Source organism: Pseudomonas sp. HMSC066A08, assembly GCF_001813025.1.
GTDB lineage: Bacteria > Pseudomonadota > Gammaproteobacteria > Pseudomonadales > Pseudomonadaceae > Pseudomonas > Pseudomonas aeruginosa.
The window spans coordinates 150,097-205,837 of the sequence record NZ_KV811178.1 but is presented as its reverse complement, the minus strand read 5'-3'; the positions used below and the strand labels follow the sequence as shown (position 1 = coordinate 205,837).

General features: G+C 66.1%; 50 protein-coding genes and 1 pseudogene (1 of these 51 cut by a window edge). 24 read left to right on the top strand and 27 right to left on the bottom strand.

From position 1 onward, the window contains the following. Both HMPREF2886_RS00920 and HMPREF2886_RS00915 read right to left on the bottom strand, forming a co-directional pair. On the bottom strand, positions 1-932 hold the 5' portion of the coding sequence (locus HMPREF2886_RS00920; RefSeq protein ID WP_039027065.1) for an RNA ligase RtcB family protein. Its footprint begins 208 nt before the window's first position; only the first 932 of its 1,140 coding nucleotides appear in the window; the start codon lies at positions 930-932; the stop codon falls past the left edge of the window. Positions 933-1,298: 366 nt separating this feature from the next. Further along, entirely contained in the window at positions 1,299-2,099 is an 801-nt protein-coding gene (locus HMPREF2886_RS00915; RefSeq protein WP_073648762.1) for a type 2 periplasmic-binding domain-containing protein, read from the bottom strand. A gap of 353 nt (positions 2,100-2,452) precedes the next feature. Between HMPREF2886_RS00915 and HMPREF2886_RS00910 the strand changes: the two genes are divergently transcribed. Beyond that, positions 2,453-4,201: a Na/Pi cotransporter family protein gene (locus HMPREF2886_RS00910; protein ID WP_023115006.1), complete on the top strand. Its 1,749-nt coding sequence runs from the start codon at positions 2,453-2,455 to the stop codon at positions 4,199-4,201. 68 nt (positions 4,202-4,269) lie between these two features. Beyond that, positions 4,270-5,643 carry a M16 family metallopeptidase gene (locus HMPREF2886_RS00905; protein ID WP_033968265.1) on the top strand — a complete coding sequence of 458 codons (1,374 nt, stop codon included), beginning with the start codon at positions 4,270-4,272 and terminating at the stop codon, positions 5,641-5,643. A gap of 5 nt (positions 5,644-5,648) precedes the next feature. Here HMPREF2886_RS00905 and HMPREF2886_RS00900 read toward each other — a convergent pair whose 3' ends face one another. The 3 genes from HMPREF2886_RS00900 to HMPREF2886_RS00890 all read right to left on the bottom strand — a co-directional run bounded on the left by HMPREF2886_RS00900 (position 5,649) and on the right by HMPREF2886_RS00890 (position 8,846). Continuing rightward, positions 5,649-6,209, bottom strand: coding sequence for a GNAT family N-acetyltransferase (locus HMPREF2886_RS00900; protein WP_003096934.1), 561 nt, complete (start codon positions 6,207-6,209; stop codon positions 5,649-5,651). A gap of 142 nt (positions 6,210-6,351) precedes the next feature. After that, a complete protein-coding gene (locus HMPREF2886_RS00895) occupies positions 6,352-7,641 on the bottom strand; it encodes an MFS transporter (protein WP_003096941.1) in 1,290 nt (429 codons plus the stop codon). Positions 7,642-7,841: 200 nt separating this feature from the next. After that, entirely contained in the window at positions 7,842-8,846 is a 1,005-nt protein-coding gene (locus tag HMPREF2886_RS00890; protein WP_042167732.1) for a fimbrial protein, read from the bottom strand. A gap of 208 nt (positions 8,847-9,054) precedes the next feature. Here HMPREF2886_RS00890 and HMPREF2886_RS00885 point away from each other — a divergent pair, with 208 nt between their 5' ends. Further along, positions 9,055-10,095 carry a DUF5924 family protein gene (locus HMPREF2886_RS00885; RefSeq protein ID WP_033968264.1) on the top strand — a complete coding sequence of 347 codons (1,041 nt, stop codon included), beginning with the start codon at positions 9,055-9,057 and terminating at the stop codon, positions 10,093-10,095. Positions 10,096-10,113: 18 nt separating this feature from the next. Here HMPREF2886_RS00885 and HMPREF2886_RS00880 read toward each other — a convergent pair whose 3' ends face one another. The 4 genes from HMPREF2886_RS00880 to HMPREF2886_RS00860 form a co-directional block, all read right to left on the bottom strand. Further along, positions 10,114-11,343 (bottom strand): nucleoside recognition domain-containing protein, encoded by a 1,230-nt coding sequence (locus HMPREF2886_RS00880; protein WP_033968263.1) that lies wholly within the window; start codon positions 11,341-11,343, stop codon positions 10,114-10,116. Between the two features lie 105 nt (positions 11,344-11,448). After that, positions 11,449-12,783 (bottom strand): glutamate/aspartate:proton symporter GltP, encoded by a 1,335-nt coding sequence (gltP, locus tag HMPREF2886_RS00875; protein WP_003096956.1) that lies wholly within the window; start codon positions 12,781-12,783, stop codon positions 11,449-11,451. A gap of 712 nt (positions 12,784-13,495) precedes the next feature. Beyond that, complete coding sequence (locus tag HMPREF2886_RS00865) at positions 13,496-13,963, bottom strand: inhibitor of vertebrate lysozyme family protein (RefSeq protein WP_033968262.1); 468 nt, start codon at positions 13,961-13,963, stop codon at positions 13,496-13,498. A gap of 21 nt (positions 13,964-13,984) precedes the next feature. Next, positions 13,985-14,146, bottom strand: coding sequence for a DUF1328 domain-containing protein (locus tag HMPREF2886_RS00860; RefSeq protein WP_003096961.1), 162 nt, complete (start codon positions 14,144-14,146; stop codon positions 13,985-13,987). Positions 14,147-14,613: 467 nt separating this feature from the next. Here HMPREF2886_RS00860 and algB point away from each other — a divergent pair. Then, positions 14,614-15,963, top strand: a pseudogene (algB, locus tag HMPREF2886_RS00855) (sigma-54-dependent response regulator transcription factor AlgB). Continuing rightward, on the top strand, positions 15,960-17,747 hold the full coding sequence (locus tag HMPREF2886_RS00850; RefSeq protein WP_073648750.1) for a KinB sensor domain-containing domain: 1,788 nt from the start codon (positions 15,960-15,962) through the stop codon (positions 17,745-17,747). The pseudogene algB and the gene HMPREF2886_RS00850 overlap by 4 nt, the downstream one beginning before the upstream one ends. A gap of 34 nt (positions 17,748-17,781) precedes the next feature. Here HMPREF2886_RS00850 and ampDh2 read toward each other — a convergent pair whose 3' ends face one another. The 7 genes from ampDh2 to HMPREF2886_RS00815 form a co-directional block, all read right to left on the bottom strand. Next, positions 17,782-18,561 (bottom strand): N-acetylmuramoyl-L-alanine amidase AmpDh2, encoded by a 780-nt coding sequence (gene ampDh2 / locus HMPREF2886_RS00845; RefSeq protein ID WP_003096970.1) that lies wholly within the window; start codon positions 18,559-18,561, stop codon positions 17,782-17,784. Positions 18,562-18,588: 27 nt separating this feature from the next. After that, on the bottom strand, positions 18,589-19,182 hold the full coding sequence (locus tag HMPREF2886_RS00840; RefSeq protein ID WP_003102836.1) for a MarC family protein: 594 nt from the start codon (positions 19,180-19,182) through the stop codon (positions 18,589-18,591). A 117-nt stretch (positions 19,183-19,299) separates the two neighbouring features. Further along, positions 19,300-21,312, bottom strand: a complete 2,013-nt coding sequence (gene dgcP, locus HMPREF2886_RS00835; RefSeq protein ID WP_070746603.1) for a diguanylate cyclase DgcP — start codon at positions 21,310-21,312, stop codon at positions 19,300-19,302. Beyond that, on the bottom strand, positions 21,309-22,187 hold the full coding sequence (locus HMPREF2886_RS00830; RefSeq protein ID WP_033968258.1) for an endonuclease/exonuclease/phosphatase family protein: 879 nt from the start codon (positions 22,185-22,187) through the stop codon (positions 21,309-21,311). The genes dgcP and HMPREF2886_RS00830 overlap by 4 nt, the downstream gene beginning before the upstream one ends. 15 nt (positions 22,188-22,202) lie before the next feature. Beyond that, complete coding sequence (gene dsbA, locus HMPREF2886_RS00825) at positions 22,203-22,838, bottom strand: thiol:disulfide interchange protein DsbA (protein WP_003096976.1); 636 nt, start codon at positions 22,836-22,838, stop codon at positions 22,203-22,205. Between the two features lie 167 nt (positions 22,839-23,005). Next, the gene (locus HMPREF2886_RS00820; RefSeq protein ID WP_003102831.1) at positions 23,006-23,611 is read right to left on the bottom strand and encodes a c-type cytochrome; all 606 of its coding nucleotides are present in this window, start codon (positions 23,609-23,611) and stop codon (positions 23,006-23,008) included. A 45-nt stretch (positions 23,612-23,656) separates the two neighbouring features. Further along, complete coding sequence (locus HMPREF2886_RS00815; RefSeq protein WP_003096979.1) at positions 23,657-23,950, bottom strand: c-type cytochrome; 294 nt, start codon at positions 23,948-23,950, stop codon at positions 23,657-23,659. A gap of 183 nt (positions 23,951-24,133) precedes the next feature. On the opposite strand from HMPREF2886_RS00815, the gene yihA reads away from it, so the two are divergent. Beyond that, a complete protein-coding gene (gene yihA, locus HMPREF2886_RS00810) occupies positions 24,134-24,781 on the top strand; it encodes a ribosome biogenesis GTP-binding protein YihA/YsxC (RefSeq protein ID WP_003161102.1) in 648 nt (215 codons plus the stop codon). 263 nt (positions 24,782-25,044) lie between these two features. On the opposite strand, the gene polA is transcribed toward yihA, so the two are convergent. Beyond that, the gene (gene polA, locus HMPREF2886_RS00805) at positions 25,045-27,786 is read right to left on the bottom strand and encodes a DNA polymerase I (RefSeq protein ID WP_033968257.1); all 2,742 of its coding nucleotides are present in this window, start codon (positions 27,784-27,786) and stop codon (positions 25,045-25,047) included. Positions 27,787-27,863: 77 nt separating this feature from the next. Here polA and HMPREF2886_RS00800 point away from each other — a divergent pair, with 77 nt between their 5' ends. Together HMPREF2886_RS00800 and HMPREF2886_RS00795 are read left to right on the top strand one after the other, a co-directional pair. Next, on the top strand, positions 27,864-28,154 hold the full coding sequence (locus HMPREF2886_RS00800) for a DUF2782 domain-containing protein (RefSeq protein ID WP_003096984.1): 291 nt from the start codon (positions 27,864-27,866) through the stop codon (positions 28,152-28,154). 33 nt (positions 28,155-28,187) lie between these two features. After that, on the top strand, positions 28,188-29,138 hold the full coding sequence (locus HMPREF2886_RS00795) for a homoserine kinase (protein ID WP_003110565.1): 951 nt from the start codon (positions 28,188-28,190) through the stop codon (positions 29,136-29,138). Between the two features lie 287 nt (positions 29,139-29,425). Here HMPREF2886_RS00795 and HMPREF2886_RS00790 read toward each other — a convergent pair whose 3' ends face one another. The 3 genes from HMPREF2886_RS00790 to HMPREF2886_RS00780 all read right to left on the bottom strand — a co-directional run bounded on the left by HMPREF2886_RS00790 (position 29,426) and on the right by HMPREF2886_RS00780 (position 33,369). Continuing rightward, on the bottom strand, positions 29,426-30,115 hold the full coding sequence (locus HMPREF2886_RS00790; protein WP_003096987.1) for a TSCPD domain-containing protein: 690 nt from the start codon (positions 30,113-30,115) through the stop codon (positions 29,426-29,428). A gap of 16 nt (positions 30,116-30,131) precedes the next feature. Continuing rightward, positions 30,132-32,336, bottom strand: coding sequence for an adenosylcobalamin-dependent ribonucleoside-diphosphate reductase (locus HMPREF2886_RS00785; RefSeq protein ID WP_079385177.1), 2,205 nt, complete (start codon positions 32,334-32,336; stop codon positions 30,132-30,134). A 109-nt stretch (positions 32,337-32,445) separates the two neighbouring features. Then, positions 32,446-33,369 (bottom strand): zinc ABC transporter substrate-binding protein, encoded by a 924-nt coding sequence (locus HMPREF2886_RS00780; protein ID WP_070746601.1) that lies wholly within the window; start codon positions 33,367-33,369, stop codon positions 32,446-32,448. 69 nt (positions 33,370-33,438) lie between these two features. On the opposite strand from HMPREF2886_RS00780, the gene zur reads away from it, so the two are divergent. From zur to HMPREF2886_RS00720, 12 genes are all read left to right on the top strand, one after another. After that, on the top strand, positions 33,439-33,942 hold the full coding sequence (zur, locus tag HMPREF2886_RS00775; protein WP_003096992.1) for a zinc uptake transcriptional repressor Zur: 504 nt from the start codon (positions 33,439-33,441) through the stop codon (positions 33,940-33,942). Then, entirely contained in the window at positions 33,942-34,751 is an 810-nt protein-coding gene (gene znuC / locus HMPREF2886_RS00770; protein WP_003099732.1) for a zinc ABC transporter ATP-binding protein ZnuC, read from the top strand. Before zur ends, znuC begins: the two co-directional genes overlap by 1 nt. Then, on the top strand, positions 34,744-35,532 hold the full coding sequence (gene znuB / locus HMPREF2886_RS00765; protein ID WP_033968255.1) for a zinc ABC transporter permease subunit ZnuB: 789 nt from the start codon (positions 34,744-34,746) through the stop codon (positions 35,530-35,532). Before znuC ends, znuB begins: the two co-directional genes overlap by 8 nt. A gap of 41 nt (positions 35,533-35,573) precedes the next feature. Further along, positions 35,574-36,362: a PA5502 family lipoprotein gene (locus HMPREF2886_RS00760; protein WP_078452172.1), complete on the top strand. Its 789-nt coding sequence runs from the start codon at positions 35,574-35,576 to the stop codon at positions 36,360-36,362. Between the two features lie 206 nt (positions 36,363-36,568). Next, complete coding sequence (locus tag HMPREF2886_RS00755; protein WP_033968253.1) at positions 36,569-37,576, top strand: methionine ABC transporter ATP-binding protein; 1,008 nt, start codon at positions 36,569-36,571, stop codon at positions 37,574-37,576. Next, the gene (locus HMPREF2886_RS00750; protein WP_003097004.1) at positions 37,576-38,253 is read left to right on the top strand and encodes a methionine ABC transporter permease; all 678 of its coding nucleotides are present in this window, start codon (positions 37,576-37,578) and stop codon (positions 38,251-38,253) included. Before HMPREF2886_RS00755 ends, HMPREF2886_RS00750 begins: the two co-directional genes overlap by 1 nt. Positions 38,254-38,329: 76 nt before the next feature. After that, complete coding sequence (locus HMPREF2886_RS00745; protein WP_003097007.1) at positions 38,330-39,112, top strand: MetQ/NlpA family ABC transporter substrate-binding protein; 783 nt, start codon at positions 38,330-38,332, stop codon at positions 39,110-39,112. Between the two features lie 193 nt (positions 39,113-39,305). Beyond that, positions 39,306-40,163 (top strand): transcriptional repressor QapR, encoded by an 858-nt coding sequence (qapR, locus tag HMPREF2886_RS00740; RefSeq protein WP_033968252.1) that lies wholly within the window; start codon positions 39,306-39,308, stop codon positions 40,161-40,163. Between the two features lie 4 nt (positions 40,164-40,167). Then, positions 40,168-40,821 (top strand): cysteine hydrolase family protein, encoded by a 654-nt coding sequence (locus tag HMPREF2886_RS00735; protein ID WP_033968251.1) that lies wholly within the window; start codon positions 40,168-40,170, stop codon positions 40,819-40,821. Further along, positions 40,818-42,149: a glutamine synthetase gene (locus HMPREF2886_RS00730; RefSeq protein ID WP_070746599.1), complete on the top strand. Its 1,332-nt coding sequence runs from the start codon at positions 40,818-40,820 to the stop codon at positions 42,147-42,149. Before HMPREF2886_RS00735 ends, HMPREF2886_RS00730 begins: the two co-directional genes overlap by 4 nt. Before the next feature lie 67 nt (positions 42,150-42,216). Continuing rightward, positions 42,217-42,885: an N-formylglutamate amidohydrolase gene (locus HMPREF2886_RS00725; RefSeq protein WP_073648764.1), complete on the top strand. Its 669-nt coding sequence runs from the start codon at positions 42,217-42,219 to the stop codon at positions 42,883-42,885. A 101-nt stretch (positions 42,886-42,986) separates the two neighbouring features. Then, entirely contained in the window at positions 42,987-44,336 is a 1,350-nt protein-coding gene (locus HMPREF2886_RS00720; protein WP_033968248.1) for an APC family permease, read from the top strand. Positions 44,337-44,354: 18 nt separating this feature from the next. Here HMPREF2886_RS00720 and HMPREF2886_RS00715 read toward each other — a convergent pair whose 3' ends face one another. Together HMPREF2886_RS00715 and HMPREF2886_RS00710 are read right to left on the bottom strand one after the other, a co-directional pair. After that, on the bottom strand, positions 44,355-45,698 hold the full coding sequence (locus tag HMPREF2886_RS00715; RefSeq protein WP_003109128.1) for a sigma-54-dependent transcriptional regulator: 1,344 nt from the start codon (positions 45,696-45,698) through the stop codon (positions 44,355-44,357). Then, complete coding sequence (locus tag HMPREF2886_RS00710; RefSeq protein WP_003097020.1) at positions 45,695-47,461, bottom strand: sensor histidine kinase; 1,767 nt, start codon at positions 47,459-47,461, stop codon at positions 45,695-45,697. Before HMPREF2886_RS00710 ends, HMPREF2886_RS00715 begins: the two co-directional genes overlap by 4 nt. Positions 47,462-47,542: 81 nt before the next feature. Between HMPREF2886_RS00710 and poxA the strand changes: the two genes are divergently transcribed. Continuing rightward, positions 47,543-48,421, top strand: coding sequence for an alpha/beta hydrolase PoxA (poxA, locus tag HMPREF2886_RS00705; protein WP_031636916.1), 879 nt, complete (start codon positions 47,543-47,545; stop codon positions 48,419-48,421). Positions 48,422-48,492: 71 nt separating this feature from the next. Continuing rightward, positions 48,493-49,281: an OXA-50 family oxacillin-hydrolyzing class D beta-lactamase OXA-1135 gene (locus tag HMPREF2886_RS00700; RefSeq protein WP_033978625.1), complete on the top strand. Its 789-nt coding sequence runs from the start codon at positions 48,493-48,495 to the stop codon at positions 49,279-49,281. A gap of 12 nt (positions 49,282-49,293) precedes the next feature. Here the strand turns inward: HMPREF2886_RS00700 and HMPREF2886_RS00695 are convergent, their stop codons facing one another. Then, positions 49,294-49,794 carry a DUF3301 domain-containing protein gene (locus HMPREF2886_RS00695; protein WP_003121391.1) on the bottom strand — a complete coding sequence of 167 codons (501 nt, stop codon included), beginning with the start codon at positions 49,792-49,794 and terminating at the stop codon, positions 49,294-49,296. A gap of 32 nt (positions 49,795-49,826) precedes the next feature. On the opposite strand from HMPREF2886_RS00695, the gene pdxY reads away from it, so the two are divergent. Then, the gene (gene pdxY, locus HMPREF2886_RS00690) at positions 49,827-50,693 is read left to right on the top strand and encodes a pyridoxal kinase PdxY (protein WP_033978624.1); all 867 of its coding nucleotides are present in this window, start codon (positions 49,827-49,829) and stop codon (positions 50,691-50,693) included. 43 nt (positions 50,694-50,736) lie between these two features. Here pdxY and HMPREF2886_RS00685 read toward each other — a convergent pair whose 3' ends face one another. From HMPREF2886_RS00685 to HMPREF2886_RS00675, 3 genes are all read right to left on the bottom strand, one after another. Beyond that, a complete protein-coding gene (locus HMPREF2886_RS00685; RefSeq protein WP_070746598.1) occupies positions 50,737-51,321 on the bottom strand; it encodes a YqaA family protein in 585 nt (194 codons plus the stop codon). A 1-nt stretch (position 51,322) separates the two neighbouring features. Further along, positions 51,323-53,026, bottom strand: a complete 1,704-nt coding sequence (ybaL, locus tag HMPREF2886_RS00680) for a YbaL family putative K(+) efflux transporter (protein ID WP_003099695.1) — start codon at positions 53,024-53,026, stop codon at positions 51,323-51,325. A 378-nt stretch (positions 53,027-53,404) separates the two neighbouring features. Next, positions 53,405-53,887, bottom strand: coding sequence for an acyl-CoA thioesterase (locus HMPREF2886_RS00675; protein WP_003097040.1), 483 nt, complete (start codon positions 53,885-53,887; stop codon positions 53,405-53,407). A 160-nt stretch (positions 53,888-54,047) separates the two neighbouring features. Between HMPREF2886_RS00675 and HMPREF2886_RS00670 the strand changes: the two genes are divergently transcribed. Continuing rightward, on the top strand, positions 54,048-54,791 hold the full coding sequence (locus tag HMPREF2886_RS00670; protein WP_058017836.1) for a hypothetical protein: 744 nt from the start codon (positions 54,048-54,050) through the stop codon (positions 54,789-54,791). Positions 54,792-54,838: 47 nt separating this feature from the next. Here HMPREF2886_RS00670 and HMPREF2886_RS00665 read toward each other — a convergent pair whose 3' ends face one another. Next, positions 54,839-55,597, bottom strand: coding sequence for an SDR family NAD(P)-dependent oxidoreductase (locus tag HMPREF2886_RS00665; protein WP_003097046.1), 759 nt, complete (start codon positions 55,595-55,597; stop codon positions 54,839-54,841). Positions 55,598-55,741 lie beyond the last annotated feature (144 nt).

Genomic DNA, 55,741 nt, shown 5'->3' with positions numbered 1-55,741 from the left:
GCCGCCAGGCGATCCCGGCACTCGCCACGCTGCCATTTGCGACCGGCGCCGTGGGCCAGGGAGAACAGGCTCTGCGCACTCGGCACGGGCTCCACCAGGTAGCTGTAGTCGCCGCGCGAGCCGGGGATTACCAGCACCCCCTGGTCGGCCGGGGTGGCGCCCTTGCGGTGCAGCCAGCCGTCGACGCCATCGACCTGTGCCGGCGCCACCAGGTTGTGGTTGATGTCTAGCAGTTCCAGACCGTCGCAGCGCAAGCGTTCGAGAATGCGCCGGGCGATGAGCTGGCGATTACCCTCGGCGAAGCGCAGCGCATCGGCGTGGCGCGCCAGGTAGGCGGAAGCTTCCAGGCTGCCGTCGAGCAGGCCGGCGTGGCCATGCAGGCTGACCTGCTCTTGCAGGATCGCCTGGCCGAGACCGCGCGAGCCACTGTGCACCAGCAGTTGCAAGCGGCCGGCATCGAGGCCGAGGGCGTGCAGGGCGGCCTGGTCGAACACGGTCTCGACCTGCTGTAGCTCGGCGAAGTGGTTGCCGCCGCCTATCGTGCCGAGCGCGCGCCAGTGCTCGCGGGCCGGTAGATCCAGGGCTTCGATGCAGTCGCTCCAGGTCTCGTCCAGCGGCAGGTCGAGATTGCCCAGGCGCTTTTCCAGTTTGTCCGCCGAGAGCTTGCCGGGGACCAGGCCGGTTTCCCACAGGGCCATGCCACAGCCGATGTCGTTGCCGACCAGCGCCGGATAGAAGCGACCGACGGAGAAGAACGCCGCGCCGACCGGATAGCCGCGACCGGGATGCAGGTCCGGGAGACCGACGACGCGGCGCATGCCGTCCAGCTCGGCGGTGGTTTGCAGTTGCTGGATCGCCTTGCCTTCGATCCAGGTGCTGTCCGAGGCGATCAGTGCGACGCCCGCGGACAAAGGCTTGATGTAGTTGCCCATAATCCAATCCATGTGATTGAAACGGTAGATCCGGGGGGCAGACCGAAGCCGAGCGGGCACTCGCGGAAGGGCGAAGGGCGTCTAACGGAGAAGTGAAAACCTGGGGAGCGGTGACCGCGGCAGCCGATGACCTCTCGCCGGAAGCTTGCGCGGACGCAAGGGCGGGAATCGTTCAGCGGTGCAGGGGGTCGAGCGGTAGGTTTCGGTGGCCGTTAGGCCAGGCGCAGCCTGCAAAGGGTAGAGAACTGAATCATCGATGTAACCTCCTTTGCGGTGCGTGAGTGGGGAAATGAAGGGCGAATCCTAGGCGTTTCATTCCCACCGCGCAAGCCCCGGAAAGGCTACGCGATGGAAATGAGCGGCGCATCACTGCGCCGAAAGAGCCTGCACGGCGCCGGGCACCTCGCTGTTCCAGCGCTGGTAGAGCGCCCGCAGCTCGCCGGACGTCGCCATCTGCCGTACCCGCGCGTCGTAGACCTCGCGCAGGAGCCGGCCGCTGGCGCTGTCGGCGAAGGTCATGAAGGACTCCTTGCCGGGCGGCAGTTGCGCGATCGGGTAGGCATCGGCCGCCAGATGCGCTTCGCTGCGCTGCTTTTCCAGTTCGTCCGGCTCGTCGAGGAAGAAATCCAGTTCGCCGTTCTGGACCTGCTCGGTGCAACGCTCGGGGCGGACGCACTCGACCAGGGTGAAGTCGCGCTGCTCCGCGGGGATCAGGTTGTAGCTATGGCGCCAGCCGACGCGCTTGCCGGTGAGGCTGGCGCGGCCGGAGAACGGCGTCTTCGCCGCATGCATCACGCCGTGGTACTCGATGTCGATCGGCAACTGGGCGTACAGCTTGCCCTCAACGCCGGGGATCTCGCCCGGCACGCCATCGACCATGGAGCCCGCGGTCATCAGCTTGTTGGCGCGGTTCCAGGGCATGTTGATGAATTTCACGTCGAGCCCGTAGGGCGCATAGACCTGCTTCAGCAGGTCCCAGTACAGACCACTGCCGTCGGCGTTGGTATAGCCTTCCCAAGCCGGCGCGGCGAAGGTCGCCTTGCGGATGTGCGCCTGCTCCAGGCTATCGCCCAGCGCATCGGCCCGAACCACCGGCGCTCCCCCTACCCCGAGCGCCAACACCGCTGCCGAGAGACAGCCACCGATCCCCGAAAATCGCATCCGCACCACTCCTCTGTATCCCTCTAGACCGGGGCTTTTTAAAAGGTGCAAAGGATACCCTTCCTGTCGGCTAATTCCATGGCCTGTGGCGCAAACGCATGCATCGAACGGAAGGCGAAAAAATCCTCGCCGTTTCCCGGCGCGCACGCTTGAATGAAGGGTAGGCGCCCTGCCGCTCGGGCAGCCGGGACGAACTCCCGCGGGGGGCGCCTGTCCAAATATGACGTTCGTGTTACAACTCGCCTGAACGCTGCCTTTCCATCGTGGCCGTTGGCGCCGTTGTCCGGGCTCCGCGGCGCAACGCACGCGGGACCTGGCGCGAGGTTGGCCATTCGTCGTAGTGCCAGGGGGGCCACGCCATGCTGAAACTGCTCGACCTGCTCTCTGCCGTCGCCCTGCTGGTGTGGGGCACGCATATCGTCCGCACCGGAATTCTCCGGGTCTACGGCGCCGACCTGCGGCGCATCCTCAGTCGCAGCGTGGAAAAACGCCCGCTGGCGTTCGCCGCCGGCATAGGCGTCACCGCCCTGGTGCAAAGCAGCAACGCCACCGCCCTGCTGGCCACCTCCTTCGTCGCCCAGGGCCTGATGGCACTGGCGCCGGCACTGGCGATCATGCTCGGCGCCGATGTCGGCACCGCGCTGATGGCGCGGGTGCTGACCCTCGACCTGTCGTGGCTTTCGCCATTGCTGATCTTCTTCGGCGTGATTTTCTTCCTCAGCCGCAAACAGACCCGCCTCGGCCAGCTCGGCCGGGTATTCATCGGCCTCGGCCTGATCATCCTGGCGCTCCAGCTGATCGTCGCCGCCGCCGAGCCGATGACCCAGGCCAAGGGCGTCAAGGTACTGTTCTCCAGCCTGACCGGCGACATCATGCTCGACGCGCTGACCGGCGCGTTGTTCGCCATGATTTCCTATTCCAGCCTGGCCGCCGTGCTGCTTACCGCGACCCTCGCCGCGTCCAAGGTGATCTCGCTGAAGGTTGCGCTGTGCCTGGTGGTCGGCGCCAACCTCGGCAGCGGCATCCTGGCCATGCTCAGCGCCACCGCGCAAAACGCCGCCGGTCGCCGGGTGGCCCTCGGCAGCCTGTTGTTCAAGGTCGCCGGCTGCCTGCTGGTGCTGCCCCTGGTGGGGCCGCTGGCGGACTGGATGGATCACTGGCAGTTCAGCACCGCCGAACTGGTGATCGCCTTCCACGTGCTCTACAACGCAGCGCGCTGCCTCGCCTGCCTGCCGCTGACCAACGCCATGGCCAGCTTCTGCACCCGCGTGATGCCCGACCGTGCCCTTCCCGACGACGTCGCCCGGCCGCGCCATCTCGACCCCGCCGCCCTCGACACGCCGAGCCTGGCGCTGGCCAACGCGGTGCGCGAGACCCTGCGCATGGGCGACACCGTCGAGCAGATGCTGAACAATCTGATGCAGATCATCCGCGGCGGCGATCCACTGCTCGGCAAGGACATCCGCAAGCTCGACGACGACGTCGACGCCCTCTACACCGCGATCAAGCTGTATCTGGCGAGGATGCCGCGCGAGGACCTGTCCGAACGCGACAGCCGGCGCTGGGCGGAGATCATCGAGCTGGCGATCAACCTGGAGCAGGCCGGCGACATCATCGAGCACATGCTCGCCGCCGTGCAGGACAAGAAGACCTCGCGCAGCCGCTCGTTCTCCGACACCGGCCTGGAAGAGATCGGCACCCTGTACCAGCAGTTGGTCTCCAACCTGCGCCTGGGTCTCTCGGTGTTCCTCAACGGCGACCTCGACAGCGCCAAGCGCCTGCGCCGGGCCAAGCAGCGCTTCCGTCTGCAGGAACGGCGCTACGCCCATGCCCATGTCGACCGCCTGCACCAGCAGGTGGTACAGAGCATCGAGACCAGCTCGCTGCACCTGGATCTGATCAGCGACATGAAGCGTCTCAACTCGCTGTTCTGCGCCATCGCCTACGCCGTGCTGGACAATCCAGACGCACCGAGCAGCGCGGCCGACGAGGGCGCTCGGCGGGACGAGGACGACTGGGCCGACGAAGTCGACGACATGACCTCGGCGCCGCTGGCCGAGCCAGCGCTCGCCGAGGAGCGAGCGGAAACGCGCCGTTCGCGACATTAGCCGTTCTGCGGGTAGGTTCGTCATGAAGCATCCGCTATTCTCGATATTTTCAGTTCCAGGCTCGGCCCATGCGTTCGTTGTCCACCCTGCTGCTGTTCTGCCTGCTCTGCCCCTGGTCGTACGCCGACCAGCGCAGCGAGGTCGAAGCCTTCCAGCTGGAAAACGGCATGGGCGTGCTGCTCAAGCCCACCGAGCAGCACCGGCACGTCTCGATCCGGCTGGTGGTGGGGGTCGGTTTCGCCGACTTCTCGTGCCGTGAAAAGCAGCTGCCGCACCTGCTCGAGCACCTGTTCTTCAGCGGCCTGGACGGCGGCGACGAGGCCGACCTGGAAGCCCGCATGCAGGCCCTCGGCGGGCAATGGAACGCCTACACCAGCGAAGGCGACACCACCTTCGTCATCGAGGCACCTGCCGCCACCCAGCGGCAGGTCCTCGACCTGCTGCTGGACACCATCACCCGCACCGAACTGGACGAGCCGCGCATCGCCGCCGCCAAGCGAGTGATCGAGCGCGAAGGCGGTGGCCATTACTCGCACCTGCAGCGCTGGCTCGACCGCGAGAACCTGGGCCGTGGCGCCATGGACCAACTGGCGGTGGAACTGGGCCTGGCCTGCTCCCAGCGCGCGCCGCTGGCGCCGCTTGGCGCGGAGCAGCTGGAGCGGCTGCGCAGCGACTGGTACGTACCGGGCAACATGACCCTGATCCTGGTCGGTGACCTCGATCCGCGCCTGCCGGCCTATCTGACCCGGACCTTCGGCACCCTGGAAGACCACGAGCTCCCCGAGCGCCGCGAGCTGCCGGCGGCCAACGGGCATGCCGCGGCCAGACGCACCCTGATCACCCGGCCATTCGGCGAAGGCGCGATGTTGCACTGGATCTATCCGGAGCCGGACGACGCCGACCCGGACGCCATGGTCCTGCTCCAGGCTTATATGAACGACGCGCTGTACGCCGACCTGCGTGTGCGGCGCGGACTCACCTACGGGCCATCGACCGATCGCCAGGTGTTCGCCAACCAGGGCTTCTTCAGTCTCGACGCGGATGTCGAGCGCAGCGACCTGCCCGCCACCGAGGCCGCCCTGCGCGAGTTGCTTGACGGCATCCGCCGGCATGGCCTGGACCCGGGGCGTTTCAAGCGGGTGCAATTCGCCGAGCGCGCCAGGCTGGCCTGGAGCACCCAGGGCAACGCGGCGCTGGCGGACTATTACTGGGGCTCGCTGGCCGACTACGAGGACGGCCATTTCCCCAATGAGGAGCGCCGCCTGGCGAAGGTCAGCCTGCAACAGGCGAACGCGCTGGCGAAGCGGCTGTTCGACGGCGAAGGCTACCTGCGCATCGAAAAGCCGCTGTTCGACGACGACATGCTCTACCCGTTGCTGCTCGCCGCCGGTCTCCTGGCCAGCGGCCTGCTCTGGTTCGGCCTGCGCCGCCGGCGCGCCTGACCGGACTACAGGGCCAGGCGGTGGATGACCTGGGTCGAGTCGTCCGGGTCGCGCTGGCCGACGAAGCCCAGTGCGCAACACAGGTCGCGCATCGCCCGGTTGGCCGCCGAGTCCACCGAATACATCTGGCGGAAGCCGTTGCGCCGCGCCACGTCGATCAGATGGCGCATCAGCACGGCGTCGAGGCCCAGCCCCTGGTAGTCGTCGGCGATGGTTACCGCGCATTCGCACTGCCCTTCCTCGCAGCAGGCGGCGTAGCGGCTGATACCGACCTCGCGCAGCTCGCCGTCCTCGTGTACCAGGGCAACGAAGGCCATGCTCTGCTGGTAGTCGATGTCCATCAGTTGGTCGAGCAGCGCCGGGCTGGCTTCCTTGATCTCGCCGAGGAAGCGGAAGTGGCGGGTCGCCGGGGACAGCCGGTTGATGAACTGGCGTTCGCGCTCCCGGTCCTCCTCGCGCAGGGGACGGATCAGCACGTGGCGGCCATCGTCGAGGGACTCGACCCAATGGTCGCCCTCTACCGCCGCGAACGCGGAAGACCGGCTGGCATTTTGTACATTGGACATGATGCGATCTCCAGGAAGGGAAGGAAGTCGGTACAACCACTTCCTTCCTGTCTACGCGGTTTGGCGCAGCTCCGGTTGATCGACATCAACGCCGCCGCCGCAGCGCCGGCGGGAGCCGACGCGTGGCATGCGGCGAAACGCCTCAGGCGTTGGCCAGCTCGGCCTCGGCGATCTCCTTGCCGCGGCGGCGGAACAGTACCAGGGTGGCGAGCAGCCCCAGCAGCGCCGCGCCACTGAGCCAGATGCCCGGGGCCGCGCGGTTGTCCAGGGTGTGGATCAGCCAGGTGCAGACCGCCGGGGTGAAACCACCGAAGGTCGCGGTAGCCAGGCTGTAGGCGAGGGAGAAACCGGTGGTGCGCACGTCCGCCGGCATCACCTCGGTCAACGCCACCACCATCGCGCCGTTGTAGCTGCTGTAGAGGAACGACAGCCACAACTCGACGCCGAGCAGGCCGGCGAAACTCGGCTCGCGGACCAGCCAGGACAGCGCCGGGTAGGCGGTCAGCAGTGCCAGCGCGGAGGCACCCAGCAACAATGGCTTGCGCCCGATGCGGTCGGAGAACGCACCCATCACCGGCAGCCAGATGAAGTTGGACAGGCCGATGCACATGGTCACCAGCAGGCTGTCGAGGTCCGACAGTTGCAGTTCGTTCTTGCCGAAGGTCGGCGTATAGGCGGTGATCAGGTAGAACGATACGGTGGTCATCACCACCATCGCGGTACCGGCCAGCACTACGCCGAAGTTCTGCCCGATGGAGCGCAGCACCTGCGACAGCGACGGTCGGTGGGTGCGCGCCTCGAACTCCGGCGTTTCCTCCAGCGAGCGACGGATGACGAACAGCGCCGGAACGATCAGGCAGCCGATGAAGAACGGTACGCGCCAGCCCCATTCGCCCATGTCCTGCGGGCTCAGCCACTGGTTGAGGAGCACGCCGAGCAGGCCGGCGAAGACCACCGCGACCTGCTGGCTGGCCGACTGCCAACTGACGAAGAAGCCTTTGCGCCCTGGCGTGGCGATCTCCGACAGGTAGACCGAAACCCCTCCCAGCTCGACGCCAGCGGAAAAACCCTGCAGGAGCCGGCCGAACAGCACCAGCAATGGCGCCGCCACGCCCAGCGTGGCATAGCCGGGAACGAAGGCGATCAGCAGGGTACCCATGGCCATCAGGCCGAGGGTGATGATCAGGCCCTGGCGGCGGCCGTGGCGATCGATGTAGGCGCCCAGGAACACCGCACCCAGCGGCCGCATCAGGAAGCCGGCGCCAAAGGTGGCGAGGGACAGCATCAGAGAGGCGAACGGGTTGTCGCCGGGGAAGAAGGTCTTGGCGATGGCGGTGGCGTAGAAGCCATACACCATGAAGTCGTACATCTCGAGGAAGTTGCCACTGACCACACGGAAAATGGCGACGCCTTTGGATTTATTAGAGGCCATGGGACACACACTCAGGCAGACACGGGGAAGCGGTCCATGGCGGCGTCGATGGCCACGCAGGCGGGTACGTCATCCATCGACCGAGTTGTAACCATATGTGTAAAAAGTCCTTTCGAACAATCTAAAATTGCTCGAAAGGCGCTAATTGAGCGGCTTTGAAAGGCTGGCGAAAGCTTCGCGACCGTCTGGCGGAAAGACACTCACTGATAGGAAAGCGTCAGGCTGAGTACCCCGGCCGTCTTGCCGGCGGTAACGTTCTGTCCGGTCTGGATATAGCGGGCGGTCATGTCGATCGAATTCGGCCCGTCTTTCGCCATCCCCATGTATCGCCGCTTGCCGAGCGGGACCGGTTCCCCGTGTGCATCGAGCAGTTGGATACCTACTCCCTTGGCGGACTGGGCGACGTCGAGCAGGTTGATCGTCCCCGGATAGCGGGTATTGGCGAACTGTTCGCTCAATGTCAGGTTGATTGCGGTGCCGGCGTTGCAATCGAGGTCCAGGGAGAATCCCTTGCCGCCTTTCGTGCTGCCCGGACCGTTGAAATCGGCCGCCGGCACGCGGCCCAGTTCGACGACGACGCTGCTTTTCGTCAGGTAGCACGAAGCGCTGACCACCGGACTGCTGGCAAAGGAGAAGGTGAACAGTTCCTTGTTGTAGAGATCTCCCAGCACCGAATTGGGTTTGGTCATCACCTTGAAGCTCGGAAAGGAAAACGTTCCGCCAACCACCGCCCCGGTCTTTATCAGCTTGAACGTCTGCCTGAGCGTGTAGGTGTTCTTTCCCAGATAGGGAAATGGCACGGACAGCGGCGAATATTCGTTGTTCAGCGCCAGCCCACTCATCCGGGCCACGGAACCGTCGTAGTTGGCGGTTTCCCAGTAGAGTCCCACGCCCGCCACGCTGGTCGGATAGGCATAGCCGGTGGTCGGCTGATAGGCGGGATTCTGTTTCGACTTGAAGTACTGCGCGGTCCCCCCCGTCGGGTAAAAGAGATTCTGGCACTCCATCGGAGTGCTGATTTCCCTGATGGCGAGCACCGTACCCACTTCCGCGTCCCGTTGCACCGTGACGGAAGGGAACTGGACCTGCACGCTGGCAGAGCCGACGGGAACACAGACATCCGTGAGCCCGGCCCAGGCATGGAAGGGAAGCAGCGCCGCAAGGAGAAAAAAAGAGCAACGGGCCTTGTGCAGACAGGTATTCATAAGATGAAAACTAAAACTCTACCGGAATTTTCCGATTCTCCTCGGCCTTGCTTGGTTATTTAATAAGAAAAATCCTATTTTTTTATAGGAAAAAGCCTTACTTCCATACCGGTCTCATCGATGACCGCCAGACGGCCTTTCCCGCCTGATTTACCGCAGCAACGCGAATTCCCGTAGACTTTTCCTATCTCGGTCCGCTATTCCCATCATGTCCTCCCGCATCCCTACTCCCTGGAAAGCCCGCCTGGCGCAGCTGATCGCCCTGGCCGCCGGCCTGATGGCTCGCTATCCGCGCACCATCGCCCTGTTCGGCTTCTGCTCGGGCGTGTTCAGTTTCATCATGGTCGATCGACAGAAGGGCTTCGCCCAGGTACTGGCGATCATCATGCTGGTCAGCTGGGTCTGGCTGATCCTCGAGAACCTCCTGCGCGAGACCTTCGCCCGCCGCTTCGGCTGGGAGATCCCGGCGCCGCTGCTGCGCTACGCGACTCAACTGATCCACCAGGAAAGCCTGTTCTTCGTCCTGCCGTTCTTTCTCATCACCACCACCTGGAACAGCGGCCAGGCGCTGTTCACAGGGACGCTGGCCGCCGCGGCGCTGATCTCCATCACCGATCCGCTCTACTATCGCTGGCTGTCCAGGCGTCGCTGGGTGTTCCTCGCCTACCACACCCTGACCCTGTTCGCGGTGTTGCTGACCTCGCTGCCGATCCTGCTGCACCTGACCACCCCGGAAAGCTACCGGTTGTCGCTGGGCATCGCCGTCGTGCTGTCCTTCCCCAGCCTGCTCGTGACCTTCCCGCTACAGCACTGGTGGCGCGGCTTCCTGCTTCTCGGCCTGACCCTGGCGGTGGGCCTGGCCGGCTGGTTCGGCCGCACCTGGGTACCGCCGGCCACCCTGTGGCTGACCGAAGTGGCGGTGAGCAGCCAGTTCGACGACCAGAGCCGCACGCCCGGCGACAGCCTGGAGCAGGTCGGCGCCGCCCAGTTGCGCAGCCAGGGCCTGTTCGCCTATACCGCGATCAACGCGCCGCGCGGCCTCGACGAGCGCATCTATCACGTGTGGATGTTCAACGGGAAGGAGTTCGACCGAATCGCCCTGGATATCCACGGCGGCCGCAAGGAGGGCTACCGGGCCTGGACCCACAAGCAGAACTTCCCCGGCGACCCGGTCGGCCACTGGCAGGTGAAGGTAGTCACCGAGGCCGGACAGATGATCGGCACCCTGCGCTTCGACGTCACCCAGTGACGTCGAAGCCTGGCGACCTCAGGCGAAGAACCAGTAGCACACGGCGATGGAGGCGATGACCCCGGCCAGGTCCGCGGTCAGCGCGCAGCCCACCGCGTGGCGCGCGCGCTGCAGGCCGACCGAGCCGAAATAGACGGCGAGCACGTAGAAGGTGGTCTCGGTGCTGCCCTGCACGGTGGCGGCGACCAGCGCCGGGAAACTGTCGACGCCGTGGGTCTGCATGGTCTCCAGCAGCATCGCCCGCGCCGCGCTGCCGGAGAACGGCTTGACCAGCGCGGTGGGCAGCGCCTCGACGAAGCGGCTGTCCCAGCCCAGCCCCTCGACCGCCCAGCGTATCCCGCCGAGTACCACTTCCAGCGCCCCGGAGGCGCGCAACACGCCAACCGCGCAAAGCATCGCGACCAGATACGGCAACAGGTTCTTGGCGACGTCGAAACCTTCCTTTGCCCCCTCCACGAAGCTCTCGTAGACCGGCACCTTCTTCAGCGCGCCGACGATCAGGAACAGCACGATCAGGCTGAACAGCGTCAGGTTGCCCAGCAGCGAGGACAGCTGCGCCAGCGCGGTGGCCGAGAGCGTGCCGAGCACCGCCATGAAGCCGGCCAGCAGCAACGCGCCGGGGATCAGGTAGGCCAGCACCACCGGGTCCCACAGGCGCAGGCGCTGCATCAGCGCCACCGACAGCAGGCCGGCCAGGGTCGAGGCGCTGGTGGCCAGGAGGATCGGCAGGAATACCAGGGTCGGATCGGCCGCGCCCTGCTGCGCGCGGTACATGAAGATGGTCACCGGCAGCAGGGTCAGGGACGAGGCGTTGAGCACCAGGAAGAGGATCTGCGCATTGCTCGCGGTGCTGCTGCTGGGATTGAGCTCCTGCAACGCCTTCATCGCCTTCAGGCCGATCGGCGTGGCGGCGTTGTCCAGGCCCAGGCCGTTGGCGGCGAAGTTCAGGGTGATCAGGCCGATCGCCGGATGCCCCGGCGGCACTTCCGGCATCAGCCGGCGGAACAGCGGTCCGAGCAGCACCGCCAGGCGCTCGACCAACCCGGCCTTCTCGGCGATGCGCAGGAAACCGAGCCAGAGCGTCAGGGTGCCGAACAGCAGGACCATCACCTCGACCGCCAGCTTGGCCATGGCGAACAGGCTCTCCACCATCGCCGCGAACACCGTCGCATCGCCGCCGATCAACCAGCGCGCCAGCGCGCTCGCCGCCGCTACCAGGAAAAAACCCAACCACAAGCCGTTCAGCATTCAGAATCCCCCGCGTTGCGCGGATGATAGCGGCGCAGGCAGTGCCGGCGCCAGAAACGCCGAGGCCCCGGACGATGCCGGGGCCTCCTGGAGCCACAAGCCGCCTTATTCGAGGGTGGCCTGCTTGCCCTTGGCTTCACCGACCGCCTGCCGCAGGTGCGGCAGCGAATCCCAGTAGCGCTGGCCCTTGGCCGCGTCGTACATGCCTTCCCACTTGGAGATCACCAGCACCGCGAGGGCATTGCCGATCACGTTGAGGGCGGTGCGCGCCATGTCCATGATGCGGTCCACGCCGGCGATGAAGGCCAGGCCCTCGAGCGGGATGCCGACGCTGCCCAGGGTGGCGAGCAGAACCACGAAGGATACGCCCGGCACGCCGGCGATACCCTTGGAGGTCACCATCAGGGTCAGCACCAGCATGATCTGCTGGCCGATGGACAGGTCGATGCCGTAGAGCTGCGCGATGAAGATCGCCGCGATGCTCTGGTACAGGGTCGAACCATCGAGGTTGAAGGAGTAGCCGGTGGGCACCACGAAGCTGCTGATCGCCTTCGGCGCGCCGTAGGCTTCCATTTTCTCGATGATGCGCGGCAGCACGGTTTCCGAGCTGGCGGTGGAATAGGCGAGGACCAGGTCGTCCTTGAAGATGCGGATCAGGCGCATGATCGAGAAGCCGAACATCCGCGCGATCAGGCCCAGCACCACCAGGGCGAAGAAGACGATGGCCACGTAGACCAGGATCACCAGCTTGGCCAGCGGCAGCAGCGAGGCAAAGCCGAAGTTGGCGACGGTCACCGCGATCAGGGCGAAGACACCGATAGGGGCGTACTTCATGATCATGTGGGTGACCTTGAACATGGTCTCGGAAACGCCCTGGAACACCTTCACCAGCGGCTCGCGCAGGTCGTTGGGCAGGCTCGACAGGCCGAGGCCGAACATCACCGAGAAGAAGATGATCGGCAGCATCTCGCCACGGGCGATGGCGGCGAAGACGTTGGAGGGAATCAGGTTGAGGATGGTCGCGATGAACGCATGGTCATGCTGCACTTCCTGGGTGGTCTTCTGGTACTGGGAAATGTCCACGGTACCCAGGGTGCTCATGTCGATGCCGGTGCCGGGCTGGAACAGGTTGGCCAGCAGCAAGCCGACGACGATGGCAACGGTGGTGACGATCTCGAAGTAGATGATGGTCTTCAGGCCGATGCGGCCAAGCTTCTTCGCGTCGCCGACGCCGGCGATGCCGACCACCAGCGAGGAAATCACGATCGGCACCACGATCATCTTGATCAGACGGATGAAGATGTCGCCGGCCGGTTGCAGCACGTTGGCGATCCACCAGGCCTTTTCGGCGCTGAAATGGTTGAGCACTGCGCCGACGGCGATACCGAGTGCCAGACCGATCACGATCTGCCAGGCGAGGCTTAGCTTGGCTTTACCCATGTTTCGTCACCCTTAATTCTTGTGGAAGTCGGGAGTCGCTCCAACGGGAGAGTCGCTCCCGACAGGCGAAAGGGCGCAATGATTCATGCGCTCCCCTACCCCGTCTAATGCCGTAAGTGACTGCCCCATGCCGAATCGGCATGAGAAATCACTAATGAAACGCCCGTCCCACAGGAAATTGCCCTTGATTTTCGTACAAGAACAGGGAGCGGAAGGCACTCCGTGCAAGGCCCGGGAGCCTCGTGCCCATCCTGGGAAGTTGAAAGTCGCTCATCATCGCTGCGATGGATGGTCGCAGGACACGCAACGCCGTCCGGCACGCCATCGCCGGCTGTGGATAAGCGGCATTCTGTGGATAACCGCGCGGTAAAGCCCTTCTGGGAGGGCGCCTCGGAACGCGCGGGTGGTCGATTGTAAAACGACTCCGCCATCCACAGGCATTGATCGATATCAGGGAAGTTCGCGGAGGATCGATGCGGAAGCAGATGCTCCGCCGGACGGCGGAGCATCGTACTCCTTCTATATATAGAAGCGCGCCGGAAGGCAGCGAGACATCGGTGGCTCCCCTCCGGCGCGTTTTCGCCTGGCCCGACCCCGAAGGAGGTACTCCCTGTACCCCTGGAACCCGCCGGGTCGACCTCACCCAGCGCATCCCGGTCCCCTGGCCATGCCCCGCTTCGGGCGGGGCGGTGTCACGCAAGCCCGTTCCGCCTCAGTACCAGTTCGGATCGGCCTTGAGTTGTTCGTCGAGGATCTTCTGTACCGCCGGCTCCGGCTTGCCCAGCCAGCGGAAGCTGGCGTGCTTGCTCGGCGACTTGTCCTGCGGCAGCCCTTCGGGCACCTGCACGTAGAGCCCGTAGGCATGACTCTTGTCCCAATCGAAGGCGACCAGCAGGCGCTGACCCTTGCAATCGGACTTTTCACAGAGACCACCGACCAGATACTTGTCGCCCTGATCGTCGACGGCATGCATCGGCGTAGCGGTTCCCGAGAGATTCATCACCCAGTCGGGCAAGCGGCTCTCGTCTTCCACCAGGTTCTGCCAGGCCTTGCGGTATCCGGCATCGGTGCTCTGCAATTCGTTCAAGCGGTATTCGCCGTCCCTGTCGGCCGCCACCGCCAGCGAACTGGCGGCGACACCGAGCAGCAGTGCGTTCATCAGGTTACGCATGAGTCGCATCGCTTTCTCCTTGGCATCCGGCTAGCCGCGACGGCGTCCGAAGAAGAACGAGACCACGAAGAGCACCAGGAACAGCACGAAGAGGATCTTCGCGATTCCGGTGGCGGCACCTGCGATGCCACCAAACCCGAGGACGGCAGCGATGATGGCGATGATCAGAAAGGTGATAGCCCAACTAAGCATGATGTTTTCTCCTGTGTGCCTTCGGAACTGTCGGTACCGCCTCGGGGCCAGGCCCATCGGGGTAGCGAAGCGGCCTGTGTCCATTTTTCTTCAGGGAGACCGTGACTACCTCATTGCACGCCCCATGCCAGCCTTTCTGAAAAATAAAAATACTTTTAATTCAATAAGTTATAAACCAACCCAGGTAGCCGGCGCAGTTCATCCTGCACGACGCGACAAATTATTCCGGGCGTTTTGCACGATCGGCGCGGTACGCTGTCACATGCAACAGGGAAGCGACCCGGCACCTGCTACCCGGAGCCATCCGTGGAGCCGCCACGGCTTCCCGAAAACCCAAGAACAGCAACATCGGCAGGTTGCACGCCTGCCCGGATGGGCGGCGGGGCGCTCTGCAACTTGCATGGGCTTTCCGGGGACTAACCCAGAAGCCGAATGGCAGTGAATTCCCTAGAGGATAAAAAGCAACGATGGAAACCACTTCCGAAAAACAGGGGCGCATCCTGCTGGTCGATGACGAGTCGGCGATCCTGCGCACTTTCCGTTATTGCCTCGAAGACGAAGGCTACAGCGTGGCCACCGCCAGCAGCGCGCCGCAGGCGGAGGCCCTGTTGCAGCGCCAGGTATTCGACCTGTGCTTCCTCGACCTGCGCCTGGGCGAAGACAACGGGCTCGACGTTCTCGCCCAGATGCGCGTCCAGGCGCCATGGATGCGCGTGGTGATCGTCACCGCGCATTCGGCGGTGGATACCGCGGTCGACGCCATGCAGGCCGGCGCGGTGGATTACCTGGTCAAGCCCTGCAGCCCGGACCAACTGCGCCTGGCCGCCGCCAAGCAACTGGAGGTGCGCCAACTGACCGCGCGCCTGGAGGCCCTGGAGGACGAAGTGCGCCGCCAGGGCGACGGCCTGGAATCGCACAGCCCTGCCATGGCCGCGGTACTGGAGACCGCGCGCCAGGTAGCGGCGACCGACGCCAACATCCTCATCCTCGGCGAGTCCGGCTCCGGCAAGGGCGAACTGGCACGCGCCATCCACACCTGGAGCAAACGCGCGAAGAAGCCCCAGGTCACCATCAACTGCCCGTCGCTGACCGCCGAACTGATGGAAAGCGAACTGTTCGGGCACAGTCGCGGCGCCTTCACCGGAGCCACCGAAAGTACCCTGGGCAGGGTCAGCCAGGCTGACGGCGGCACCCTGTTCCTCGACGAGATCGGCGACTTCCCGCTGACCTTGCAACCCAAGCTGCTGCGCTTCATCTAGGACAAGGAATACGAACGCGTCGGCGATCCGGTGACCCGCCGCGCCGACGTGCGCATCCTTGCCGCGACCAACCGCGACCTGGGCGCGATGGTCGCACAGGGCCAGTTCCGCGAGGACCTGCTCTACCGTCTCAACGTGATCGTGCTCAACCTGCCTCCCCTGCGCGAACGCGCCGAGGATATCCTCGGCCTGGCCGAACGTTTCCTCGCCCGCTTCGTCAAGGACTACGGCCGCCCCGCCCGCGGCTTCAGCGAAGCCGCCCGCGAGGCCATGCGGCAATACCCCTGGCCGGGCAACGTACGCGAGCTACGCAACGTGATCGAACGCGCCAGCATCATCTGCAACCAGGAACTGGTGGATGTCGACCACCTCGGTTTCAGCGCTACGCAATCCGCCAGCAGCGCACCGCGGATCGGCGAATCGCTGAGCCTGGAAGACCTGGAGAAAGCCCATATCACGGCGGTGATGGCCTCCAGCGCCACCCTCGACCAGGCCGCCAAGACCCTCGGTATCGATGCCTCGACCCTGTACCGGAAGCGCAAGCAGTACGGCCTATGAGCATGCCGCTGCCGATGAAGCTCCGGACCCGGTTGTTCCTCAGCATTTCCGCGCTGATCACCGTCTCGCTGTTCGGCCTGCTGCTCGGGTTGTTCAGCGTGATGCAGCTCGGCCGCGCCCAGGAACAACGGATGTCGCACCACTACGCGACCATCGAGGTGAGCCAGCAACTGCGCCAGCTGCTCGGCGACCAGTTGGTCATACTGCTCCGCGAAACCCCCGACGGGCAGGCCCTGGAGCGCTCGCAAGACGACTTCCGACGAGTCCTGGAACAGGGCCGGACGAATACCGTCGACAGCGCCGAGCAGGCCGCCCTGGATGGCGTCCGCGACGCCTACCTGCAACTGCAGGCGCACACCCCGGCCCTGCTCGAGGCGCCCAGGGCCGACAACGACGGCTTCAGCGAAGCCTTCAATGGCCTGCGCCTGCGCCTGCAAGACCTGCAGCAACTGGCGCTGGCCGGCATCAGCGAAGCCGAGACCAGTGCCCGCCATCGTGCCTACCTGGTCGCCGGCCTGCTTGGCTTGGTGGGCGTCGCCATCCTGCTGATCGGTTTCGTCACCGCCCATAGCATCGCCCGGCGCTTCGGCGCGCCGATCGAAACCCTGGCGCGGGCGGCGGACAGGATCGGCGAAGGCGATTTCGACGTGACCCTGCCGATGACCAACGTCGCCGAGGTCGGCCAGTTGACCCGGCGCTTCGGCCTGATGGCCGAGGCCCTGCGGCAGTACCGCAAGACCAGCGTCGAAGAGGTGCTTTCCGGCGAGCGGCGCCTGCAGGCGGTACTCGACAGCATCGACGATGGCCTGGTGATCTTCGACAACCAGGGACGCATCGAACACGCCAACCCGGTCGCGATCCGCCAGCTGTTCGTCTCCAACGACCCCCATGGCAAGCGGATCGACGAAATACTCAGCGATGTCGATGTCCAGGAGGCGGTGGAAAAGGCCCTGCTCGGCGAAGTCCAGGACGAGGCGATGCCCGACCTGGTGGTGGACGTCGCCGGCGAGTCGCGCCTGCTGGCCTGGTCGCTGTATCCGGTCACCCATCCCGGCGGGCATAGCGTCGGCGCGGTGCTGGTGGTCCGCGACGTGACCGAGCAACGCGCCTTCGAACGGGTCCGCAGCGAATTCGTCCTGCGCGCCTCCCACGAACTGCGCACGCCGGTGACCGGCATGCAGATGGCCTTCAGCCTGCTCCGCGAACGCCTGGACTTCCCCGCGGAGTCGCGGGAAGCGGACCTGATCCAGACGGTGGACGAAGAGATGTCGCGGCTGGTCCTGCTGATCAACGACCTGTTGAACTTCTCGCGCTACCAGACCGGCATGCAGAAGCTCGAACTGGCGTCCTGCGACCTCGTCGACCTGCTCACCCAGGCGCAGCAGCGTTTCATTCCCAAGGGCGAGGCCCGCCGCGTCTCGCTGCAACTGGAGCTGGGCGATGAGCTGCCGCGCCTGCAGCTCGACCGCCTGCAGATCGAGCGGGTGATCGACAACCTGCTGGAAAACGCCCTGCGCCATAGCAGCGAAAGCGGGCAGATCCACCTGCAGGCCCGGCGCCAGGGCGACCGGGTGCTGATCGCGGTGGAAGACAATGGCGAAGGCATTCCCTTCAGCCAGCAAGGACGGATCTTCGAGCCTTTCGTCCAGGTCGGACGCAAGAAGGGCGGCGCCGGCCTCGGCCTGGCGCTGTGCAAGGAAATCATCCAGCTGCATGGCGGGCGCATCGCGGTGCGCTCGCAACCAGGCCAGGGCGCGCGCTTCTACATGCTGCTGCCGGTGTGACCGGGGCCGCTCCCGGCAGGCTTTTCCACAGGCCTCAGGAAGTCGGCACCGCCAGCAGCAGCGCGGCGGTTTCCAGGTCCGGCTCGCCATCGAAGCGGGCCGGACGGTACTTCATCTGGAAAGCGCCGATGACGTCGCGGGTGTCCTTCTCCAGCTCGCCGGTCTGCGGCACCAGGTAACCGTGCCGCGCCAACTGCTGCTGGAACCAGCGCACATCCGGCAGCTGGCCGTTCAGTTCGGCGAGCCGGCGCGCCAATTCGCCGGGCTTCGGCCAGGGCACCAGGCCGGCGTCGGCGAGGCGCTTCCAGGGGAACAGCGGACCCGGATCGACCTTGCGGCCCGGCGCGATATCGCTGTGCCCGATGATCCGGTCCGGGGTGATGCCGTGGCGCTTGGCGATGTCCTTCAGCAGGGGGATCAGCGCCTGGATCTGCGCTTCGCTGAACGGATACCAGACCCGCCCCTGGGGTGTATCGCGATAGCCCTGGTTGACGATCTCGATGCCGATCGAGGTGGCGTTCAGCCAGGTCCGGCCCTGCCATTCACTGACCCCGGCGTGCCAGGCGCGGCGGTTCTCATCCACCAGGCGGTAGACGGTGGCCGGCTCGTCGTCGCCGATCAGGTAGTGCGCGCTGACGCCGCCGTGGGTGAGGATGCCCAGCGAATGCGGCAGATCGGTGGAGGTGTAGTGGAGGACGATGAACTGGACGCGGCTGTCCTGGTTCGCCGAGGTGTAGTCGGTGTTCAGGCGCGGGCCGCTGGAGCAGCCGGCCAGCAGCGACAGGGTGAAAGCCAGTAGAACGAACGAACGCATGATGACTCCGAAAAATAGGCAGCGTGGTCAGGCGGCGATGTGCAACACGCTGCGCAGGTTGTCCAACAGCATATCGACGCTGAGCATGATCAGCAGCATGCCGGCCAGGCGCTCGATGGCGGTCAGCCCGCGCGGGCCTAGGAAACGCTGGAGGAACGCCGCCTGCAGCAGGATCAGCGCAGTAGCGGCCCAGGCCAGCACCACCGCCAGGTAAAGCTCCCACAGCGGACCGTCGAAGGTGGTGCGCAGGGTGATCAGCATCGCCAGCGCCGAGGGCCCGGCCACCGCCGGGGTGGCCAGGGGTACCAGCAGCGGCTCGCCGTCGGGCACTTCGCCGAGCAGCCCTTGGGGCGACGGGAAGATCAGGCGCATGGCGATCACGAACAGGATGATGCCACCCGCGATCCCGGTCGCCTCGCGGGACAGGCCGAGGCCGCTGAGGATGTGCTCGCCGAGGGTGAGGAAGAGCAGCAGCAGGCCCAGGGCGAAGGCCAGCTCGCGAAACGCCACGCGCAGGCGGCGCCCGGGTGCGACGCCTTTCAGCGCGGCGAGGAACACGGCGATGTTGCCGAAGGGGTCGGTGACCAGAAAGATCAGGACGGCGACGCCGAACATATCCATGGGAGTTTCCAGAGCGGGACAGCCGGTCATTCTACCGGGCGGGACCATTCTAGCGAGCCGCGGCAACACCTGCAGGCGAGCCCGTCCCGAGTCGTCGGAATGTGCGCTGGTCGCCCTTCAGGCCACTTCCAGGCGGTCCCGGCCGGCGCGCTTGGCTCGATACAGCGCCTGGTCGGCACGCTCGAAAACCGCTTCGCCGGCCTCGTTGCCTTCGAACGCGGTGATGCCGGCGGAACAGGTGATGCTCAGGGGCTCGCCCTTGAAATGGAACGGACAGGCGGCGATCGCCGCGCGCAGCCGTTCGAGCAGTTGCCGGCCGGCTTCCAGGGACGTGGCCGGGAGCAGGACGACGAACTCCTCGCCGCCGAAACGGGCGATGAAATCGGCCTGCCGCAACCGTTTGCGCAATTCGCCGGCAATGATCTTCAGCACCTTGTCCCCGGCCAGGTGGCCGAAGTCGTCGTTGATCCGCTTGAAGTGGTCGATGTCCAGCACCGCCAGCAGCAGATCGCCGCCGTCCCTGTGCCGGCGCGCCACTTCCTGTTCCAGGCGCTCGCTGAGCGCCGCGCGGTTGGGCAGGCCGGTCAGCGGATCGGTCAGGGCTTTCTGTCGCTGGTCCTCCAGGTGGCTGTGGAACGCCTTGGCATCCTGCTCCATGCTGTTGACCCGCTCCATCAGCGCCTGCAGGCGGCCGGACACCTCCTGTTCGTGCTCGGCCTGTTCGCGCTGGTGTTCGTCCATGGAGGCGAGCAGGCCGTTCAGCCGGCTGTCCACCGCCAGCTTGAGGCTGTTCAGGTCGGTCGCCTGCTGCACGCTGGCCTGCAGGCCGCTGACCTGCTCACGCAGCGATTGGTCGAAGCCGCGCGCGTTGTCCAGCACGTCGGTATAGCCGGAGTGGGCGTCGCCCAGGTGGCCGAGGAAGCTTTCCAGGCGCTCGTTGAGTTGCCGCAGGTATTCCTCGAAGTCGCGCTGGCCACTGTCCGCCAGGGACAGCACCAGCACCGCCAGGTCGTCGAGTACCGGCACCAGCTCATACCAGTTCAGGCTGCCATCGATCCGCTCCCGCAGCGCCTCGGCCTGGGGCTGGTGGCTGCTCGGCAGGGACAGGCCATCGAGCAGCCGCAGCAGGCTGGCCTCGATGTGCGGCGCCACCGCGCTGTAGCCGGGCTCCGGTATCGGCGGCGGCAATTCGTAGGCCTCGTCTATCGCCTGCCCGTCGAGGTTATCCACAGGGGTGGCCGGAGCTTCGGGCGCGCTTTCAACGTCCGCCGGCACTGCGGGCGACGGCTCCACGCCCGGTTCTTCCAGCGTCTCGCTAAAGCTCAGGCCGGCCGGTAGCGGCAGGCTGTCGAGCCAGATTACCCGAGGCTCATCCAGCAGGATCTGGTTCGGCTCGCCACGCTCGGCGACCCCGATCCAACCCGCTGGCGCGCTTTCGATGGCGGCGACCCTGCTGGCGGGCAACGACTGCGGCGGACCGCCTGGCGCCTCGTCGTGCTCGGCGACCGGCAGGGACGGCGCGGCCGCCGCCGGTTGGATGGGTGTATTGCTCGCCACAACGGACGGCACCGATGCGCTCGGCTCCGCGGCGGTTTCCGACGCCTTGCTGCCGAACAGGCGTTGCAACAGGCTCGGGCGACCGTCTTCGGCGTCGCCGCCCTTGCGCTCGGCCAGCGCCTGGCGTTGCAGCCTGCTCAGCTCGCTGAGCAGGATCGGAATCTCGCGCGACTGCCGGGCGCGCTCCTCGATATCGCGGGCGAACTGCTTCAGCGGCTTGCGCAGTTCCCGCGGCAGGTCCAGGGCCAGCAACTGCTGGGCCAGTTCGCCGAGGGCATCGATGTTCTGCTGGGTGCGTTGCTGGCGGCGCTGTTCGGAGTCGAGCACGGCCTTTTCCAGGCGCGGAATCAGGCCCGACAGGCCGGCGTCCATGTCGTCGCGACGGAGGATCTCGCGTAGCTCCTTCATGCACTGGTCGACCGCCTTGTCGCTGCCTTCGGCCGCCAGACTGCTACGCACCAGGCCGCGACGCAGCAGGTCGATGCGGGCATCCCAGCGTCGTTGCAGGCGCTCCTGCTGCTCGATGTTCTCCAGGTACTTGTCTTTCCAGCGCTGGACGTCGTCGCGACTCATGGCGGACTCCCGGCATCCCCGCGCAGGACCAAGGCCTTGTCGCGCAGGTTGTCCGGCAGGCGAATCTCCACCGATACCGGCAGATGGTCGGAGATCGGCTGGTCGAGCACGTCGACCCGCTCGAGAGCGAGATCGGAACTGAGCAGGATGTGGTCGAGATTGCGCTGCGGCCGCCAGCTGGGAAACGTCGCCTCGACCTGCGGCGCCATCAGGCCGAGGTCGCGCAGGGGCGAGTTTTCCAGAAGATCGACGGCGTGGGTGTTCATGTCGCCCATCAGCACCTGGTGGCGGTAGTCGCCGATCAGCTCGCGGATATAGGCGAGCTGGCGGGTGCGGGTGCGAGCGCCGAGAGCGAGATGCATCATCACTACCACCAGCGCGTCGACGCCTTCGCCAAAGCGCACGAAGATCGCGCCGCGCCCCGGCGGACCGGGCAACGGATGATCTTCCAGCAGGGTCGGCCGCCAGCGGCTGAGCAGGCCGTTGCTGTGCTGGGCGATACGCCCCAGGTTGCGGTTGAGCTGCTGGTACCAGTAGGGGAACGCCCCCAACTGGGCCAGGTGCTCGACCTGGTTGACGTAGCCGGAACGCAGGCTGCCGCCGTCGGCTTCCTGGAGGGCGACAAGATCGTAGTCGGCGAGCAGTTCGCCGATCCGCTTCAGGTTGGTCGCCCGCCCCGCGTGGGGCAGCAGGTGCTGCCAACCGCGGGTCAGGTAGTGGCGGTAGCGCTCGGTGCTGATACCGACCTGGATGTTGAAGCTGAGAAGGCGCAGGCGGCCGTCGTCGGGCAACTCCCGCGAATCGTCACAGGAGGGGTTCACTCGCGGGTCGCAGCTGCCTGCGACCCGAGGTTCACGCTGCCAGCGGCGCAACATGCCGAATCACCTTGCCTACTTCTTGGCCGCTGCGCGCTCTTTCTCGATCAGGTAGTCGGCCAGCTTGAGGGTTTCCTCCGGACCACCGGCGGAGCCGATGTCGAAGCGGTATTTGCCATTGACCACCATGGTCGGTACGCCGGTGACCTGGTAGGCCATTGCCAGCTTCTTGGCCTTTTCCATCTGGCCCTTGATGGCAAAGGAATTATAGGTGCTCAGGAATTTTTCCTTGTCCACGCCCTTGCCGGCGAGGAAATCGGCCATTTCTTCCGGAGTGGCGAGCTTCTTGTGCTCCTTGTGGATCGCCTCGAACACGGCGTTGTGTACGTCATGCTCGACGCCCATGCTTTCCAGGGTCAGGAACATCTGCCCATGGACGTTCCAGATACCGCCGAACAGGGCAGGCAGGCGCACGAAATGGACATCTGCCGGCAGCTTCTCGCTCCACGGCACGATGGTCGGCTCGAACGCATAGCAATGCGGGCAGCCATACCAGAACAGTTCCACCACTTCGATCTTGCCCGGCTGGGACACCGGCACCGGGCTGCTCAGCTCGACGTATTCCTTGCCGGCGGTATAGTCGTCGGCCTGGGCGGCCATGCCGAACAGGCTGGCCATGGCCAGCATGGCGGTGAGAATCAGGTTACGCATCGTTCACTCCTAGGCGAGGTCAGTGCCGCTCTCCGGCCGGGTTCGGCCCGGTCAGTTCGACCGGGGGGAGCGGTCACGGGTTCCAGCATTGTAGCGATGGCGGGCGCAAAAAAGGGCAGCCGAGGCCACCCTTTTTCATACATCTTTTTTGCCGTGCTACGCAGCGATCAGTGCAGACCCTGGATGTAGCTGGAAATCGCGGCGATGTCCTTGTTCGACAGCTTGGCGGCGATGGACTGCATGATCTTGGTGTCGCCGTCGTTGGTGCGGGTGCCTTCGCGGAAGTCGGTCAGCTGCTTGGCCACGTAGGTCGCGTGCTGGCCGCCCAGGTGCGGGAAACCGGCGGTTGCGATGCCGACGCCGCTCGGGGAATGGCAACCGGTGCAGGCCGGCATGCCTTCGGCGATCTTGCCGCCGCGGAACAGCGCTTCGCCCTGGGCCACCAGGTTCGGATCGGCCATGCCGACACTCATCTTCTGGCTGGCGAAGTAGGCGGCGATGTCGGCCAGGTCCTGGTCGCTGAGGTTGGTCAGCAGGCCGGTCATTTCCAGCACGGTACGCTTGCCGTCCTTGATGTCATGCATCTGCTTGAGCAGGTAACGCTCGCCCTGGCCGGCCAGTTTCGGGAAGTTCGGCGCCGGGCTGTTGCCATCCGCACCGTGACAGGCGCCGCATACCGCGGCTTTCGCCTGGCCCGCGGCGGCATCGCCAGCGGCATGGGCAAGGCCGGTCAGACCCAGGGTCAACAGCAGACTCACGAGAAGTTTGTTCATCAGCTAATCCAATTACGGCTAAGGGTGAAAGATAGTGGGCTTCGGCTACTTCTTCACCATCCACTGGATGGTTGCCTGGTAGTCTTCGGCACTGCAGTCGGTGCACAGGCCGCGGGGCGGCATGGCGTTGAATCCGTTGGTCACATGCTGGACCAGGGTCGGCATGCCCTTGGCCAGCCGCGGCTCCCAGGCGGCATGGTCGCCCTTTTTCGGCGCCATCGGCAGCTGGCCGTCGTGACACGCGCCACAGGTCCGGTTGAACACTGCTTCCGGGTCCTGCGCCGCCTGCGCCGTAACGGCCACCGCAACGACTGTCGCTGCGAGCAGCAGTTTCTTCATGATCGTCCTCATCAGGGGGAACGCCCGCGTTCTACCGCGCGGAAAATGCTCTGTCCGTTCCCGCGCGCGCTCGACCCTGGGGGATAAAGCGCACACAAAATCCGCGGCATTATATACTTCCGATACCGAAACGGAAACGAAACAGCCCCCCGCGACACCGAGTCGCACCCCTGTGGATAACCCATGTCAGAGAAGAACCCCATCGTCGGCCTGTGCCAGAAGGCCAGCTTTCTCATCAGTGCCGCCCAGGTCGACCAGTGCCCCCCCGACGAGGGCCTGGAAGTCGCTTTCGCCGGGCGCTCCAATGCCGGCAAGTCGAGCGCGCTGAACACCCTCACCCACGCCAACCTGGCGCGCACCTCGAAAACCCCGGGACGTACCCAACTGCTCAATTTCTTCGCCCTGGACGACTCGCGGCGCCTGGTGGACCTGCCCGGCTACGGCTACGCGAAGGTGCCGATCCCCCTGAAGCAGCACTGGCAGCGCCACCTGGAAGCCTACCTGAGCAGCCGCGCAAGCCTGGCCGGGGTGTTCCTGATGATGGACATCCGCCACCCGCTGACCGACTTCGACCGACTGATGCTGGATTGGGCCCAGGCCAGCCAGTTGCCGATCCATGTGCTGATGACCAAGGCCGACAAGCTGGCCTTCGGCGCGGCCAAGAACGCCCTGCTCAAGGTACGCCGGGAAGTCCAGCAAGGCTGGGGCGACGTCGCCACCCTGCAACTGTTCTCCGCGCCCAAGCGCCAGGGCATCGACGAGGCGCAAATGGTCCTGGCGCAATGGTTGGGCCTGCTGGACGAGGAACAAGAGGCGTTCGAGGAAGCCTGAATTCCAGGCAAAAAAAACCCCGAGCTTCGTATGGGGAGGGGGAAGTTCGGGGTTCAAGTCCGGACCGCTAGGGCGGGGTCCAGGAATCTGCCAACACTAAACACTGCAAAGGAGCATCGAAGGGCTCAAGAAGCCATTCGTGTGTTCTGACTATCGGCAAAACGGGAAAGTTCAGCGCGCCGCGAAAAACTTTTCCACGGCACCCTCACCGGGCACTCCGGACCTGCTCGCAAGGCCCGCCATACGGGCCTCGCAACCGTTCATCAGTGGGCTTCGTCCCAGTTCGAACCGACACCCGCCTCGACCACCAGCGGTACGTCCAGGATGGCCGCTCCGCTCATCAGCGGGCGGATTCCCTCGCGCACCTGCTCGACCAGATCCTCGCGTACTTCCAGCACCAGTTCGTCGTGCACCTGGAGGATCACCCGGGCATCGAGGCCGCTTTCCAGTAGCCAGTTATCCACAGCGACCATGGCGCGCTTCATGATGTCCGCCGCGGTGCCCTGCATCGGCGCGTTGATCGCGGTGCGCTCGGCGGCCTTGCGCATGGCGCCGTTCTTCGAATGGATCTCCGGCAGGTACAGGCGACGGCCGAACAGGGTTTCGACGAAGCCCTGCTCCGCGGCCTGGGCGCGGGTCCGTTCCATGTACGCCAGGACGCCGGGGTAGCGGGCGAAGTAACGGTCGATGTAGGCCTGGGCCTCCTTGCGCTCGACGCCGATCTGCTTGGCCAGGCCGAAGGCGCTCATGCCGTAGATCAATCCGAAGTTGATCGCCTTGGCGCTGCGTCGCTGGTCGCCGCTGACGTCTTCCAGCGGCACGCCGAAGACTTCCGCCGCGGTGGCGCGGTGTACGTCCAGGTCGTGGCGGAAGGCATCCAGCAGGCCGTCGTCCTTGGCCAGGTGGGCCATGATCCGCAGCTCGATCTGCGAGTAGTCCGCGGCCAATAGCTTGTAGCCCTGCGGCGCGACGAACGCCTGGCGGATGCGCCGGCCCTCCGCGGTACGGATCGGGATGTTCTGCAGGTTCGGGTCGCTCGACGACAGCCGCCCGGTAGCCGCCACCGCCTGGTGGTATGAGGTGTGGATGCGTCCGGTGCGCGGGTTGATCTGCTCGGGCAGGCGGTCGGTGTAAGTGCTCTTGAGCTTGCTCATGGAGCGGTACTGCATGATCACCTTGGGCAGCTCGAAGTCCTGCTCGGCCAGTTCGGCGAGCACCGCCTCGGCGGTGGACGGCTGGCCGGTCGCGGTCTTGCTCAGCACCGGCAGGCCGAGCTTGTCGTAGAGGATCGCGCCGAGCTGCTTGGGCGAGCCGAGGTTGAATTCCTGCCCTGCCAGGTCGTATGCCTGGCGCTCCAGGGCGACCATCTTCTCGCCCAGTTCGCGGCTCTGGATGCCCAGCAGGTTGGCGTCGACCAGCGCGCCGTTGCGCTCGATCCGCGCCAGCACCGGTACCAGCGGCATCTCGATCTCGGTCAGGACCCTGGCCAGGGACGGGATCGCCTCCAGCTTCTGCCACAGGGCCTGGTGCAGGCGCAGGGTCACGTCGGCGTCCTCCGCCGCATAGGGCCCGGCCTGTTCGATGGCGATCTGGTCGAAGGTCAGTTGCTTGGCGCCCTTGCCGGCGATGTCCTCGAAACGGATGGTGCTGTGGCCGAGGTACTTCAGGGCCAGGCTGTCCATGTCGTGGCGAGTGGCGGTGGAGTCCAGCACATAGGACTCGAGCATGGTGTCGTAGGCTACGCCCCGCAGCGCGATGGGGGTGCTGGCATTGGCCAGGACATTGATGTCGTACTTGGCATGCTGGCCGACCTTGAGCTTCTTCGGATCCTCCAGCAGCGGTTGCAGCGCACGCAGCACCGCGTCACGGTCCAGTTGCTCGGGAACGCCCATGTAGCTGTGGGCCAGCGGCACGTAGGCGGCCTCGCCCTCCTTCACTGCGAAGGACACCCCCACCACCTGCGCCTGCTGGGCGTCGATGCTGGTGGTCTCGGTATCGAAGGCGATCAGCTCGGCCTCCTCCAGCTTCTTCAGCCAGGCGTCGAACCCGGCCTGGTCGAGCACCACGTCGTAGTCGACCTCGGCCTGGATAGGCGTTTCCGCCTCGCCGCTCTCGCCGGCCTCCTTGGCCTCGCGCAGGAGGTCGTCCAGCCAGTTCTTGAACTCCAGCTCGCGGTACAGGGCGATCAGCGCTTCGCGCTGCGGCTCGCCGGGATACAGCTTGTCGATCTCCACGTCCAGCTCGACGTCGGTCTTGATGGTCGCCAACTGATAGGACAGGAACGCCTGCTCGCGATTTTCCTCGAGCTTCGCCGGCAAGCCCTTGGCGCCGCGGATCGGTAGCTCGGGCACCTTGTCCAGGCTGGCGTAGAGCACCTCCAGGCCGCCACCGACGCCGGTCAGCAGGCCCAGCGCGGTTTTCTCGCCGACGCCCGGAACGCCGGGGATGTTGTCGACCTTGTCGCCCATCAGGGCGAGGAAATCGATGATCAGCTCAGGACCGACGCCGAATTTCTCTTTCACGCCATCCACGTCGAGGCGGCTACCGGTCATGGTGTTGACCAGCGTAATGTGCCCGTCGACCAGTTGCGCCATGTCCTTGTCGCCGGTGGAAATCACCACCGGGCGGTCGGCCGCGGCGCTGCTGCGCGCCAGGGTGCCGATCACGTCGTCGGCCTCGACCCCCTCCACGCACAGCAGCGGCAGGCCGAGGGCGCGGACGCTGGCATGCAGCGGCTCGACCTGGACCCGCAGGTCGTCGGGCATCGACGGCCGGTTGGCCTTGTACTCGGCGAACAGCTCGTCGCGGAAGGTCGGGCCCTTGGCGTCGAAGACCACCGCGAACGGACTGTCCGGGTACTGCTTGCGCAGGCTCAGGAGCATGTTCAACACGCCCTTCACCGCACCGGTGGGCTTGCCGGTCGAAGTGGTCAGCGGCGGCAGGGCATGGAAGGCGCGGTACAGGTACGAGGAACCGTCCACCAGGACGAGGGGCGCTTGGCTCATGAGGGGAATCAACCTTTTCCGGAGACCAGGGCGTGTAGAATGAACCCTGGACGATTCGATAAAGGAGCAAGGTTACCATGCGTACGCTGAACCGCTTGATGCTCGCCGGACTGCTGGCGTTCGCCCCGCTCGTCGCGATGGCGGCGGACGACGACGCGCCCTCCGGCGAGCCCGACGTAACCATCCGCCAGGAGGGCGACAAGACCATCCAGGAATACCGCGTGAATGGCTTCCTCTATGCCATCAAGGTGGTTCCCAAGCATGGCAAACCCTATTTCCTGGTCCGCGCCGACGGCAGCGATGGCAACTTCATTCGCTCCGACCAGCCGGACAAGCTGATTCCACAATGGGAGATCTTCAGCTGGTGATGTGCACTTCCAACCTGGCGAGGCCACGCTGACATGTCGGTGTTCACCCCACTCGAACGCTCGACCCTGGAAGCCTTCCTCGCCCCCTACGACCTGGGCCGCCTGCGGGATTTCCGTGGCATCGCCGAAGGCTCCGAGAACAGCAACTTCTTCGTCAGCCTGGAACACGGCGAGTTCGTCCTGACCCTGGTCGAGCGCGGCCCGGTGCAGGACCTGCCGTTCTTCATCGAACTGCTCGACGTGCTCCACGAGGACGGCCTGCCGGTGCCCTACGCCCTGCGCACCCGCGACGGCGAGGCCCTGCGCCGTCTCGAAGGCAAGCCGGCGCTGTTGCAACCGCGCCTGGCCGGCCGCCACGAGCGGCAGCCGAACGCCCACCACTGCCAGGAAGTGGGCGATCTGCTCGGGCACCTTCACGCCGCCACCCGCGGGCGCATCCTCGAACGCCCGAGCGACCGTGGCCTGCCCTGGATGCTGGAACAAGGTGCCAACCTCGCCCCGCGACTACCGGAACAGGCACGCGCCCTGCTCGCCCCGGCCCTGGCGGAGATCGCCGCGCTGGATGCCGAGCGCCCAGCGCTGCCGCGCGCCAACCTGCATGCCGACCTGTTCCGCGACAACGTGCTGTTCGACGGCCCGCACCTGGCCGGTCTGATCGACTTCTACAACGCCTGCTCCGGCTGGATGCTCTACGACCTGGCGATCACCCTGAACGACTGGTGCTCCAATGCCGACGGCAGCCTGGATCCGGCCCGTGCCCGCGCCCTGCTCGCCGCCTACGCCAACCGCCGGCCGTTCACCGCGCTGGAAGCCGAGCACTGGCCGAGCATGCTGCGGGTCGCCTGTGTGCGCTTCTGGCTATCGCGACTGATCGCCGCCGAGGCGTTCGCCGGACAGGACGTGCTGATCCATGATCCGGCGGAGTTCGAGATGCGCCTGGCGCAACGGCAGAACGTGGAGATTCATTTGCCGTTTGCGCTGTAGGCAGGAACCGCAGGAGTACGGCCGTCCCGCGGCCGTTCGCCCTTCAAAACCCATGCGGTTCGGCGTCTTGGGTGAGGCCGAGCTGACATCCTGTCGAGGCCTCGTCGTTCAGCCCACCCCCGGCCCGGCCATCCTGGCCGGTCGTTCGCATTGAAAAACGCATGCGGTTCGGCGTCTTGGGTGAGGCCGAGCCGACATCCTGTCGAGGCCTCGTCGTTCAGCCCCCCCCCGGCCCGGCCATCCTGGCCGGTCGTTCGCATTGAAAAACGCATGCGTTTTTCAAGTGCTCACCCACATTTCGAGTGTCCGCAGTTGAGGCAGGTGGCGCAGCCGTCCATCTGTACCACCGCCATGCTGTTGCACTTGCCGCACAGTTGCGCGCCGGCGGGGAAGCCTTCGCCCGGCTCGACCTTGCTGGTGCCCTGGGCGGCCTCGTAGGCGGCGCGTTTTTCCGCGAGGAAAAGACGCTGTTCCTCGTCCAGTTCAGGGCCACGCAACAGGCCGATGGCCGTCAGGTGGCGTTCCAGCACGCCGCCGATCTCGGCGACGATGGAGGGCATGTAGATGCCGCCTTTCTTCAGGTAGCCCCCGCGCGGGTCGAATACCGCCTTGAGTTCCTCGACAAGGAAGGTGCAGTCGCCGCCCTTGCGGAAAACCGCGGACATGATGCGGGTAAGTGCGACGATCCACTGGAAATGATCCATGTTCTTCGAATTGATGAAGATCTCGAAGGGACGCCGCTGCTCGTGCGCCGTGCCCGCATTGAGGACCATGTCGTTGATGGTCACGTAGAGCGCGTGCTCGAACAGCGGCGACTTGATCTTGTAGGTGGCGCCGATCAGGGTATCCGGGCGCTCCAGGGTCTCGTCCATCTGCACCACCGACGCCGCTTCAGCGGCGGCGGCCAGGGCCTGCTCCTCGGCTTCGTTGACGACCTTGAAGCCCTTGATCTTCTGCGTGATCTTGACTGCTGACATATCGATTCCCCCGGCCTCAGTACTTGCCGTAATAGCCTTCTTTCAAGGCGTCGAAGAGGTTGGCGGCGGTATGGATCTCACCGTCGTACTCGACCTGCTCGTTGCCCTTGAACTCCACCACGCTGCCGTCCTCCAGTTCGAAGCGGTAGCGGGTCTTCTCCAGGTCGGACTCCTTGACCAGCACGCCCTGGAACGCCTCGGGATTGAAGCGGAAGGTGGTGCAGCCCTTGAGTCCCTGGTGCCAGGCGTAGCGGTAGATGTCCTTGAAGTCCTCGAACGGGTAGTCGGTGGGCACGTTGGCGGTCTTGGAGATCGACGAATCGACCCACTTCTGCGCCGCCGCCTGGATGTCCACGTGCTGCGCCGGGGTGACGCTGTCGGCGGTGATGAAGTAGTCCGGCAGGCGTCGCGCCGGGTCGTCGCTGTCCGGCAGGGCCTGGGCGTTGACCAGGGTCCGGTAGGCCAGCAGCTCGTAGCTGTAGACCTCGACCTTTTCCTTGGTCTTGCGGCCTTCGCGGATCAGGTTGCGCGAATAATGGTGGGCGAAGCTCGGCTCGATACCGTTGGAAGCATTGTTGGCCAGGCTCAGGCTGATGGTCCCGGTCGGCGCGATGGAGCTGTGGTGAGTGAAGCGCGCGCCGGTTTCAGCCAACGCCTCGATCAGTTCCGGAGCATGTTCGGCGACCCGCTGCATGTAGCGGGAATACTTGGCGTGAAGCACGCTGCCGCGGATGCGGTCGCCGGCCTTATAGCCATCGGCGGCCATTTCCGGACGCTTGCGAAGCATTTCCGCAGTGACTTCGTAGTCCTGCGCCAGGATCGGCGCCGGGCCCTTCTCCCTGGCCAGCTCCAGGGCCACTTCCCAGCCCACCAGGGCCATTTCCCGCGCCACTTCCTCGGTGAATACGCAGGCCTCGGGACTGCCGTAGCGCAGCTTGAGCAGGGTCAGGGTCGAGCCCAGGCCGAGGAAGCCCATGCCATGCCGGCGCTTGCCAAGGATTTCCTGGCGTTGCTGTTCCAGCGGCAGGCCGTTGATTTCCACCACGTTGTCGAGCATCCGGGTAAACACCCGCACCACTTCGCGGAAACGGTCCCAGTCGAAGCGCGCCTCGTCACCGAATGGCTGCTCGACGAAGCAGGTGAGGTTGACCGAGCCGAGCAGGCACGAGCCATAGGGCGGCAGCGGCTGCTCGCCACAGGGGTTGGTGGCGCGGATCGCCTCGCACCACCAGTTGTTGTTCAGTTCGTTGACCCGGTCGATGAGGATGAAGCCCGGCTCCGCATAGTCGTAGGTGGAGACCATGATCATGTCCCACAGGTGGCGGGCGCGAACCTGGCCGTAGACCTTGCAGGCGACCAGCCCGTCGGCACGCTGGACGTAGTCGTCCTGGATCGGCCATTCGCGCCAGACCACCGCGTTGGGGTCGTCGAGGTCAATCTCGTCGCGCTCCTTCACGTGCACCGGGAATACCAGCGGCCAGTCGGCGTCCTGTTCCACCGCCTGCATGAACTGGTCGGTGATCAGCAGGCTCAGGTTGAACTGGCGCAAACGCCCGTCCTCGCGCTTGGCGCGGATGAATTCGCGGACGTCCGGGTGGCTGACATCGAAGGTGCCCATCTGCGCCCCGCGACGGCCGCCGGCGGAGCTGACGGTGAAGCACATCTTGTCATAGATGTCCATGAACGAAAGCGGTCCGCTGGTGTAGGCACCGGCACCGGAAACGTAGGCGCCGCGCGGGCGCAGGGTGCTGAACTCATAGCCGATGCCGCAGCCGGCCTTGAGCGTCAGACCGGCCTCGTGGACTTTCTCGAGGATGTTGTCCATGGAGTCCTGGATGGTTCCGGACACCGTGCAGTTGATGGTCGAAGTGGCCGGCTTGTGCCCCAGGGCGCCGGCGTTGGAGATGATCCGGCCGGCCGGGATGGCGCCGTTGCGCAAGGCCCAGAGGAAGCGCCCGTACCAATGTTCGCGGGAGGCCTTGTCCTCGACATCGGCGAGGGCGCGGGCAACGCGTTGCCAGGTACCGTCGACGCTGGCATCCACCGGCGTACCGTCCTTGCTCTTGAGACGGTACTTCTTGTCCCAGATATCCTGCGACGCGTCCTGCAGGGCGATGGTCCCGCGTTCGGTGCGGGGACTGCGTGCGTCTGTCTTGGCCATCCGCTGATTAACCTCCCGATGGTTGTTGGGGTGTCCGAAGCCGGCCACCGTACGCAACATCTAGTTGTCCATACCTGACTGGAATCAATATCTTGTGTCAGGCAGCAACAGACAACCTTAGTCATCGGGACGCCGCGCGCAAGAGGGCGCGGCCATCGGTCACGTGTTTTCAGAGCTTTTCCAGACAGCCGGCAAATTCACCTGCCAGGTTGTTCAGAAGATTCTCATAGCCGTTGGCGTCCACGCTCACGTTCACGCCCAGGTCGTCCAGTTCGGCCAGGCGCACCGGCAGGCCTTCGCTGAGGGTGTCGGCCAGCCGCGGTCGTAGCGGCGGCTCGCTGAAGATGCAGGCCGGACCGGCGGCCTTCAGCTGGGCGCGCATGGCGGCGACATGGCGTGCTCCCGGCTGGACCTCTGCGGATACCGCGAACACGCCGGTATGGCGCAACCCGTAGGCCTCCTCGAAATAGTCGAAGGCTTCGTGGAAGACGAAGAAAGGCTTGCCGGCAAGCTTGCCCAGGCGTTCGCGGAGTTTCCCGTCGAGCCCGCCGAGGCGCTCCTCGAAGGCCTTCAGGTTGGCCCGGTAGCGCCCGGCGTTGGCCGGGTCGGCCTGGGCCAGGTCCTCGGCCATCCGCGCGGCGATGATGCGGGCGTTGGCCGGCAACAGCCAGAGGTGGGCGTCGAGCATGCCGGGACGATGGTCATGGTCGTGCTCGTCGTGCCCGGCATGCTCCTCTTCCTCGAAATTGACGAACGTGCGCAGGTGCATGCCCGGCAGGTCCTGCACCGCGACGCTGGCGCCCTGGCGGCCGGCGAGCACCTTGGGCAGGAAGTTCTCCAGGTCCGGGCCGATCCAGTAGAACAATTGCACCTCGCGCAGCCGCCGTACGTCGGAAGGACGCAGGGCGTACTGGTGCGGCGAGGCGCCCGGCGGCAGCAGTACGTCCGGCTGGCCGACGCCGTCCTGGATGGCCGCGGCGACCAGTTGCAGCGGTTTGATGCTGGTCAGCACGCTGACCTCGGCGCGCGCCGGCGAAGCCAGCAGGAACAGGGCGAAGCAGGCGGACAGCAGGGCAAAGGGACGCAGGGTCACGGCGGCACTCACATGAAAGGTGGTTAGCGGGTAATATAATAACGTCTCTACCCTCGAGCGTCGCAGCCCATGTACAAGATTGCGCCCAAGACCCCGCTGGCCTGCCAGCCCCATGACCACAGCCAGTGCGTCAGCACCGCGCTGGCCGAGGCCGATGCGCTGTGCGCGCGCCAGGGCGTACGCCTGACCGAATTGCGGCGGCGCGTGCTGGAGCTGGTCTGGCAGAGCCACAAGCCGCTGGGGGCCTACGATATCCTCGCGGTGCTCAGCGAAACCGACGGCCGCCGCGCCGCGCCGCCGACCGTCTACCGCGCGCTGGACTTCCTCCAGGAGAACGGCCTGGTGCACCGCATCGCCTCGCTCAACGCGTTCGTCGGCTGCAACAACCCGGAGCACAGCCACCAGGGCCAGTTCCTCATCTGCCGCACCTGCCACACCGCGATCGAGCTGGAACAGCCGGATATCAGCCGGGCCATCGTCGCCGGAGCGAACAGCGTCGGCTTCGCCGTTGAAAGCCAGACCGTCGAGGTGGTCGGCCTCTGCGGCACCTGCCGGGACCAGAAGGACGCCTGATGGACAACGCGCTGGTGCGGCTGACCCAGGTCGGCGTGTCCTTCAACGGCCAGGCGGTGCTGAGCGATGTCGACCTGGCCATCGAGCCCGGCCAGATCGTCACCCTGATCGGCCCCAACGGCGCCGGCAAGACCACCCTGGTACGCAGCGTGCTCGGCCTGCTCAAGCCGCACGTCGGCGAGGTCTGGCGACGGCCGCGGCTGACCATCGGCTACATGCCGCAGAAACTCCACGTCGACGCCACCCTGCCGCTCAGCGTACTGCGCTTCCTCCGCCTGGTACCCGGGGTCAGGCGCGAGCAGGCGCTGGCGGCGTTGCGCGAGGTCGGCGCGGCGCACGTGCTGGAGCGCCCGCTGCAAAGCATTTCCGGTGGCGAACTGCAACGCGTGCTGCTGGCCCGCGCTCTGCTGCGCAAGCCCGAGCTACTGGTGCTCGACGAGCCGGTGCAGGGCGTCGACGTCGCCGGCCAGGCCGAACTCTACCGCCTCATCGGCAAACTGCGCGACCGCTACGGCTGCGGTGTGCTGATGGTCTCCCACGACCTGCACCTGGTGATGAGCGCCACCGACCAGGTGGTCTGCCTGAACCGCCATGTCTGCTGCTCAGGGCACCCCGAGCAGGTCAGCGGCGACCCGGCCTTCGTCGAGCTGTTCGGCCAGGACGCTCGCAGCCTGGCGATCTACCACCACCATCACGACCACGCCCACGACCTCCACGGCGAGGTGGTCAAGGCCGGTCCCGGTGCCCTGCCTCCAGGCACCCGCTTCACTCCTGTCCACAAGCACGGCCCCGACTGCAACCATGGCTGACTTCCTGCTCAACGCCCTCCTCGCCGGCCTCGCCCTGGCCCTGGTGGCCGGCCCCCTGGGTTCCTTCGTGGTCTGGCGGCGGATGGCCTATTTCGGCGATACCCTGTCCCACGCCGCACTGCTCGGGGTAGCCCTGGGTTTCCTCCTCGATGTCAGCCCGACCCTGGCAGTGACCGTCGGCTGCGTGCTGCTCGCGGTGCTGCTGGTGACCCTGCAGCAGCGCCAGCCGCTGGCCGCCGACACCCTGCTGGGCATCCTCGCCCACAGCACCCTGTCGCTGGGCCTGGTCACCCTGAGCTTCATGAAGGAAGTGCGGGTCGACCTGATGGCCTACCTGTTCGGCGATCTGCTGGCGGTGAGCGCCACCGACCTGCTGTGGATAATCGCCGGCAGCGCGCTGGTCCTGGCATTGATCTGCTTCCTCTGGCGGCCGCTGCTGGCGATCACCGTGCACGAGGAACTGGCGAAGGTGGAAGGCCTGCCGGTCGGAGCGATCCGCCTGGCGCTGATGTTGCTGATCGCCATCGTCATCGCCGTGGCGATGAAGATCGTCGGCGTGTTGCTGATCACCTCGCTGCTGATCATTCCCGCCGCCGCCGCCCAGCGCCATGCCCGCAGTCCCGAGCAGATGGCGGTCGGTGCCAGCCTGCTGGGGCTGGTCGCGGTGTGCGCCGGCCTGGCCCTGTCCTGGTTCAAGGATACCCCCGCCGGCCCCTCGATCGTGGTCAGCGCCGCCGGCCTGTTCCTGCTGAGTTTTGTCCTGCCCCGCCGCACGGTGTAGAATCTGGCGATTTTTTGACCAAACGAGAACCCGCAGGAATGATGTCGTCCTTCTTTCGCCTGCTGTCCGTCCTGGCGGCGGCGCTGCTGGTCAGCGCCTGCCAGGGCAATGCGTCGTCGCAACCGACACCGGTGGTCGCGCCCCAGGCGCAGCCCGCCGATCCCTATGCCGAACTGCAGGAAACCCTGGCCGCCGGCAAGCTCGAACAGGCCGAGCAACAATGGCTGGCCCTGCGCAGCGCCGCCGCCGGCGACGAGCGCGTCGAAGCGTTCCGCCGCCAGTTGGCCGAGGCCTACATGCAGCGCGGGGAAACCGCGCTGCGCCAAGGAGACCTCAACACCGCCACCAGCGCCCTCGGCCATGCCCGCGGGCTGATGCCCAAGGCGCCGGCGCTGACCGCCGGGCTGGACGGTGCGATCAACCGCGCCAAGGTCGATCCCGCCCGCGCCGAGCAGGCCCGACGCATGCAGCAGGCGGCCCAGCAGCAGATGCAGCAGATCATCCAGACGCCGCCCGGCGGCGAGCTGAAGCCGCTGCCCGGCGCTCCCCACCTGATCGATCCGCAAGCGGCCAGCAGCGCCGTGCCCCTGCCGATGCTCGACGGCACCGGCCAGGGCGGCCTCGGTGCGGTGCTCGACGCGGTGGCCGCGGATGTCGTCGCCTACCGTTGCAGGGTGCATATCGAAGTGCGCCGGGACAGCGACTATCCGCTGGTTTCCGACCAGCTCCTGGCGCGGGTGAAGAAGCTCTCGCCCGATTTCGACCTGCATCTCAGCCATGTCGTACAGGCCGACAAGCCAACCCGATTGATACTTACCCCCCGGAATTGAGGTCGGTCCTGCCCCGGCCGCAGCAGAAAGCGCTTGTCGGGAGCGAACCAGACGCTTATTCCATTTCAATGATTTTTCATCTCCAATAAATATTAATAATGCATAAGAAAGCAAGGTAAAATGCTCGGTTTAGCTGACCGCCCATGCTTCCCGCCAAGCCCGTGCTCCAGCCGTAACAGCATCGCCGCACCCACAAGGTTCGCCCAGTGATCGAATTCCACGACGTCCACAAGACCTATCGAGTTGCCGGTCGGGAAATCCCCGCCTTGCAACCGACCCGCCTGAACATCCAGGCCGGGCAGATTTTCGGCCTGATCGGCCATTCCGGTGCCGGCAAGAGCACCCTGCTGCGCCTGATCAACCGCCTCGAGGAGCCCAGCGGCGGCCGCATTCTGGTCGAGGGCGAAGACGTCACCGCCCTCGACGCCGAAGGCCTGCGCCGTTTCCGCCAGCGCGTCGGGATGATCTTCCAGCACTTCAACCTGCTGTCCTCGAAGACCGTCGCCGACAACATCGCCATGCCCCTGCGCCTGGCCGGCGGCTTCAGCCGTGCCGAAGTCGATGCGCGGGTCTGCGAGCTGCTCGCGCGGGTCGGCCTGTCCGACCACGCGCGCAAGTATCCGGCCCAGCTCTCCGGCGGACAGAAACAGCGCGTCGGCATCGCTCGCGCCCTGGCCTGCCGGCCGAGCATCCTGCTCTGCGACGAGGCCACCAGCGCCCTCGATCCGCAGACCACCGCCTCGGTCCTGCAACTGCTGGCGGAAATCAATCGCGAGCTGAAGCTGACCATCGTCCTCATCACCCACGAGATGGACGTGATCCGCCGTGTCTGCGACCAGGTCGCGGTCATGGACGGCGGCGCCATCGTCGAGCAGGGCGATGTCGCCGATGTCTTCCTCCATCCGCAGCACCCGACTACCCGCCGCTTCGTGTTCGAGGCCGAACGGGTCGACGAGGACGAGCGCCACGACGATTTCGCCCACGTGCCGGGTCTCATCCTGCGCCTGACCTTCCGCGGCGAAGCCACCTATGCGCCGCTGCTGGGCACCGTGGCGCGGCAGACCGGGGTCGACTACAGCATCCTTTCCGGACGCATCGACCGCATCAAGGACACGCCCTACGGCCAGTTGACCCTGGCCCTGGTCGGCGGTGACCTGGAAGCCGCCATGAGCCAGTTGAACGCCGCTGACGTACATGTGGAGGTACTGCGCTGATGGACTTCTTCGAAACCATGAGCTTCGCCAACATCGACTGGTACGAAATCTGGCTGGCCAGCGTCGACACCTTCTGGATGCTCGGCGGTTCGCTGCTGTTCACGGTGGTCCTCGGCCTACCCCTCGGCGTCCTGCTGTTCCTTACCGGGCCACGGCAGATGTTCGAGCAGAAGGCGGTCTACACCCTGCTCTCGCTAGTGGTGAACATCCTCCGTTCGTTGCCGTTCATCATCCTGCTGATCGTGATGATCCCGCTGACCGTACTGATCACCGGTACCTCGCTGGGCGTTGCCGGGGCCATCCCGCCGCTGGTGGTGGGCGCCACGCCGTTCTTCGCGCGCCTGGTGGAAACCGCGCTGCGCGAGGTCGACAAGGGCATCATCGAGGCAACCCAGGCGATGGGCGCCAGCACCCGGCAGATCATCTGGAACGCCCTGCTGCCGGAAGCCCGGCCGGGCATCATCGCCGCCATCACCGTCACCGCCATCACCCTGGTCTCGTACACCGCGATGGCCGGCGTAGTAGGCGCCGGCGGACTGGGCGACCTGGCGATCCGCTTCGGCTATCAGCGCTTCCAAACCGACGTGATGGTGGTCACCGTGGTGATGCTGCTGATCCTCGTCCAGATTCTGCAAACCGTGGGCGACAAGCTGGTGGTGCACTTCTCGCGCAAGTAAGCTTGCCGGCCAAGCCCAAAACCCTGAGCGCCGCGGTTATCCACAGCCGCCAGGAACACCTCGAAAGGAGTTGAAGATGAAAAAACTGCTTGCTGCTTTCTCCGCTGTCGCGGCGCTCGGCCTCACCGCCGCCCAGGCCGCCGAGTCCCTCACCGTCGCGGCCACCCCGGTGCCGCACGCGGAAATCCTCAACGTGGTCAAGCCGCTGCTGGCCAAGGAAGGCGTGGACCTGAAGATCAAGGAGTTCACCGACTACGTGCAGCCGAACGTGCAGGTCTCGGAAAAGCGCCTGGACGCCAACTTCTTCCAGCACCAGCCGTACCTCGATGAGTTCAACAAGGCCAAGGGCACCGACCTGGTCGCCGTGACCGGCGTGCACATCGAGCCGCTGGGCGCCTACTCGAGCAAGTACAAGAAGCTCGACGAACTGCCTTCCGGCGCCACCGTGGTGATCCCCAACGACGCCACCAACGGCGGCCGCGCCCTGCTCCTGCTGGACAAGGCCGGGGTGATCAAGCTCAAGGACAACAAGAGCATCACCGCCACGCCGAAGGACATCGTCGACAATCCGAAGAACATCAAGATCCGCGAACTGGAAGCCGCGACCCTGCCGCGCGTGCTGACCCAGGTCGACATGGCGCTGATCAATACCAACTATGCCCTGGAAGCCAAGCTGAACCCGACCAAGGATGCGCTGGCCATCGAAGGCAGCGACTCGCCCTACGTGAACATCCTCGTCGCACGGCCGGACAACAAGGACAGCGACGCCATGCAGAAGCTGGCCAAGGCCCTGCACAGCGCCGAGGTCAAGCAGTTCATCCAGGAGAAATACAAAGGCGCGGTGGTGCCGGCGTTCTGAGCCACGCCGCGTAACCGCCCCTGGAAAAAGCCCGGTCTTCGACCGGGCTTTTTCGTTTCCGCTCCCTGCGCAGCGCCGGCCTCGTCCGGCGTCGCCGGGCGTTTTCCGCGAATGTAGTGAAAAAAACATTACGTCACATATTGATCAATCTGAAAAATTCACTACACAATCGATCCACCTTCGAGGACGCCCCATGCAAGAACTAAAACAACGCCTGGCTTCCCCGCCCACCGAACTGACGCCCGCGGAGCGCAAGGTGGTGCGTGCCCTGCTCGATGACTACCCGCGCCTCGGCCTCGGTCCGATGACGCGCCTGGCCCGGCACGCCGGAGTCAGCGACCCGACGATCATGCGCCTGGTGAAAAAGCTCGGCTTCGCCGGCTACGGCGACTTCCAGGAAGCGCTGCTGGCCGACGTCGACGACCGCCTGCGCTCGCCGCGCACCCTGCTCGCCGAACGCCGCGAGCGGATGGGCCGCGACGACACCTGGGCGCGCTACCTCGACCAGGCTGGCCAGAGCCTGCAACAGACCCTCGGCCTGACCCGCCCCGATGACATCCAGCGCCTCGCCGACTGGCTGCTCGACAGCCGCCTGCGCGTGCACTGCCACGGCGGACGCTTCAGCCGTTTCCTCGCCGGCTACCTGGTCACCCATCTGCGCCTGCTGCGACCGCAATGCCGATTGCTCGACGACGGCGCCCTGCTCCCCGACCAGCTCTACGACCTCGGCCGCCAGGACCTGCTGGTCCTGTTCGACTATCGCCGCTACCAGAGCCAGGCCCAGCACCTGGCCCAGGCCGCCAAGGCACGCGGCACGCGGCTGGTGCTGTTCACCGACATCTACGCCTCGCCGCTGCGCGAACATGCCGACCTGATCGTCAGTTCGCCGGTGGAATCCGCCTCGCCCTTCGACTCGCTGGTGCCGGCCATGGCCCAGGTCGAGGCGCTGGTAGCGACCCTGGTGGCGCGCATGGGCGCGCCGCTCGATGAACGCCTGGAGGGCATCGACCAGCTCCGCAACGCGTTCAGCAGTCATATTCTGGAGGAATGACCCGATGTTCAGCCTGCCCCACCACTCGCCGCGCGACCTGCCATTCGGCCGCCGGCAGACCGCCATCCTGTTCGTCGACATGCAGCGTGCCTGGGTCGAGCCGGGGCGCGACCCGCACGTCGATCCGCAGGCGGCCGGCTATTTCTACGAGCGCGTGCAGAACCAAGTGATCCCCAACCAGCAGCGCCTGCTCAGGGCCATGCGCGCAGTGGACGAGAACGTCCTGCACACCGTCATCGAGAGTCTCACCGCCGATGGCCGCGACCGCTCGCTGGATCACAAGCTGTCGGAGATGCACCTGCCCAAGGGCAGCCCGGACGCCAGGGTGATCGACGCCCTGGAGCCGACCGCCAACGAGATCGTGCTGCCGAAGACCTCTTCCGGCGTTTTCAACTCCACCGCCATCGACTACGTACTGCGCAACCTCGGCACCCGCCACCTGATCGTCTGCGGGGTGGTCACCGACCAGTGCGTGGACATGGCCGTGCGCGACGCCGCCGACCGCGGATACCTGGTCACCCTGGTCGAGGATGCCTGCGCCACCCATACCCCGGAACGCCACCAGGCCTGCCTGGACGCGATCAAGGGCTACTGCTGGATCAGCGACACCGAGACCGTCCTGCAACGCATCGCCGCCCTCGGCCGGAGCAACCTGTGAACCGCCTGCAGCCGGTACGCCTGGTCAGCTTCGTCACCACCGACCTGGCCGGCATCACCCGCGGGCGCTCGCTGCCCCTGGCGACCCTGGAAGAGCAATTGGCCAGCGGTTGCGGCTGGGTACCGGCGAACAGCTCGCTGACCCCGCAGGACCTGATCGACGAGAGCAGCCCCTGGGGCAGCCACGGCGACCTGCGCCTGCTGCCCGACCCGACCAGCCGGGTGCGCGTCGAGCAGGGTCCCGACGCCGCTGCGCCGGCGCTCGACTACCTGCACGGCAACCTGGTGGAAACCGACGGCACGCCGTGGCCGGCCTGTCCGCGCAGCCTGCTGCGGGCCGAGGTGGAACGCTATCGCGACAGCGGCCTGCAGGTCATCGCGGCGTTCGAACACGAATTCAGCCTGCTCGGCCTGCCCGGCGAGCGTCCGGCCGCGGCGTTTTCCCTGCAGGCCCAGCGTGCCGCCGGGCAATTTCCCGGCTGGCTGGTCAGCGCCCTGGCCCAGGCCGGCACCGAGCCGGAGATGTTCCTCCCCGAATACGGCCAGCGCCAGTACGAGGTCACCTGCCGCCCGGCGCAGGGCGTGGCCGCCGCCGACCGCGCGGTGAACGTCCGCGAGGTCACTCGCGAAGTGGCGCGGCAGATGGGCCTGCGTACCTGCTTCGCACCGCTGCCGGCACCCGGCGCGGTGACCAATGGGGTACACCTGCACCTGAGCCTGCAACATGCCGACGGCAGCCCGCTGCTGTACGAGCCCGGTCGACCCAACGATCTCTCCGAACTCGGCGAGCACTGGGCCGCCGGCGTGCTCGCGCACCTGCCGGCGCTGTGTGCGCTGACCGCGCCTACCGCCGCCTCCTACCTGCGCCTGAAACCCCACCACTGGAGCGCCGCCTACGCCTGCCTGGGACTGCGCAACCGCGAAGCGGCGCTGCGCATCTGCCCGGTGGTGAGCGTCGGCGGCAAGCCGCTGGGCAAGCAGTACAACCTGGAATTCCGGCCGATGGACGCCACCGCCTGTCCGCACCTGGCAATGGCCGCGGTGCTGATCGCCGGCCGCCTGGGCATCGAACGACGCCTGCCGCTGCGCGCCCTGGCCGATGTCGATCCGCACAGTCTCAGCGACGAAGAGCGCCAGGCCCGCGGCATCCAGGCCCTGCCGGCGACCCTCGGCGATGCGCTCGACTGCCTGCAACGCGACGAGGCGCTCTGCGCCGAGCTGCCAAAGCCGCTGCTGGACACCTACATCGCCATGAAGCGCCACGAACTGGCGCTGACGGCGGGCTTTTCCGACGACGACCTGTGCCGCCACTATGCCGAGCTCTACTGACAACCCCGAACTCGGCATCTACCAGCTGCCGCCCTACCGCCTGCTCAATCCCGAAGGGCGCAGCCCGGTGGTCCTGGTCTGCGAGCATGCCAGCCGGCACATTCCGCTGGAGTTGCAGCGCCTCGGCCTGGACCAGGCCGCGGCGGAAGAACACATCGCCTGGGATATCGGCGCCCTGGCGCTGGCCGAAGAGCTTTCCCGGCGACTCGACGCGCCATTGCTGGCGGCCGGCTACTCGCGTCTGCTGATCGACCTGAACCGACCGCTGGAGGCGCCCGACAGCATTCCGCCGCACAGCGAGGTCTACCCCGTTCCCGGCAACCGCGAGCTGCCCGAGACGGTGCGCCGCTATCGCCAGGATTGCCTGTTCCATCCGTTCCACCAGCGCCTGACGCAACTGCTCGACGAGCGCCAGGCCGCCGGCGTGCCGACCCGCGTGGTCGGCGTGCACAGTTTTACCCCGGTGTACCACGGCAGACCCCGCCCGCTGGTTGCCGGGGTGCTTTATCGCAACGCCGGCGCCTACGCCGGGCGCATCCTCGACGGTTTGCGCCGGCACGGCCTGGAAGTCGCCGGCAACCAGCCCTATGCGATCGACCCAGCGGAAGACACTACCGTTCCGGTGCATGGCGACGCACGCGGCCTGGAAGCGGTGCTGCTGGAGATCCGCAACGATGGATTGCGCACGCCGGATGCGGTGTGCGCCTGGGCCGAGCGTCTGTATCCCTGGCTCTGATGCGATGACCGGCGCCGCCGGTCGCCAATAACGAGAAAGAGGCCCGCTTCGCGCGCGGCGCCGATAACGACAATACGCTGCCTTTTCCCGAGGAGCCCGTCATGGCCATCGAACAGTTCGGATACCGGCAACAGCTGCGCCGCAGCCTGTCCCTGAGCGACCTGATCATCTACGGGATGATCTTCATGATCCCCATCGCCCCGTTCGGGGTCTACGGCTGGGTCCATGCCGACGCCCACGGCATGGTGCCGATGGCCTACCTGGTGGGCATGCTGGCGATGCTCTTCACCGCCCTCAGCTACGGAGCCATGGCCAAGGCCTTTCCGATTGCCGGCTCGGTGTATTCCTACGCCCAGCGCGGCATCCACCCCCATGTCGGCTTCATCGCCGGCTGGGTGCTGCTGCTCGACTACCTGCTGATCCCGCCGCTGCTCTATGTGTTCAGCGCGCTGGCGCTGAACCACTTGTTCCCGGCGATCCCCAAGCTGGCCTGGATGCTGCTGTTCCTGGTCTCGGCGACTCTGGTCAACCTGCGCGGCATCACCTTCGCCGCCCGCGCCAACCTGTTGTTCCTGATCGGAGAGCTGGTGGTCCTGGCGATCTTCCTGGTGGTCGGCTACCAGGCGCTGGAAGGCGGCCTGGGCAACGGCCGGCTGACCCTCGAACCGCTGTATCGCCCGGAAGCCTTCGATCTCGGCCTGGTGATGAAGGCCGCCTCGATCGCCGTACTGTCGTTCCTCGGCTTCGACGCCATCTCCACCCTCGCCGAAGAGGTCAAGGGCGATCCCGCCCGGCAGATCGGCCGCGCCGCGCTGATCGCGCTGTTCATCATGGGCGGCATCTTCATCGCGCAGACCTGGCTGGCCACCGACCTCGCCGCCGGGATGAACTTCAAGTCGGCGGACACCGCCTTCTACGAGATCGCCGAAGCGGCCGGTGGCCAGTGGCTGTCGATGCTGACCGCGGTAGCCACCGCGCTGGCCTGGGGTGTCACCGTGTCGATCACCTCGCAGGCAGCGGTCTCGCGCCTACTCTACTCGATGGCCCGCGACGGCAGGCTGCCACGCGCGCTGGCCAGGGTCCATCCGCGCTACCAGACGCCGCACGTCAGCCTGTACCTGGTGGCGGTGCTGTCGCTGGGAATCGGCTGGGCCTTCCTCGACGCACCGGACGTGCTCACCTCGCTGGTGAACTTCGGTGCCCTCACCGGCTTCTGCCTGCTGCACCTGAGCGTGATCAACCACTACTACCGCCGCCAGCGCTCCGGCCAGTGGTTGCGGCATCTACTGTTCCCGCTGGTGGGCCTGGCGATCATCGCCTACGTGCTGTACAGCATGAGCCTCGACGCACAGTTGCTCGGACTGGCCTGGATCGCGGTGGGGCTGGTCTACCTGGCGTTGCTGCAACGCGGCGGGCGCCAGGCGCCAGCGGAGTTGGCGAAGGATCTCTGACGCCTCGCGAGGGCTGGTTCAGGCCGGCTCTTCACCGACGAAATCGCTGCGGCTGAGGCCATGCCGCAGCATCTTTTCGTTGAGTGTCCGGCGCGGCAGTTGCAGCAACTCCATCACCGCCTTGATGTCCCCGCGGCACTGGCCGAGCGCCTGGCGCAGGCACTCCGCCTCGAAGGCTTCCATGCGTTCCGCCAGCCCCGAGGTGAGGCCGCCGCCTTCCTCCGCGTCCCCGCGCTCCAGGCCGAGGACATGACGCTCGGCGGCGTTGGCCAGCTCGCGTACATTGCCCGGCCAGTCGTGGGCCATCAGCCGCGCCAGTTCCGCCGGCGCGGCGGGCTGCGGCTCGCGACCGAGGCGCTGGCTGGCAACGCTGGCGAAATGTTCGAAGAGCAGCGGGATGTCCTCGCGACGCTCGCGGATCGGCGGCAGGCGCAGCTCGGCGACGTTCAGGCGATACACCAGGTCCTCGCGGAAACGTCCGGCGCGTGCCTCGGCCAGCAGGTCGGGCTTGGTCGCGGCAATCACCCGCAGGTCGACGTGGATGCTCTGGTTCGAGCCGAGCCGCTCCAGTTGCTGCTCCTGCAGGACGCGCAGCAGCTTGACCTGCTGCGCCAGCGGCATGCTTTCGATCTCGTCGAGGAACAGGGTGCCGCCATGGGCATGCTCGAGCTTGCCGATGCGCTTGCCCTGCGCGCCGGTGAAGGCACCGCTCTCATGACCGAACAGCTCGCTCTCGAACAGTTGCTCGGGGATCGCCGCGCAGTTCAGCGCCACGAACGGCTTGTCGGCGCGCGGCCCGAAGTCGTGCAGGCAGCGGGCAACCAGTTCCTTGCCGCTGCCGGTCTCGCCACGGATCAGGACGTTCACCGGAGTCGGCGCCAGGGCCAGAACCTGCCGGCGCAACGCTTCCATCGGCTTGGACACGCCGAGCAGACGCGCATCGACCTGGTCCTTGAGACTGGCCTGCTCCTTCAGGCGCCGGTTCTCCAGCACCAGGCGGCGCTTTTCCAGCGCGCGCCGCAAACTGCCGAGCAGGCGCTCGGGCGTGAAGGGTTTCTCGATGAAGTCGTAGGCACCCTGGCGCATGGCCTCCACCGCCATCGGCACGTCGCCGTGCCCGGTGACCACGATCACCGGCAGGTCGCGATCGACCGCCTGCAGGTTGGCGAGCAGTTGCAGGCCGTCCATGCCGGGCATGCGCACATCGCTGATGACCACCCCGGCAAAGGACTTGTCCAAGGCTCCCAGGCATTCCTCGGCGCGCAGGCAGAGGCGCACCTCGAAGCCGGACAGCTCCAGCCATTGCTGCACCGCTTCGCGGATCGTCGCTTCGTCGTCGACGAAGATCACCTGGTCGCTCATGTCGTTACGCTCGTGTCATCGGGGGCCGCCGGCAGGATCAGGCTGAACACCGCTCCCGCCTCGGCATTGGCGACCTGCAGGCGGCCGCCGAGTTCGTGGACGATCCCATAGGATACCGCCAGGCCGAGGCCGAGTCCCTCTCCCACCGGCTTGGTGGTGAAGAACGGATCGAAGACGCTGCCCAGGTGCTCGGCGGGAATCCCGCCACCGTTGTCGGCGACGCTCAGCACCCAGTCGCCGCCAAGCCGTTGCAGGGCCAGGCGGATCCACGGCCGCTCCTGGCCGGCAACGGCATCCAGGGCGTTGCGCAGCAGGTTGACCAGCACCTGTTCCAGGCGGATCGCGTCGCCCATCACCCAGGCCGGCCAGAGCAGCGCCTGCTCGATCTCCACCCGTTCGGCGCGGATTCGCGGCAGCAACAACTGCTGCGCCTGTTCGACCACGTGGCCCAACTCGATACGCTCGCGCAGGCCGCCGGCGCTCTTGCGCGCGAAGGTCTTCAGGTGGCCGGTGAGCGCGGCCATGCGTTCGAGCATCTGGTCGATGCGCGGCAACGCCTGGCGCGCCTCGTCGTGGCGTCCGGCGTCGAGCAGCAGGCGCAGGCTGGCCAGTTGCATGCGCTGGGCGGTGAGCGGCTGGTTGATCTCATGGGCCAGGGCCGCCGACATCTGCCCCAGGGCGGCCAGCTTGGCCGCCTGCACCAGGCCGTCCTGCGCGGTACGCAGGTCGGCGGTGCGCTGCTCGACCAGGCGCTCCAGCTCCTCCCGGCTACGTTGCCGCAGGCGAGCGATACGCCAGCGCTGGTGCAGGAACAAGCCGAGGAAGACCAGCGCCAGCCAGGTGCCGGCAGCGGCCAGGCGCGCGGTGGCGACGTCGTCCTGGATGCTCGCGGTGTCGCGCAGCAAGTGCAGGGTCCAGCCGTCGTTGGGCAGGTCCAGCGATTGCCAGAGGTAGTCCTTCTCGCCGTCGGCGCTTTCCACCCGCGCCAGACGGCTGTCTTCGCCGTAGCTGCGCAAGGTCTGGTGGCGCAGGGGTGTCAGGGGCTGGCGATCGTATTGCCGGGTCTCCGCCAGTTCGAAGCGGTCCACGGTATCCAGCGGTTCCAGTTCGCGGTAGCGCCAACCGGCGTGGTTGGCGAGGAACACGATGCCCTTGGCGTCGCTGGCCAGGACCAGGTCGGGAGTCTGGTTCCACTGCCGCTCCAGATCGGGAAACTCCAGCTTGACCACGATTGCGCCCAGGAAGCTGCCGTCCTCGGCGCGCACCGCGTGGGACAGGAAATAACCGGGAATCCCGCTGATCACCCCGACCGCATAGAAACGTCCGGAGCCTTGGGCGATGGTCTGGCGGAAATAGGGACGGAAACCGTAGTTGTGGCCCACGTAGCTGGTCGGCAGGTTCCAGTTGCTCGCCGCCACGGCCAGCCCGGTACGGTCGAGCAGCTCCAGGGTGGAGGAGCGGGCGGCCAGGTTGATGCTTTCCAGCTTGAGGTTGAGTCGCTGCTGCAACTCGCCGTCGATCGGCCCGGCAAGTGCCGCGCGCAGGTCCGGATCCAGCGCCAGCACCGCCGGCAGGCTGCGGAAGCGTTCGATCAGGGTCTGCAGCGAGCCGGCGTAGAGGTCCAGCTGCTTGCGCACCTGTTCGCCCTCGGCGCGTAGCGCCTGCTGCCGCGCCTGGCGCCCCGCCCAGTCCATGGACAGCAACAGGCCGCCGAGCAGCGGCAACAACAGCAGGAACAGGCGCAGCGGACGGGACAAGGACATCGGCGGATCGAAACGGCGGCGGGAAGCGGCGACGATAGCACGGCGCCCGGTTACACTGCGCGCCGTACGAGGAGTCCGCCCATGTCGCTATCCCCCTGGTCCCATTCCTGCTCGGCCGGTTTCACCCTGCGCGGCTGGCGCAGCGAACCGAGCGGCAAGCCGTTGCTGCATTTCCTCCATGGCAACGGCTTCTGCGGCCGTACCTACGAACCGATGCTGCGTCTGTTGGCGGAGGATTTCGACCTCTGGCTGTGCGACATCCAGGGCCACGGCGAAAGCGACCACGGCGGCCGCTTCCACGGCTGGAACCGCAACGCCGAGATGGCGGTGGAGGCCTTCGAGGCCGGGCGCGGTCCCTATGGAGATGTCCAGCGACTGGCCTGCGGGCACAGCTTCGGCGGCGTCCTCAGCAGCCTCGTCCTGGCCCGCCATCCCACCCTGTTCGCCCGCGCCGTGCTGCTCGACCCGGTACTGTTCACCCCGGCGATGATCGGCGTGATGGCACTTTCCGAGACCCTCGGCCTGCAATTGCGCGGCAGCCTGGCGAAGAAGGCGCGCCTGCGCCGCAGCCAGTGGCCCGATCGCGCAGCCGCCTACGCCGGCTTGCGCGGCCGCGGTATCTTCAAGGGCTGGACCGACGAGGCGCTGTGGGCCTACGTGGAATATGCGCTGAAGGAGAGCGACGGCGGAGTCGAGCTGAAGTGCCGGCCAAGCCGCGAAGCGGAGATCTTCAGCTCCTTCCCCAGGCGGCTGTGGCCGTCGCTGGGCAAGATCACCACGCCGACCCGCGTGCTCTACGGTGACCGCACCTACCCTTTCGTCGCCAAGTCGGTGGCGCGCTGGTGCTCGCTCAACCCCCAGGTCAGCGCCCACGCGGTGGTCGGCGGCCACTGCTTCATGCAGGAAGACCCGGCCGATGCCGCCGAACGCGTACGCGACTTTCTCCTGCCCAATCCATGAACGCTCCTTCCGTGGGGAATCCGGCGCTCATCCATCGGTCCCAGGGAGGATGACCCCCACAGGACCGAGCCATGCGCCCTCTCCTCTTCAGCGCCCTTCTCCTGCTCTCCGGGCATACCCAGGCCAGCGAATGGAACGACAGCCAGGCCGTGGACAAGCTATTCGGCGCGGCCGGGGTGAAAGGCACCTTCGTCCTCTACGATGTGCAGCGGCAGCGCTATGTCGGCCATGACCGGGAGCGCGCGGAAACCCGCTTCGTTCCCGCTTCCACCTACAAGGTGGCGAACAGCCTGATCGGCTTATCCACAGGGGCGGTTAGATCCGCCGACGAGGTTCTTCCCTATGGCGGCAAGCCCCAGCGCTTCAAGGCCTGGGAGCACGACATGAGCCTGCGCGACGCGATCGAGGCATCGAACGTACCGGTCTACCAGGAACTGGCGCGGCGCATCGGCCTGGAGCGGATGCGCGCCAATGTCTCCCGCCTGGGTTACGGCAACGCGGAAATTGGCCAGGTTGTGGATAACTTCTGGTTGGTGGGACCGCTGAAGATCAGCGCGATGGAACAGACCCGCTTTCTGCTCCGACTGGCGCAGGGAGAGTTGCCATTCCCCGCCCCGGTGCAGTCCACCGTGCGCGCCATGACCCTGCTGGAAAGCGGCCCGGGCTGGGAGCTGCACGGCAAGACCGGCTGGTGCTTCGACTGCACGCCGGAACTCGGCTGGTGGGTGGGCTGGGTGAAGCGCAACGAGCGGCTCTACGGCTTCGCCCTGAACATCGACATGCCCGGCGGCGAGGCCGACACCGGAAAGCGTGTCGAACTGGGCAAGGCCAGTCTCAAGGCTCTCGGGATACTGCCCTGACGCTCTGCCGCCTCAGTCGCCGACCTTTTTCTGCCGGGACTGCCGCCATTCGTCGAGGCGGATCACCTCGGCGCTATGCACCGGCGGGTTGTCGACCTCGGCGGCCGCCTCGAAGCGATGCGGGGCCAATTCGATGGCGCCGAGGTGATAGCCATACATGACGATGCGCCCGGCGTAGCGTTCCTCGCCGCTGACGGTGAATTCGAAACCGAACTCGCGGCTCAGCCGCCACTGCCCGCGGTGGTCACGGGCCAGGCGCAGGCGCCGGCGCGCGACATTCTCGTCGAGCAGTTCCACGCCCTGCTTGGCGCAATGCTGCTTGGCCAGCAGCAACGCCCGCTCGCGCACGCCATGGGCGCGCCACCACCAGGCAGCGGCGGCGCCCAACAGGAGCATGACGAAAAGGTTACCCAGGGTCACGAGCGGAATCCGGTGTAGGGGGACGGCCAGCTTACCCGTTCTCCCGGCAGGCAGCGAGTGGGGGGTGTTTTCGCCATGTGAATTAGCCCCCATACTGCGCCGACTCAGCTGTAGGAAGTCGTCTCATGCCACGCACGCCCCATCTGCTCGCCATCCAGTCCCATGTGGTCTTCGGCCACGCCGGCAATGCCGCGGCGGTGTTCCCGATGCAGCGCATCGGAATCAACGTCTGGCCGTTGAACACGGTGCAATTCTCCAACCACACCCAGTACGGTCGATGGACCGGGCAGGTGCTGCCGCCGGAGCAGATCCCGGCGCTGGTGGACGGTATTGCCGGCATCGGCGAACTGGGCAACTGCGACGCGGTGCTGTCCGGCTATCTCGGCAGCGCCGCCCAGGGCCGCGCCATTCTCGACGTGGTGGCACGGATCAAACAGGCCAACCCTCGGGCGTTGTACCTCTGCGACCCGGTCATGGGCCACCCGGAAAAAGGCTGCATCGTGGCCCCGGAAGTCAGCGACTTCCTGCTGGAAGAAGCCGCCGCGGTCGCCGACTACCTGTGCCCCAACCAGTTGGAGCTGGACAGCTTCTGCGACCGCCAGCCCAGTTCCCTCGCCGATTGCGTGGAGATGGCGCGGAGCCTGCTGGCACGTGGACCGAAGGCGATCCTGGTGAAGCACCTGAACTACCCGGGCAAGGCCGGCGACACCTTCGAGATGCTGCTGGTCGCCGCCGACCAGGTCTGGCACCTGCAACGCCCTCTGCTGGCCTTCCCGCGCCAGCCGGTGGGGGTCGGCGACCTCGCCTCGGGGTTGTTCCTCTCGCGCCTGCTGCTCGGCGACGACCTGCGTAACGCCTTCGAATTCACCGGCGCCGCGGTCCATGAAGTGCTGCTGGAAACCCAGGCCTGCGGCAGCTACGAGCTGGAGCTGGTGCGGGCGCAGGATCGGATCGCGCATCCACGCGTACGCTTCGACGCGGTACGCTTGTAATCCTCGAACCGCCTGTGGATCAGCGTTATCCACAGGAAGCTCATCAGAGGATGTATTTCCCCAACACCAACCCACCGATCACCATCACCGCCATCAGCACGAAAGCCATGCCCAGGCGCCGCTCGATCAGGGTCTTCAGGCGTGGGCCAACCCAGAACAGCAAAGCGCAGGTGGCGGCGAAGCGCAGGCTGCGGGCGACAAGGCTGAGGCCGACGAACAGCCAGAGGTCGAGCTGGGTCACTCCGCTGGTAATGGTGATCACCTTGTACGGCAGCGGCGTGAAGCCACCGCCCAGCAGCACCATCAGCCAGCCCAGTTCGTTGTAGCGTTCGGCGACCTGTTCGAAGTTCTCCAGCAAGCCGTAGAACGCCAGGATCGGCATGGCCACGCTCTCGAACAGCAGCAAGCCGATGAAATAGCCGGCGATGCCGCCCAGTACCGAGCTGATCGCGCAGATCGCCGCGTAGCGCCAGGCCTTGGCCCGGTTGGCCAGGACCATCGGCACCAGCAAGGCGTCCGGCGGAATCGGGAAGAACGAGCTTTCGGCGAAGGTCACCCCGCCCAGAGCCAGCTCCGCCCGGGGATGGCCGGCCAGGCGCAGGGTCCAGTCGTAGAGACGGCGCAACATGTCAGGCCGACTGCGGCAGCGGTGCGTCGGCGCCGCGCTCGTCACGGTCGAGTCCCAGGCGATGGACCATCCCGCAGGCGATCTCGCGCTCGCCCATGATCACCAGGTTGGCGCCGTTCTGCTCCAGGTAGTCCACCTCGGCGTCGAAATGTGCCCGGGCGACGATGTCCAGCGGCGGGTTCACCGCGCGGGCGTGGCTGGCGATCTGCCCGGCCTCGAAGCCGTTGGGAATGGCGATCAGCAACCAGCGCGCCTCGGCGATGTTGGCCAGTTCCAGCACGCCGGGACTGGCGGCGTTGCCGAGGACCACGCTGTAGCCCTGTTCGCGCAGTTCGTCGGCCTTGTCGCGCTTGTCCACCACCACCACGAAGGGCGTCCCGGCGGCGCGCAGGCGAGCGCTGACCAACCCGCCAACCCGGCCATGACCGATCAGCACCGCATGCTCGCGCTCCAGGATCGGCGGCGGCAGGTCCTGCGCCGGCATCTCGCGGACCCCGCCAGCGGCCTCCGCCAGGCGCTGCTCCTTGCGTTGCTGCAGGCGATCGATGGCGATGAACAGCAGCGGATTGACCAGGATCGACAGGATCGCCCCGGCCAGCACCAGGTCGCGGCTCTGCTCCGGCACCAGTTCGAGGCCGATGCCCAGGCCGATGAGAATGAAGGAAAACTCGCCGATCTGTGCCAGGCTGGCGGCAATCACCAGCGCGGTGCTGTTCGGATGACCGAAGGCGCGGACGATCAGGTAGGCGGCCACCGACTTGCCGAAGACGATGACCAGGAAGGTGGCCAGCACCGTCAGCGGCTCCTGCAACAGGATCATCGGATTGAACAGCATTCCCACCGAGACGAAGAACAGCACCGCGAAAGCGTCGCGCAGCGGCAACGAGTTCTCCGCCGCCTCGTGGCTGAGCTCGGACTCGTTGAGAATCATCCCGGCGAAGAAGGCGCCTAGCGCGAAGGACACCCCGAACAGCACCGCCGAGCCATAGGCGATGCCCAGGGCAATGGCCAGCACGGCCAGGGTGAAGAGCTCCCGCGAACCACTGGCGGCGATCCTCTCCAACACCCAGGGCACCACCCGGCGGCCGCCGAAGATCATCAAGGCGACGAAGGCGGCGACCTTGCCCAGAGTAATCAGCAGCGGCCAGAGCAGACCGGCGTCGCCGCCGTCGGTCTTGCCGCCGAGGGTGCCGGCGAGCGCCGGCAGGAGCACCAGGGTCAGGACCATCGCCAGGTCCTCGACGATCAGCCAGCCGATGGCGATCCTGCCACGCTTGGTGTCCAGCAACTGGCGCTGCTCCAAGGCGCGCAACAGCACCACGGTACTGGCCACCGACAGGCTCAGGCCGAATACCAGGCCGCCGCCGAAGCTCCAGCCGAGCAGCTTGGCCAGGCCGATGCCAAGCAGCGTGGCGACGCCGATCTGCACCAGCGCCCCGGGAATGGCGATGGCCTTCACCGAGAGCAGGTCCTTGAGCGAGAAGTGCAGGCCGACGCCGAACATCAGCAGGATCACGCCGAGTTCGGCGATTTCCTGCGACAGCGCCTGGTCGGCGACATAACCGGGAGTGAACGGCCCGGCCAGGACGCCCGCGAGCAAGTAGCCGACCAGCGGCGAAATGCGCAGGCGATTGGCCAGGGCCCCGAAGAGGAAGGCGAGGACGAACCCCGCGGCGAGTGTGGTGAGTAACGGCGTATGGTGCATCAGGACTCCCGGCAACACGGGGAACGCGTCCTCCACGGCCTGGCCGGCGGACGACGACGTTCGAAATGGATCACGGACCCACGCCCGTGACGGCAAGGCGGAAAGGCTTTCCACCAACGGAGCCGGGCAGAGCGACCGGCCCATGGCATTCGAGCGACCCGACGGCGGCTATGGTTCCTGGCGAAACCCGGCGCGATACCGACAGGTTAACCCGTTGACGTTGCTGGAGTTTTAACAGGCACGCCGGTTTCTTATCAAGAAATGTCAGGAATGGACGCCAGCAGAGGCAAACTTCTGCGTTTTCTTATGAAAAGCTCCGAAAATTCGCGAAACGGCATCAGGTCCGAAGCGGACTCGACCGGACACCGGCAGCCTTCCTCAACCGTCTTCGCGAATCGCCTGGTAGCGGGCCTCCAGCTCCGCGCGCAGCTGGCGGCGTTGCTGGGCCTGGGCGAAGCGACGCTTCTGCTCGGCGGTTTCCAGCTCCAGCGGGCGGACGGCCACCGGCTTGCGCTCGTCATCCAGGGCGACCATGGTGAAGAAACAGCTGTTGGTATGACGCACGGACTGCTCGCGGATGTTCTCGGTGATGACCTTGACGCCGATTTCCATGGAAGTCCGCCCGGTGTAGTTGACCGAAGCGAGGAAGGTCACCAGTTCGCCGACATGCACCGGCTCGCGGAAGATCACCTGATCCACCGACAGGGTCACCACGTAGCGACCGGCGTAGCGGCTGGCGCATGCATAGGCGACTTCGTCGAGATACTTCAGGAGGGTGCCGCCATGGACATTGCCGGAGAAATTGGCCATGTCCGGGGTCATCAGCACGGTCATCGACAGTTGGTTGTTTCCGGGTTGCATAGCGCTTTTTCTCTCATCAGGACGGGCGGGGGACACCATAGACGCAAACGAAGACGGCAGCGGCCACAAATTTTCAATCGTCATGATCGAAATCGCGCCGGGTCGTGCAGACATCCGCGGGCTTTTCTAGACTGGCCCTTTTCCACCGGGAATCGCTCCAATGCCTGCCGCCATTCGCATCCTTTTCCTGGCCTTGGCCGTGCTTGCCGGCATCGGTGCCGCTGTCAGCCAGGCCGAGGATACGCCCTGCGCCACCGCCGCGGAATGCAACACGCGCGGCACCCAGGCTTATCGACAGGGGAGTTATCCACAGGCGTTGGTCGCCTTCGCCTGGCAATTGCGCCTGGCCGAGCGCCAGGAACAGGGCGGAGCCGACTCGGAACAGGCGCTGAACAATCTCGCGCTGACCAGCCTCAAGGCCGGGCAACCGGGACGCGCCCGCGCCTGGATGAACCTGGCGCTGGATCGCGGCTACAGCGGCAAGGCCACGCGCTACAACCTGGAACAGGTTGCCCTGAAAGTCGACTACCCGTCCCTCCAGGGCCTCGCCGGGCACTACCTGCGCTACGCCGGGCAGGCTGAATGGGAAAGCCTGCAGATCGAACCGGTGAAGGGCGGCTACCAGGCGAGCTTCGCCCTGATGCGCATCGGCAATCCGGAGAAACTGATGGAATATGGGCCCGCGGCGGTCGGCGAGTTGTCCGGTCGGCTGGAGGGGCAAGGCGCGCTCTACCGGCTGCGCAGCGAAGGCCTGGGCGCCGGCTGCAGCCTGCTGGTATGGCAGGAAGGCATCGACCTACGAGTGGTGGAGAGCCTTGGCGGGGACTGCCAGGGTTACGGCGGCATGGGCATCGCCGCCGCCGGTAACTGGGTGAAGATATCCAGTCAGGCCAGGGACGACTGAAACTTTTCCACAGGCCGCTCCAGCGGAGCGACCCGTGGAAAATCCGCTCAGCGGCCAGCGGACAGGCCGAAGTCCACCGCCAGGTCGGCGCCCGTGATCGCTTCGGCCTGAGGGCCGCAGAGATACCAGACCAGCTCGGCGACTTCTTCCGGGCGGATGAAGCGTGCCGCCTTGCCCTGTGGATAATCCTTCAGCAGCGCGCGCTTGTAGCCATCCGGATTGCCCATCCCATAGCGTTCGGCCTGGTAGTCGAGCATCGGCGTGGCGATATCCGCCGGCGACACGGCGTTGACCCGCACGCCCTGCTCGGCCAGTTCCAGCGCCAGTGTCTTGCTCAGCATGGTCAGCGCCGCCTTGCTCGCGCAATACGCCGCCGAACCCCGGTAGGCCTGGCGTCCGGAGTCGCTGGAGATGTTGACGATGCTGCCCTGGTTTTCCTTCAGGTAGGGAATCGCGGCCTGGCACATGTAGAAGGAGGCCTTGAGGTTGACTCCCAGGACCAGGTCGAAATCCTCCTCGGTGAAGTTTTCCACAGGCCCCTCGCGCCAGACGCCCGCGGCATTCACCAGGGCGTCGAGGCGTCCGGTACGGGCGAGAATCTTCGACATCAGGGTATGGCAGTTATCCGCGCTGCGCAGGTCGGCGACCCCGCTGGCGTCCAACGGCACCTGCGCGTTCAGCGCGTGCAGGCCCTCCTTATCCACATCCGTGGCGGCGATGCGCCAATGACTCTGGGCGAAACGCTTGGCGATTGCCCGGCCCAAGCCGCCGGCTGCACCAGTGATAAGAACGACGGGCGTGCTCATCTGCTTTTCCTTACTCCTGTGCCGCGTGGAAAACACCGACGGCCAATCGGCCGCCCGCTTCAATGACTGACCGGCAACGCCGGCAGCCGTTCATTCAGGCCTGGTTGAGATACCAGCGCCAGTCCTGCTCGCCGACCTCGCCCA

What these genes read in the sequence shown, in the direction of transcription:
- HMPREF2886_RS00910 (WP_023115006.1), top strand. Translation starts at nt 2,453, where the DNA reads ATGCTGAAACTGCTCGACCTGCTCTCTGCCGTCGCCCTGCTGGTGTGG.
- HMPREF2886_RS00905 (WP_033968265.1), top strand. Translation starts at nt 4,270, where the DNA reads ATGCGTTCGTTGTCCACCCTGCTGCTGTTCTGCCTGCTCTGCCCCTGG.
- HMPREF2886_RS00900 (WP_003096934.1), bottom strand. Translation starts at nt 6,209, where the DNA reads ATGTCCAATGTACAAAATGCCAGCCGGTCTTCCGCGTTCGCGGCGGTA.
- HMPREF2886_RS00895 (WP_003096941.1), bottom strand. Translation starts at nt 7,641, where the DNA reads ATGGCCTCTAATAAATCCAAAGGCGTCGCCATTTTCCGTGTGGTCAGT.
- HMPREF2886_RS00890 (WP_042167732.1), bottom strand. Translation starts at nt 8,846, where the DNA reads ATGAATACCTGTCTGCACAAGGCCCGTTGCTCTTTTTTTCTCCTTGCG.
- HMPREF2886_RS00885 (WP_033968264.1), top strand. Translation starts at nt 9,055, where the DNA reads ATGTCCTCCCGCATCCCTACTCCCTGGAAAGCCCGCCTGGCGCAGCTG.
- HMPREF2886_RS00880 (WP_033968263.1), bottom strand. Translation starts at nt 11,343, where the DNA reads ATGCTGAACGGCTTGTGGTTGGGTTTTTTCCTGGTAGCGGCGGCGAGC.
- gltP (WP_003096956.1), bottom strand. Translation starts at nt 12,783, where the DNA reads ATGGGTAAAGCCAAGCTAAGCCTCGCCTGGCAGATCGTGATCGGTCTG.
- HMPREF2886_RS00865 (WP_033968262.1), bottom strand. Translation starts at nt 13,963, where the DNA reads ATGCGACTCATGCGTAACCTGATGAACGCACTGCTGCTCGGTGTCGCC.
- HMPREF2886_RS00860 (WP_003096961.1), bottom strand. Translation starts at nt 14,146, where the DNA reads ATGCTTAGTTGGGCTATCACCTTTCTGATCATCGCCATCATCGCTGCC.
- HMPREF2886_RS00850 (WP_073648750.1), top strand. Translation starts at nt 15,960, where the DNA reads ATGAGCATGCCGCTGCCGATGAAGCTCCGGACCCGGTTGTTCCTCAGC.
- ampDh2 (WP_003096970.1), bottom strand. Translation starts at nt 18,561, where the DNA reads ATGCGTTCGTTCGTTCTACTGGCTTTCACCCTGTCGCTGCTGGCCGGC.
- HMPREF2886_RS00840 (WP_003102836.1), bottom strand. Translation starts at nt 19,182, where the DNA reads ATGGATATGTTCGGCGTCGCCGTCCTGATCTTTCTGGTCACCGACCCC.
- dgcP (WP_070746603.1), bottom strand. Translation starts at nt 21,312, where the DNA reads ATGAGTCGCGACGACGTCCAGCGCTGGAAAGACAAGTACCTGGAGAAC.
- HMPREF2886_RS00830 (WP_033968258.1), bottom strand. Translation starts at nt 22,187, where the DNA reads ATGTTGCGCCGCTGGCAGCGTGAACCTCGGGTCGCAGGCAGCTGCGAC.
- dsbA (WP_003096976.1), bottom strand. Translation starts at nt 22,838, where the DNA reads ATGCGTAACCTGATTCTCACCGCCATGCTGGCCATGGCCAGCCTGTTC.
- HMPREF2886_RS00820 (WP_003102831.1), bottom strand. Translation starts at nt 23,611, where the DNA reads ATGAACAAACTTCTCGTGAGTCTGCTGTTGACCCTGGGTCTGACCGGC.
- HMPREF2886_RS00815 (WP_003096979.1), bottom strand. Translation starts at nt 23,950, where the DNA reads ATGAAGAAACTGCTGCTCGCAGCGACAGTCGTTGCGGTGGCCGTTACG.
- yihA (WP_003161102.1), top strand. Translation starts at nt 24,134, where the DNA reads ATGTCAGAGAAGAACCCCATCGTCGGCCTGTGCCAGAAGGCCAGCTTT.
- polA (WP_033968257.1), bottom strand. Translation starts at nt 27,786, where the DNA reads ATGAGCCAAGCGCCCCTCGTCCTGGTGGACGGTTCCTCGTACCTGTAC.
- HMPREF2886_RS00800 (WP_003096984.1), top strand. Translation starts at nt 27,864, where the DNA reads ATGCGTACGCTGAACCGCTTGATGCTCGCCGGACTGCTGGCGTTCGCC.
- HMPREF2886_RS00795 (WP_003110565.1), top strand. Translation starts at nt 28,188, where the DNA reads ATGTCGGTGTTCACCCCACTCGAACGCTCGACCCTGGAAGCCTTCCTC.
- HMPREF2886_RS00790 (WP_003096987.1), bottom strand. Translation starts at nt 30,115, where the DNA reads ATGTCAGCAGTCAAGATCACGCAGAAGATCAAGGGCTTCAAGGTCGTC.
- HMPREF2886_RS00785 (WP_079385177.1), bottom strand. Translation starts at nt 32,336, where the DNA reads ATGTTGCGTACGGTGGCCGGCTTCGGACACCCCAACAACCATCGGGAG.
- zur (WP_003096992.1), top strand. Translation starts at nt 33,439, where the DNA reads ATGTACAAGATTGCGCCCAAGACCCCGCTGGCCTGCCAGCCCCATGAC.
- znuC (WP_003099732.1), top strand. Translation starts at nt 33,942, where the DNA reads ATGGACAACGCGCTGGTGCGGCTGACCCAGGTCGGCGTGTCCTTCAAC.
- znuB (WP_033968255.1), top strand. Translation starts at nt 34,744, where the DNA reads ATGGCTGACTTCCTGCTCAACGCCCTCCTCGCCGGCCTCGCCCTGGCC.
- HMPREF2886_RS00760 (WP_078452172.1), top strand. Translation starts at nt 35,574, where the DNA reads ATGTCGTCCTTCTTTCGCCTGCTGTCCGTCCTGGCGGCGGCGCTGCTG.
- HMPREF2886_RS00750 (WP_003097004.1), top strand. Translation starts at nt 37,576, where the DNA reads ATGGACTTCTTCGAAACCATGAGCTTCGCCAACATCGACTGGTACGAA.
- HMPREF2886_RS00745 (WP_003097007.1), top strand. Translation starts at nt 38,330, where the DNA reads ATGAAAAAACTGCTTGCTGCTTTCTCCGCTGTCGCGGCGCTCGGCCTC.
- qapR (WP_033968252.1), top strand. Translation starts at nt 39,306, where the DNA reads ATGCAAGAACTAAAACAACGCCTGGCTTCCCCGCCCACCGAACTGACG.
- HMPREF2886_RS00735 (WP_033968251.1), top strand. Translation starts at nt 40,168, where the DNA reads ATGTTCAGCCTGCCCCACCACTCGCCGCGCGACCTGCCATTCGGCCGC.
- HMPREF2886_RS00720 (WP_033968248.1), top strand. Translation starts at nt 42,987, where the DNA reads ATGGCCATCGAACAGTTCGGATACCGGCAACAGCTGCGCCGCAGCCTG.
- HMPREF2886_RS00715 (WP_003109128.1), bottom strand. Translation starts at nt 45,698, where the DNA reads ATGAGCGACCAGGTGATCTTCGTCGACGACGAAGCGACGATCCGCGAA.
- HMPREF2886_RS00710 (WP_003097020.1), bottom strand. Translation starts at nt 47,461, where the DNA reads ATGTCCTTGTCCCGTCCGCTGCGCCTGTTCCTGCTGTTGTTGCCGCTG.
- poxA (WP_031636916.1), top strand. Translation starts at nt 47,543, where the DNA reads ATGTCGCTATCCCCCTGGTCCCATTCCTGCTCGGCCGGTTTCACCCTG.
- HMPREF2886_RS00700 (WP_033978625.1), top strand. Translation starts at nt 48,493, where the DNA reads ATGCGCCCTCTCCTCTTCAGCGCCCTTCTCCTGCTCTCCGGGCATACC.
- HMPREF2886_RS00695 (WP_003121391.1), bottom strand. Translation starts at nt 49,794, where the DNA reads ATGGGGGCTAATTCACATGGCGAAAACACCCCCCACTCGCTGCCTGCC.
- pdxY (WP_033978624.1), top strand. Translation starts at nt 49,827, where the DNA reads ATGCCACGCACGCCCCATCTGCTCGCCATCCAGTCCCATGTGGTCTTC.
- HMPREF2886_RS00685 (WP_070746598.1), bottom strand. Translation starts at nt 51,321, where the DNA reads ATGTTGCGCCGTCTCTACGACTGGACCCTGCGCCTGGCCGGCCATCCC.
- ybaL (WP_003099695.1), bottom strand. Translation starts at nt 53,026, where the DNA reads ATGCACCATACGCCGTTACTCACCACACTCGCCGCGGGGTTCGTCCTC.
- HMPREF2886_RS00675 (WP_003097040.1), bottom strand. Translation starts at nt 53,887, where the DNA reads ATGCAACCCGGAAACAACCAACTGTCGATGACCGTGCTGATGACCCCG.
- HMPREF2886_RS00670 (WP_058017836.1), top strand. Translation starts at nt 54,048, where the DNA reads ATGCCTGCCGCCATTCGCATCCTTTTCCTGGCCTTGGCCGTGCTTGCC.
- HMPREF2886_RS00665 (WP_003097046.1), bottom strand. Translation starts at nt 55,597, where the DNA reads ATGAGCACGCCCGTCGTTCTTATCACTGGTGCAGCCGGCGGCTTGGGC.